Annotated in this window: 36 protein-coding genes (1 of these 36 only partly in view); 20 read left to right on the top strand and 16 right to left on the bottom strand. The window is 39.5% G+C overall.

Annotated elements, in window-relative coordinates:
* Nucleotides 1-163 precede the first annotated feature (163 nt).
* Together I6F45_RS01915 and I6F45_RS01910 are read right to left on the bottom strand one after the other, a co-directional pair.
* Nucleotides 164-2,746, bottom strand: a complete 2,583-nt coding sequence (locus tag I6F45_RS01915; protein WP_197159534.1) for a TonB-dependent receptor plug domain-containing protein — start codon at nucleotides 2,744-2,746, stop codon at nucleotides 164-166.
* Between the two features lie 507 nt (nucleotides 2,747-3,253).
* Nucleotides 3,254-3,568 carry a DUF962 domain-containing protein gene (locus tag I6F45_RS01910; protein ID WP_165727728.1) on the bottom strand — a complete coding sequence of 105 codons (315 nt, stop codon included), beginning with the start codon at nucleotides 3,566-3,568 and terminating at the stop codon, nucleotides 3,254-3,256.
* Between the two features lie 164 nt (nucleotides 3,569-3,732).
* On the opposite strand from I6F45_RS01910, the gene I6F45_RS01905 reads away from it, so the two are divergent.
* On the top strand, nucleotides 3,733-5,889 hold the full coding sequence (locus tag I6F45_RS01905) for a prolyl oligopeptidase family serine peptidase (protein WP_197118794.1): 2,157 nt from the start codon (nucleotides 3,733-3,735) through the stop codon (nucleotides 5,887-5,889).
* Nucleotides 5,890-6,046: 157 nt separating this feature from the next.
* Here the strand turns inward: I6F45_RS01905 and I6F45_RS01900 are convergent, their stop codons facing one another.
* Nucleotides 6,047-7,339, bottom strand: coding sequence for an anti-phage deoxyguanosine triphosphatase (locus I6F45_RS01900; RefSeq protein WP_197159533.1), 1,293 nt, complete (start codon nucleotides 7,337-7,339; stop codon nucleotides 6,047-6,049).
* A 248-nt stretch (nucleotides 7,340-7,587) separates the two neighbouring features.
* Between I6F45_RS01900 and I6F45_RS01895 the strand changes: the two genes are divergently transcribed.
* Together I6F45_RS01895 and I6F45_RS01890 are read left to right on the top strand one after the other, a co-directional pair.
* A complete protein-coding gene (locus I6F45_RS01895; RefSeq protein ID WP_007585309.1) occupies nucleotides 7,588-8,394 on the top strand; it encodes a glucosaminidase domain-containing protein in 807 nt (268 codons plus the stop codon).
* A complete protein-coding gene (locus I6F45_RS01890) occupies nucleotides 8,387-9,055 on the top strand; it encodes a DUF2987 domain-containing protein (RefSeq protein ID WP_165727732.1) in 669 nt (222 codons plus the stop codon). Before I6F45_RS01895 ends, I6F45_RS01890 begins: the two co-directional genes overlap by 8 nt.
* A 72-nt stretch (nucleotides 9,056-9,127) precedes the next feature.
* On the opposite strand, the gene I6F45_RS01885 is transcribed toward I6F45_RS01890, so the two are convergent.
* The 3 genes from I6F45_RS01885 to I6F45_RS01875 form a co-directional block, all read right to left on the bottom strand.
* Nucleotides 9,128-10,132, bottom strand: a complete 1,005-nt coding sequence (locus I6F45_RS01885) for a LacI family DNA-binding transcriptional regulator (protein ID WP_165726368.1) — start codon at nucleotides 10,130-10,132, stop codon at nucleotides 9,128-9,130.
* Nucleotides 10,133-10,194: 62 nt separating this feature from the next.
* A complete protein-coding gene (locus tag I6F45_RS01880; RefSeq protein ID WP_024590902.1) occupies nucleotides 10,195-11,517 on the bottom strand; it encodes a glycoside-pentoside-hexuronide (GPH):cation symporter in 1,323 nt (440 codons plus the stop codon).
* 46 nt (nucleotides 11,518-11,563) lie between these two features.
* Nucleotides 11,564-12,892, bottom strand: a complete 1,329-nt coding sequence (locus I6F45_RS01875) for a GH1 family beta-glucosidase (protein ID WP_197159532.1) — start codon at nucleotides 12,890-12,892, stop codon at nucleotides 11,564-11,566.
* Nucleotides 12,893-13,150: 258 nt separating this feature from the next.
* Between I6F45_RS01875 and I6F45_RS01870 the strand changes: the two genes are divergently transcribed.
* Entirely contained in the window at nucleotides 13,151-14,425 is a 1,275-nt protein-coding gene (locus I6F45_RS01870; RefSeq protein ID WP_165721849.1) for a sugar MFS transporter, read from the top strand.
* On the top strand, nucleotides 14,425-16,977 hold the full coding sequence (locus I6F45_RS01865; RefSeq protein ID WP_197159531.1) for a glycoside hydrolase family 3 protein: 2,553 nt from the start codon (nucleotides 14,425-14,427) through the stop codon (nucleotides 16,975-16,977). The genes I6F45_RS01870 and I6F45_RS01865 overlap by 1 nt, the downstream gene beginning before the upstream one ends.
* A 189-nt stretch (nucleotides 16,978-17,166) precedes the next feature.
* On the opposite strand, the gene I6F45_RS01860 is transcribed toward I6F45_RS01865, so the two are convergent.
* Together I6F45_RS01860 and I6F45_RS01855 are read right to left on the bottom strand one after the other, a co-directional pair.
* On the bottom strand, nucleotides 17,167-18,120 hold the full coding sequence (locus I6F45_RS01860; RefSeq protein ID WP_197159530.1) for a GGDEF domain-containing protein: 954 nt from the start codon (nucleotides 18,118-18,120) through the stop codon (nucleotides 17,167-17,169).
* A gap of 354 nt (nucleotides 18,121-18,474) precedes the next feature.
* Nucleotides 18,475-19,365, bottom strand: coding sequence for a TIGR01777 family oxidoreductase (locus I6F45_RS01855; protein WP_197159529.1), 891 nt, complete (start codon nucleotides 19,363-19,365; stop codon nucleotides 18,475-18,477).
* Between the two features lie 170 nt (nucleotides 19,366-19,535).
* Between I6F45_RS01855 and I6F45_RS01850 the strand changes: the two genes are divergently transcribed.
* Nucleotides 19,536-20,573 carry an AI-2E family transporter gene (locus I6F45_RS01850; RefSeq protein WP_007585280.1) on the top strand — a complete coding sequence of 346 codons (1,038 nt, stop codon included), beginning with the start codon at nucleotides 19,536-19,538 and terminating at the stop codon, nucleotides 20,571-20,573.
* A gap of 69 nt (nucleotides 20,574-20,642) precedes the next feature.
* On the opposite strand, the gene I6F45_RS01845 is transcribed toward I6F45_RS01850, so the two are convergent.
* The 6 genes from I6F45_RS01845 to I6F45_RS01820 form a co-directional block, all read right to left on the bottom strand.
* Nucleotides 20,643-21,722 (bottom strand): flavin monoamine oxidase family protein, encoded by a 1,080-nt coding sequence (locus I6F45_RS01845; RefSeq protein WP_197159528.1) that lies wholly within the window; start codon nucleotides 21,720-21,722, stop codon nucleotides 20,643-20,645.
* A 124-nt stretch (nucleotides 21,723-21,846) separates the two neighbouring features.
* Nucleotides 21,847-22,257, bottom strand: coding sequence for a hypothetical protein (locus I6F45_RS01840; protein ID WP_007585278.1), 411 nt, complete (start codon nucleotides 22,255-22,257; stop codon nucleotides 21,847-21,849).
* A complete protein-coding gene (locus I6F45_RS01835) occupies nucleotides 22,244-23,581 on the bottom strand; it encodes an ATP-binding protein (RefSeq protein WP_007585276.1) in 1,338 nt (445 codons plus the stop codon). The genes I6F45_RS01840 and I6F45_RS01835 overlap by 14 nt, the downstream gene beginning before the upstream one ends.
* Nucleotides 23,575-24,249, bottom strand: coding sequence for a response regulator transcription factor (locus I6F45_RS01830; protein WP_007375447.1), 675 nt, complete (start codon nucleotides 24,247-24,249; stop codon nucleotides 23,575-23,577). Before I6F45_RS01830 ends, I6F45_RS01835 begins: the two co-directional genes overlap by 7 nt.
* Nucleotides 24,250-24,252: 3 nt before the next feature.
* Nucleotides 24,253-24,510, bottom strand: coding sequence for a PepSY domain-containing protein (locus tag I6F45_RS01825; RefSeq protein ID WP_002959808.1), 258 nt, complete (start codon nucleotides 24,508-24,510; stop codon nucleotides 24,253-24,255).
* 162 nt (nucleotides 24,511-24,672) lie between these two features.
* Nucleotides 24,673-24,975: a YciI family protein gene (locus I6F45_RS01820; RefSeq protein WP_010552536.1), complete on the bottom strand. Its 303-nt coding sequence runs from the start codon at nucleotides 24,973-24,975 to the stop codon at nucleotides 24,673-24,675.
* A 189-nt stretch (nucleotides 24,976-25,164) separates the two neighbouring features.
* Between I6F45_RS01820 and I6F45_RS01815 the strand changes: the two genes are divergently transcribed.
* Together I6F45_RS01815 and I6F45_RS01810 are read left to right on the top strand one after the other, a co-directional pair.
* A complete protein-coding gene (locus I6F45_RS01815; RefSeq protein ID WP_010552537.1) occupies nucleotides 25,165-26,589 on the top strand; it encodes a sodium-dependent transporter in 1,425 nt (474 codons plus the stop codon).
* Nucleotides 26,590-26,702: 113 nt separating this feature from the next.
* Nucleotides 26,703-27,155: a DUF1311 domain-containing protein gene (locus I6F45_RS01810; protein WP_166420722.1), complete on the top strand. Its 453-nt coding sequence runs from the start codon at nucleotides 26,703-26,705 to the stop codon at nucleotides 27,153-27,155.
* A 53-nt stretch (nucleotides 27,156-27,208) separates the two neighbouring features.
* Here the strand turns inward: I6F45_RS01810 and moeA are convergent, their stop codons facing one another.
* Complete coding sequence (gene moeA / locus I6F45_RS01805) at nucleotides 27,209-28,426, bottom strand: molybdopterin molybdotransferase MoeA (protein ID WP_197159527.1); 1,218 nt, start codon at nucleotides 28,424-28,426, stop codon at nucleotides 27,209-27,211.
* A 45-nt stretch (nucleotides 28,427-28,471) separates the two neighbouring features.
* On the opposite strand from moeA, the gene modA reads away from it, so the two are divergent.
* The 3 genes from modA to I6F45_RS01790 are packed head-to-tail and all read left to right on the top strand — an operon-like array spanning nucleotide 28,472 to nucleotide 30,918.
* Nucleotides 28,472-29,224, top strand: a complete 753-nt coding sequence (gene modA, locus I6F45_RS01800) for a molybdate ABC transporter substrate-binding protein (RefSeq protein ID WP_197118787.1) — start codon at nucleotides 28,472-28,474, stop codon at nucleotides 29,222-29,224.
* Nucleotides 29,211-29,888, top strand: coding sequence for a molybdate ABC transporter permease subunit (gene modB / locus I6F45_RS01795; protein ID WP_002959821.1), 678 nt, complete (start codon nucleotides 29,211-29,213; stop codon nucleotides 29,886-29,888). The genes modA and modB overlap by 14 nt, the downstream gene beginning before the upstream one ends.
* 1 nt (nucleotide 29,889) lies before the next feature.
* On the top strand, nucleotides 29,890-30,918 hold the full coding sequence (locus I6F45_RS01790) for an ATP-binding cassette domain-containing protein (protein ID WP_165727750.1): 1,029 nt from the start codon (nucleotides 29,890-29,892) through the stop codon (nucleotides 30,916-30,918).
* Here the strand turns inward: I6F45_RS01790 and moeB are convergent, their stop codons facing one another.
* Nucleotides 30,919-31,677 (bottom strand): molybdopterin-synthase adenylyltransferase MoeB, encoded by a 759-nt coding sequence (gene moeB, locus I6F45_RS01785; RefSeq protein ID WP_165727753.1) that lies wholly within the window; start codon nucleotides 31,675-31,677, stop codon nucleotides 30,919-30,921.
* A gap of 288 nt (nucleotides 31,678-31,965) precedes the next feature.
* Here moeB and I6F45_RS01780 point away from each other — a divergent pair, with 288 nt between their 5' ends.
* The 9 genes from I6F45_RS01780 to moaC form a co-directional block, all read left to right on the top strand.
* Nucleotides 31,966-33,435 carry a NarK family nitrate/nitrite MFS transporter gene (locus tag I6F45_RS01780; protein WP_165727755.1) on the top strand — a complete coding sequence of 490 codons (1,470 nt, stop codon included), beginning with the start codon at nucleotides 31,966-31,968 and terminating at the stop codon, nucleotides 33,433-33,435.
* Between the two features lie 13 nt (nucleotides 33,436-33,448).
* A complete protein-coding gene (locus I6F45_RS01775; protein ID WP_165740167.1) occupies nucleotides 33,449-35,206 on the top strand; it encodes a bifunctional protein-serine/threonine kinase/phosphatase in 1,758 nt (585 codons plus the stop codon).
* Between the two features lie 9 nt (nucleotides 35,207-35,215).
* On the top strand, nucleotides 35,216-36,409 hold the full coding sequence (locus I6F45_RS01770) for an alginate export family protein (protein ID WP_165727759.1): 1,194 nt from the start codon (nucleotides 35,216-35,218) through the stop codon (nucleotides 36,407-36,409).
* Nucleotides 36,410-36,636: 227 nt separating this feature from the next.
* The gene (locus I6F45_RS01765) at nucleotides 36,637-38,160 is read left to right on the top strand and encodes an FAD-dependent oxidoreductase (protein ID WP_165727761.1); all 1,524 of its coding nucleotides are present in this window, start codon (nucleotides 36,637-36,639) and stop codon (nucleotides 38,158-38,160) included.
* 26 nt (nucleotides 38,161-38,186) lie between these two features.
* A complete protein-coding gene (locus I6F45_RS01760; RefSeq protein ID WP_197159526.1) occupies nucleotides 38,187-40,883 on the top strand; it encodes a nitrate reductase in 2,697 nt (898 codons plus the stop codon).
* A 16-nt stretch (nucleotides 40,884-40,899) separates the two neighbouring features.
* Nucleotides 40,900-41,871, top strand: coding sequence for a GTP 3',8-cyclase MoaA (gene moaA, locus I6F45_RS01755; protein WP_149602496.1), 972 nt, complete (start codon nucleotides 40,900-40,902; stop codon nucleotides 41,869-41,871).
* Between the two features lies 1 nt (nucleotide 41,872).
* Nucleotides 41,873-42,595: a molybdenum cofactor guanylyltransferase gene (locus I6F45_RS01750; protein ID WP_197140209.1), complete on the top strand. Its 723-nt coding sequence runs from the start codon at nucleotides 41,873-41,875 to the stop codon at nucleotides 42,593-42,595.
* A complete protein-coding gene (moaB, locus tag I6F45_RS01745; RefSeq protein ID WP_024609783.1) occupies nucleotides 42,592-43,131 on the top strand; it encodes a molybdenum cofactor biosynthesis protein B in 540 nt (179 codons plus the stop codon). The genes I6F45_RS01750 and moaB overlap by 4 nt, the downstream gene beginning before the upstream one ends.
* A gap of 1 nt (nucleotide 43,132) precedes the next feature.
* Nucleotides 43,133-43,468: the 5' portion of a cyclic pyranopterin monophosphate synthase MoaC gene (moaC, locus tag I6F45_RS01740; protein ID WP_024593775.1), read on the top strand. It continues 135 nt past the right edge of the window; only the first 336 of its 471 coding nucleotides appear in the window; the start codon lies at nucleotides 43,133-43,135; its stop codon lies beyond the right edge, outside the window.

The following is a 43,468-nucleotide window of genomic DNA, read 5'->3' as shown; positions in this document are numbered from 1 at the left end:
ACGAGTGAAACGTTATATTCTTCCAGAAAAAAGAAAACGGCCCAAAAGTAGGACCGTTCGAATTTCAAAAACTCGGTACACCATTAAGTCAAAGCATGCTTAACTGAATGGTGTTAACCTAATCGGTGGCTTTTGTGTGTTTGGTTACTTTAAGCCGTGCTTATTAGAACTTCATTTCTATTTTACCGTACACGTAGCGTCCGTTAAATCCATACGGTGAGAAGCTAGAGTAAGCAAATAAACGTGAGAAGGTTGTTACATCGTCAACATTTTCACGGGTGGCGTCTGGGTAAACATCAAAAATGTTATTAGCCCCTAAGCTCAGCGATATGTTTTCGCTAAGCGAGTAGGCTACATCTAAGTCGGTTATCCATTTAGGCTTAAGCACTTCGTTACGTTCTGGGATATCTGAAGGGTCTTGAGTTTCACCGTAACGCGTTGTTCTAAGCGTTGTACGTATGTCGTCGTTAGTCCATGTTGCGCTTAAGTTGTACTTATTACGCGGCGTGCTTACTTCAAAACGACGCAGCTCAGTGCCTGAGAACAAGTTGTCTTGATCAAACCCTGCACCTTGAAGCTCTGCTGGTGGGTCGATAATATTTGTTACTTCATTTTTGCCGTAGTTGTAACCTAGGTTAAAGGCTAAATCGCCATAACCATCAGTTGCTACATTATATGAGGCAACCACATCAACACCACGGGTTTTACTGTCAATTGCATTTAAGAAGAAACGACCTTGGTTAGCGCCTGTGCCTTGAAGTAAATCGGCAATAGCAGTACCCGATAAGTTGTTTGATAGCACAATGCGGTCATCAATTAATATTTGGTAGTAATCAACCGATAAGCTGAAATTAAAGTCGGTAGACCATGTAAAACCAACGCCGTAGTTTGTTGCTTCTTCTGCATCAAGGCCAGGTGAGCCCAGTGCTTTTGCTACATCGCTGCTTGGTGCGAACGTACCTGTTTCGGTTGGTTCGCCATCAACAAATACAGTGGCCACTGAGGTAAAGTATTGCTGCTGCAAAGAAGGTGCTCTAAAACCAGTAGATACAGAGGCGCGTAATGCTAGGTCTTCAGTTAATGAATAACGAGTTGCAATTTTACCGTTAAGTGTATCGCCAAAGTCTGAGTAATCTTCATAACGGGCGGCAACCGCTAAATTCCAATCGTCGGTTAGGTAGGTTTCAAGGTCTATATACAAGCTCACGTTATGGCGGCTATTGTCGCCCTCAGACTCGGGTGTAAATCCCGGAAATACTTGTGCGCCCGCTGCGCCAAATGGGCCATCAACAGGGTCGGTTACTGCGCCGCCTGGGCCAAATGACCCTTGTGCATATGATGCTTCTTCGCCTGCATCTATTTGGTATCCTTCGCGGCGATACTCAGCGCCTACAGCGACACTTACTGAACTTTCTAAAAAGCTGACGTCTACTTCGCGGCTAAAATCAACGTTTAAGGTAAGTTGATCGTAAGTAAGGGTGCCGGCATCAAAGCTTGTTTGGCTAGTAGGACCATAAGAGGTATTTAAGCTATTTATAACACCAAACTCGAATGCATCTTGACCATATACGGCCGACACATCATAATTCCATTCACTTACAAAACCTTTAGCGCCAAGTGCCAGCGAAAAGTCATCTATATCTGAGGTGATAACAGGTAAAAAGCCATCAGGATAAACTTCTTCTATATTACGGCTATCGCTTGCACGGCGATAAAAACCGCCGCCTTCGCCTTCGCGTTTGCTGTAAGAGCCAAACGAATATAAATCTACTTCGTTTGTTAATTGATACCCCGCGTTATAAAACACTGAAAAGTCTTCTACATCGCCATTACCAAAGTTATGGTTATATCGATTTACGGTAAGTTCACGTGGGTCAAGCGCGCCATCTACTGAACCGTCATCTATGCGTGCGTAGTTTTCACGGTTATCGTAGTCTGAGCGGTTAGTTGAATGGCGGTCGCGGTATTCTGTTGAGATGTTTAAAAAGCCATTATCGCCAAGCTCAAAACCCATATTACCTTGCAGCGTTAATGTTTGACCATCGGTTAAAGAGCGATCGCCCCCTTCGGTAAATGCTAAATTACCATCACTGCCTTCAGATACTGATTTTAGCTGTGGTACACCGTCCATTTCGGTTACGTTAGCACCATATATAGCCGCAACTGAACCACCGCTGCTGGCACTTTTAAGTACAATATTAATAACACCAGCTATAGCGTCAGAGCCATATTGCGCTGCTGCACCATCGCGTAATACTTCAATACGGGCAATAGCATTTGCAGGTATCGCATTTAAGTCAACCGATGATGAACCACGACCCGTTGAGCCATTTAAGTTAAGTAATGCGTTGCTGTGGCGGCGCTTACCATTAACAAGCACTAAGGTGTGATCGGGTGCTAAGCCACGAAGCTGAGCGGGACGTACATGGTCGCTGCCATCAGTAAGTGATGCTTGTGGGAAGTTAAAGCTGGGTAATAAACTGCTAAGCAGGGCATTCGTTTCAGTAAAGCCTGAGTTTTTAAGTGCATCTGCACCAATTATATCGATGGGTACTGCGCTGTCTTCTACTGTACGGCCTAATCGGCGAGAGCCAATTACGCTTATTTGTTCGATGTTTTCTTCTGCTTTAGTGTCTTGCTCTGCAGCATTTACGCAGAGCGAACCAAGTAGTGCAGCAGACGCGCTCATTGCGAGTAATATTTGTGGTACCGATTGCTGTAATTTAAATAACGGTTTTCTATTCATGCTGTATTTCCCCATACCCATTGAATTATTTTAGTTTTGTACAAAAAGATTAAACCTCTTTGTTACCTTGAACATATACTTAATTAACAAAGTCAGTCAATTGAATAACATTCAATTAATTTAGGTGTTTTTATAATTACATTTGGTTGTTTTTTATAATGAGCATTGTTTTAGTTATATAGCGAAGGTGATTGCTAAGTAATTGATGGGTAATGAATTATATTTAAAAGTTAAATTTAACGTTTAATTAACTGGTAAGATGAGATTGATGGTTTTAACTAATTACTAGTATGAGGGCGTTTCTATTGGGCTGTGACTAGGTGGGTATTAAGTTACAAGTATTACTAAAAAAGAAAAAGATAAAGTCGCCCACCAAATGTTAATTAAATTAACATTTGATGGGCGTTTTATATTTTATGTCCTGTTTATTAGAACCTATACTTTAAAACATGAAGCAATTTTGTTTTTATAAGCAATTGGTATAAAAAAAGAGTGCTAAAAATAGTGTTAAAATTTAATTTTTCCAACAAGCATATCTTTAAACATTACCCAATCTCCCCATAAACTGTAAAAAGGGTGTTTAAAAGTAGCAGGGCGGTTTTTTTCAAAAAAGAAATGCCCGATCCACGCAAACCCATATCCAATAACAGGTAATAGCCACAATAGACTGTATTGTTGTTTTATTAATGCTATTGCGATTACAGCAAGAACAAGTGTACTTCCTATAAAATGTAAGCGGCGGCAAATCACGTTGCGGTGCTCTTTTAAATAATAAGGGTAGAAGGCTTTAAAGCTTTTAAACGTGAGGTTTGTACTTTGCATAGTGTGCTCTTTTATTGTTTTTTATTTTAATGAGGGTCGTGCTATTAAAGCGTAAGTTTACATTTGTTTACAGCGATAAATGGCGCTTAACGCATCTAAATAGACAAAAGGGCTAAAAGTTAATAACTTAGGCGCACTATTAATAAATAAGAATGGAACTCAGGATGTTTAAACACACTCTAGCATGTGCTGTAATTGTAGCGCTTAGCGGCTGTTCAGAGCCAACTAATACGGTAACTCAAGAAGAAGTAAAAGCACCAATGAAGCAAGTTAACGCAGTTATATACCCAGAAACAAAAAAAGGCGATATCGTAGACACCTACTTTGAAGAAGCGGTTAGCGACCCATATCGTTGGCTTGAAGATGACATGAGCAGCGAAACTGCCGATTGGGTTAAAACGCAAAACAATTTAACGTTTTCTTATTTAGAACAAATACCTTATCGCGATAAGTTAAAGCAGCGCCTTGAAAAACTAATGAACTACGAAAAAATAGGCGCTCCTTTTACTGAAGGCGATTACACCTATTTTTATAAAAACGATGGCCTGCAAAATCAATATGTTTTGTACCGCAGTAAAGATGGCGGCGACGTTGAAGTATTTTTAGATCCAAACAAGTTTAGTGACGATGGCACGACGTCTATGTCGGGTTTATCGTTTTCAAAAGATGGGTCATTACTCGCGTATCAAATATCTGAAGGTGGTAGCGACTGGCGTAAAATTATTGTTATTGATGTACATACCAAAGAGCAAGTTGAAGAAGCGCTTGTTGACGTTAAATTTAGTGGCATAGATTGGCTTGGCAACGAAGGTTTTTATTATTCAAGTTACGAAAAACCTAAAGGGAGTGAACTTTCGGCTAAAACAGATCAGCATAAAGCGTATTACCATAAGCTAGGTACTGCACAGTCTGCTGATAGTGTTGTATTTGGTGAAACTGATGAGCAAAAACATCGCTATGTAGGCGCTGATGTAACCCATGACGGCCACTACCTACTTATTTCGGCAAGTACGTCTACTTCAGGCAATAAGCTGTTTATAAAAGATCTAACAAAAGAAAACAGTGAGTTTGTAACGGTTGTTGGAAATACTGATTCAGATACATCAGTTATTGATAACGAAGGCAGCAAGCTGTTTTTAGTTACTAACCTCAATGCACCAAACAAAAAAGTAGTGACGGTTGATGCAAGTAACCCAAGCCCTGAAAATTGGGAAGATTTAATTCCTGAAACCAAAAACGTACTAAACCTTACAAAAGGTGGCGATACCTTTTTTGCCAACTACATGGTTGATGCGATTTCGCAGGTAAAACAGTACAACAAAAAAGGCGAGCTAATTCGGGAAATTACATTACCAGGCGTGGGTACTGCACGTGGTTTTGGCGGTAAGAAAGATCAAACAACGCTTTATTATTCATTCACTAACTACAAAACACCAGGTACTACTTATACGTTTGATGTAACTACGGGTGAATCGGGTGTTTATCGTAAGTCGGCTATTGATTTTAATAGCGATGATTACACGTCTGAGCAGGTGTTTTACACATCAAAAGACGGTACTAAAATACCGATGGTAATTACTTATAAAACAGGCATTAAGCTTGATGGTTCAAACCCTACAATTTTATACGGTTACGGTGGTTTTAATATTAGTTTAACGCCAAGCTTTAGCCCCGTTAATGCTGTATGGCTTGAGCAAGGTGGTGTGTATGCCGTTGCTAATATTCGCGGTGGTGGTGAGTACGGTAAAGACTGGCACAATGCCGGCACTAAATTGCAAAAGCAAAATGTGTTTGACGACTTTATTGCGGCTGCTGAGTATTTAAAAAATAAAAAGTACACCTCTAAAAAACGCTTAGCACTTCGCGGTGGCTCTAATGGTGGCTTATTGGTTGGCGCTGTAATGACGCAGCGTCCTGACTTATTTCAAGTTGCTCTACCTGCTGTAGGCGTACTTGATATGCTGCGCTACCATACATTTACTGCGGGCGCTGGTTGGGCATATGACTACGGTACGAGCGAGCAAAGTAAAGAAATGTTCGAATACATAAAAGGTTATTCACCACTTCATAATGTAAAAGCAGGTGTTGAGTATCCAGCCACTATGATCACAACTGGCGATCATGATGACCGTGTTGTCCCTTCACATTCGTTTAAGTTTGCCGCTGAGCTTCAAGCAAAGCAAACGGGTAATAATCCAACGCTTATTCGCATAGAAACCAATGCGGGGCATGGCGCAGGTACTCCAACGAGTAAAACAATTGAGCAGTACGCTGATATATTTGGTTTTACGTTATATAACATGGGCGTAGAGTCGTTATAAAAGCGCTTTAACAAAATAGCTAACTTTAATAGCTGAGCAAAAAGGCCGAGTAAATTTAATTTACTCGGCCTTTTTAATGTTTGTTAGTAGTTAGTAGTTAGTAGTTAGTAGTTAGTAGTTAGTAGTTAGTAGTTAGTAGTTAGTAGTTAGTAGTTAGCTATTGCATAGGTGAAAACAATCGTTGATACGTTTTATAAGCGTACTCGTCGGTCATTCCGCTTAAGTAATCGCAAATTATACGCATACCTTGGTTTTGCTTTTGTGCTTCTATGTATTGTGCTTGTGTTGTTTCGGGTAATAAACGCAGCGGATCGCTAGCAAACGCGGTAAATAACTCTATTAGTAAGTTTTGACCTTTAAACTCTATTTGCTGCATTTCGGGGTCGCGTATTAAACGTTGAAACACAAAATGCTTAAGTATTTGCAATACACTGTCGTATTGGGCATCTAATTTAGCGGTGTACTTTAAAATAGGGCATTCAAAGTTATCGTTTTGAATATCTAAATGTATATGAATAATAAAGGTATTAACCAGCTCACCTATGGCATCTTTTCGCTCATAATCATTTTTTGAAAACAAACGCTTCGTGAGCGACTCAAGCATGGTGTTTAACCAGTCAAAGTTTAGTGCTTTTAAATGAGGTAGAGCATGAGTTTGCCAATCGTCTAGCGTAAGTACATGGGTTGCAATGGCATCTTCTAAGTCGTGTACGGCGTATGCTATATCGTCGGCATGTTCCATTATGGCGCTATCGAGCGATTTATACGTTGTTTTAGCGCGGTACTTATCAATAGCGGCATGGTTACCCAGCAACGTTTTATCGTTTTGACTCAGTGGTTCTACTATCCAATTAAATATGGCTGCATCGTCGTTGTACAACCCTTTGGCAGGTCGCCAATCATCTGCTTTTATAAATGCACGACCGGTTGTATCGTTGGGAATGGTATGCCATAGCGTATTAATAAACGCGGGGTATTTTATAAAACCTAATAAAGTACGACGAGTTAGGTTCATACCGTGCCCGTTACTGTAGGGCTCAAGTTTTGCAACTATGCGCAGTGTTTGTGCGTTACCTTCAAAACCACCGTGATCGCGCATCATGTAATTTAGCGCTATTTCGCCACCATGGCCAAAAGGTGGATGGCCAATATCGTGCGCCAAACACAGTGTTTCTAGCAGTCCGGTTGATGGAAAGTGCGTAAAGTCGCTATGTTGCGCTTTTAAGTGGCGCAATATGCCAGTACCAATTTGCGATACTTCTAAAGAGTGGGTAAGGCGAGTGCGGTAAAAGTCGTTTAGGCCAATGCCCATAATTTGGGTTTTAGCTTGCAAACGCCTAAATGCAGCTGCATGAATAATACGCGAACGATCGACCTGCCACGGCGAGCGGTTATCGTTAGGACGATGTTTATATTGCTCTATTATTCGGCTTTGCCATTGTTTATTCATACTGCTTACTCACACATAGTTAATATTATTAAACTTTGCCCAGTATACCCATGGACTTATAAATTGCGAATGAACAAATGCACTACATAGGCTCTGTTTTATCTAAAATTCAAATACACTGCTGAAAATTCAACCGTAAAAGGTCATCAAACCCCAGTTATTCGCGTTTATAAAGTGGCTTAGGTATAATGCGCCTTCGTATGCTTGTGTATTAACCATGCATAGCTGTTGTTTCAAAGAGAGAATACATGTTAAAAACGATTTTTAAGCTTTTACTAACCGTGTTTTTTGTATGGGCGCTTGCATATCCGTTTATACAAAATGATGATGTTGATTTAGACGAGCAAACGTCAGAACAACCAAAAAAAGTGAAGAAAAAAGAAAAACCATTACATAATGTAAAACTGCCAAAGTTTTCAGAATTTAGTGATGTTAAAGAAAAAAAACATGCATTTTTTAGCTTTATTCGTCCGCACGTTGAAGCCGAAAATAAAAAAATATTACAGCAACGCGCTAAGCTCGAAATAGCACGCATGATGTTACAAAACGAATTACCTTTAGAAAAAAAGCAAAACAAAGATATTGCTAAAATTTTAAAGTCGTATGACTTACCAACCACAGTTGATACGCTAATACTTACGCAAGCACTACGCCGTGTTGATATAATTCCTAAAGAATTAGCGCTTATGCAAGCTGCAAACGAATCTGCATGGGGCACTTCGCGTTTTGCGCGTATTGGCCTTAACTTTTTTGGTCAGTGGTGCTACACAAAAGGTTGTGGCATGGTGCCAAAACGCCGTAATACCGGGGCTGCGCACGAAGTTGCTGCGTTTAAATCGGTAAGAGCTGCTATAAACTCTTACTTTAAAAACATAAATACGCATCCTGCTTATAAAGATTTGCGCGCAATACGTGAAAACTTACGTCTTGAGCAAAAACCAATTTTAGCGACTGAACTTACACATGGTTTAATGTCTTACTCTGAGCGCGGTGAAGCGTATATAGAAGAGTTAAACACGATGATTAGCCAAAATAGAGCCTACTTTGATGAATAAATACATTTTTAATTGTACCAACGCTATTGTGTTAGTGCTGCTGAGCATCAGTGCATTTAATGTAAATGCGAGAGAATTTGTGATGTCGTATGACGGTTTTTACGACCGCTTAAAAGTTGTTAACAAAGGCGATTTTCAATATGCGCGAGTTAACTTTTACATTAGTGATATTGGTACTAATGAAACATGTGCGATTAAAAGCGGTACTATTTTAACCGAAAGAAACGAGTATCCACTTAACTTTACCGATAAAGCACAATTACTATTGCCGTTCGATAAGCAGCTTGATACCGATAAAGCGGTTATTGTAGTAGAGCCGCTCAATCCTGTGCACGATTGCCAATTAAAGTTACAAATAGAAGCAAACGAACTTGAAGGTTTAGCATTTTCAAAGCAGTCGTTATATACCATTAACGAAGAACTTGATGAACTATTAACTGATTTGTCGGGCTTTTTTGTAAGTAAATTAATGTGGTTTTTATTACCAGAGCAAAAGGGCGTAGCAGTTACATTTAAAAGCCCAATGCAATTTGATGATGAAAATATAACGTGTGAAAAGTCAGTGTGTTATTTTGCAGTTGAAGATAGCTGGGAAGATGATAGCGCAGTGCTTGGCGATATATCGAACGTTATTAAAGTAACGCCTTGGATTGTTAAGTAGCTCATATATAAAAAGCGGCATTTAGCCGCTTTTTTTGTACCAAAATCAGTACTCGTTTTTAGCCTTTAGTTTTTATTTAATAAGTGGTGCTGATGAATCGCGCTGCATTAAAGTAGGTTCAAAAAAGCGATTTATAACGAGGTTTTTATTTTGATATACGTCTTTAAGCACTAATTTAGCTGCCATTTCGCCCATTTTCCCGACCGGATTATCTATGGTCGTGAGTGTAGGGTATAGGTAGTTTGCAAAAATAACGTTATCAAATCCAACAATCGATAAATCAATTGGTAAGTTATAACCGTGCTCTCGTGCATACTTCATAGCACCGGAGGCCATTTCGTCATTGGCGCATACCAGTGCAGTAAAGCTAAGTTTTTCATCAATAAAATGTTTTAAGCCTTTACTACCGCCAGTTTCGTTAAAGTCGCCAATATAAAAAAGCGTAGGATCAAATTTAACACCAGCCTCTGTAAGCGCTTGTTTGTGACCTTCAAGTCTATTAAATGCATCGGCTTTAAACTGCGGGCCTGCAATATACGCTATTTGTGTATGGCCTTGATTTAATATAGATTTAGTGGCTAGGTAACCACCTAATTGATTATCTAGACTGATACAGTTGTCTTTTAGTTGCTCTACGTAACGGCTCATTAAATAAACGGGTGTAGAGCCTTGGCTTAGTTTTATTAGGTAGTCGTCTGAGACGGCTTCTACGTGCAAAATAATGGCATCGCAGCGTCTGCTAATTAAAAACTCAATGCCTTCTTGTTCTTTGTCTTCTTCACTGTGTCCGGTAGTAATAATAACGTGTTTACCCGCAGCACGAAGCTCCGACTCAATGCCTGCCATCATTTGGGCAAAGAAAGGACCATGTAACTCAGACACTAAAATACCGACACTGTTAGTACAGTTAGAGGCTAAAGATTGCGCTATTGAATTAGGCTTGTAGCCAAGCTGCGCCATAGCATCAAGCACTTTTTGTTTAGTTTTATCGCTTACACGGGTATTTTTGTTCATCACGCGAGAAACGGTGGCTAACGATACGCCCGCAAGCTCTGAGACTTGATAAATTGTTGCCATGTTATTTGTTCACTCGCTTATCCTTAACTACTTCGGCTAAATAATACCTTAGAGTATATATCTTAACTAGCTGTTAGTTTAGATTGAATATTTTCAACAACCTGATTAGTCAGTGTATATTTTTTCATTATGTAGGCAACAAATAATGAGCCAAAAGCAGGTAGTACAGTGAATGACAGTAAAATACCGTGTTGGGTATCAAGAGTTTGTACTGCATCGGCCTGATAACTGTAAAAAGATAATAACCAGCCTGCAATTGCGCCGCCTACAGCTACGCCCATTTTAATAAAAAATATGACGCCTGAATAAACTAAACCCGTAATGCGTACACCTGTTTTTTCATGCCCGTAATCTATGGTGTCGGCCATTTTTGCCCACAACAACGGGGTTGCCATATCTAAAAAGAATTTCCATAAAATAAAGGCAGTAAATGCGAGTACTAATTGATCTTTACTAATAAAGTAACTAAAACCACAAATAGCGGCGGCAATAACTTGTAAGCTTATATAGGCCTTTATTTTACAAAAGCGCTTTGCGAGTGGTTGAGCTAAAGCACAACCTACCATGCTGGCTGCAACACCTAGCGTCATAAATAAGGTGATTAAATCGTCTCGACCTAAATAGTATTTTACGTAGTAAACAGCAAGCGTAAGCCTTAATACTTGCCCGGTAAGTAAAAAGAATGCAGCTAAGCAAAGTGTTCGCCATTGATCGTTTTTAATTAATGCTTTAACACTTTGGGCAAAAGGAATGTTTTGCTCTTTAGGCTGTTGTATACGCTCTTTTGTGCCTAAAAAACAAAGTAAAAACAGTACAAAGCCTAAAATGCTCATTGCAGTCATTGTGTATTGATAGCCCTTTGCTGCATCGCCTTGGCCAAAATACTCAACCATTGGCATAGTACAACCCGCTACTATAACGCCGCCTAACATACCAAATACAAACCGGTAAGACTGAATAGTCACGCGCTCCTTTACATCAGCCGTAAGTACGCCGCCCAATGCACAATAAGGAATATTGATAGCGGTGTAGACAACCATAAGCAGAGTGTAAGTAGTAAAGGCATAAATTATTTTATCGGTGCCTTCTAAATCGGGCGTAGTGAACGCTAAAATACTAATAATGGCAAAAGGGAGGGCAAGCCAAAGTAAGTAGGGGCGAAAGTGCCCCCAGCGCGTATGTGTTTTGTCAGCAAGGTTACCCATTAATGGGTCGGTTACGGCATCAAAAATACGCACTGCTAAAAACATAGTACCTACAACAGCAGGCGATAAACCCACTACGTCTGTGTAGTACAGCATTAAAAACATCATAACTGTTTGAAAAATAATATTACTGGCGGTGTCGCCTAAGCCATACGCTATTTTTTCTTTTACACTGACCATGATTATTTATCCCGCTTTATACTTGTTTTTAGTTATGGGTATACTTTTATCTTTTAGAGATGAGCTCTTTATAAGCTAAGCCACTATTTTTAATGGTGCGTTGCTGCGTCTTATAATCTACATACACAATACCAAAACGTTTTAAATAACCTTCTGCCCACTCAAAGTTATCCATTAAGCTCCAAGCAAAGTAGCCATGTATAACAACACCTTGTTCAATCGCATTATGAACCGCATTTAAGTGATCATTATAGTAATTTAAACGATCTAAGTCGTTAACTTCACCATTATTATATGTATCGGGCATGGCTGCGCCATTTTCTGTTATATAAATAGGCGGTAGGGTGTATGTTTTGTTAAGCGATACGAGCAGGTCGGTGAACGATTGCGGATAAACTTCCCATCCCATATCAGTCAACGGACCTGTAGGTGCAATGGGTTCATAAATGTCAGTAGGGTGCGCTTTATAAATTTGGCGGGTATAAAAGTTAATGCCTAAGTAATCAATTGGCTGAGAAATTAATTCCATATCACCAGGGTGTATGTCTGGTAAATGATCGCTTGGTAGTTGGTTAATTATATCCGGGTATTTACCATCCATTATTGGTTTCATGTACCACTGATTTAAGTAGTCATCAGCGTATTTGGCACTGTCTATGTCTTGTTGATTATCGGTAAGTGGATATGCGGGTGTAAAGTTAAGCACAATGCCGTTTTTAGTATTAGGCGATGTTTTATTTAGCACGCTCATAGCCAGACCATGAGCGAGTAGTAAGTGATGAGCTGCTTTTTTACCATACTGCTTGCCTACTAGACCTGGGGCATGTATGCCAATTTCGTAACCTAAAAACGCGCTGCAAAAGGGTTCGTTTAATGTAGCGTACGAATACACTCGTGTTCCAAATGCGTTAGTAATTAGTTCTACGTATTGCTCAAATGCATAAGCTGTTTTTCTGTTGAGCCAGCCGCCTTCATCTTCAAGGTGTTGCGGTAAATCCCAGTGGTACAAAGTAACAAAGGCTTTTATATTTTTTCGTTTTAGCTCATCTAAAATATCAGTATAAAACTTAACGCCTACAGGATTTAACTTTCCGTCTTGAGTCATCACGCGAGGCCATGAAATAGAAAGCCTGTATGCATCAACACCTAGAGACTCTATTAAATCTATGTCTTGTTGCCAATTATTGTAATGATCGCAGGCAATATGACCATGTGAATTGTCAGCAATTTTACCTGCAGTACTACAAAAGGTATCCCAAATACACGGTAAGCGATGCTCATATCCGCCCTCTATCTGAAATGATGCTGTAGCTACACCATAAACAAAGTCTTTTGTTAATAGAGGTGAATTAAATGGTAATGATATTTTTGTCATTGGTTACAAACCTTTTTGAGAACTTAATTGCACGCTTAGCGCTTATTTTTACTGACTTTCAGCGGGTACAAAGCATTATTAAAAATAAAAGTTGTTGAAATATGTAACATGTTCGTATTTAATTAGCTGTGAAAGCGCTTACATTTTTAGATTAATGTTAATTAATCTTCAGGTCAACTCTTAAATACTGCGCCTTAGCGGGGTTTGTATTAATTACTTACTGAAGATCAATTTATAATAATAAATTGCGGAGAGCACATGGCTAGTTCAGCACCACTGACATCACACACACAGTCGCAAAACCACCAAGATAAAAACTATGGTTTTGCACTTACATCTTTAACTTCACTGTTTTTTATGTGGGGTTTTATTACTTGCTTAAATGATATTTTGATTCCGCATTTAAAAGCGGTTTTCGATTTAACGTATGTACAAGCAATGCTTGTGCAGTTTTGCTTTTTTGGCGCTTACTTTTTAATGTCACTCCCTAGTGGACACATTGTTAAAAAGCTTGGTTATAAAAAAGGAATCGTGGTTGGGCTTTTAATTGCGGCAGTAGGGTGTGTCTTATTTTACCCAGCAGCGTCTTTACATAGTTATCCTGTATTTTTATTCGCTTTATTTGTACTTGCCAGTGGCATAACGTTATTACAAGTATCTGCAAATCCTTATGTAAGTTTGTTGGGTTCAGCAAAAACAGCGTCGTCTCGTTTAACGCTTACTCAAGCTTTTAACGCGTTAGGTACTACGGTTGCGCCATCATTTGGTGCTCTGTTAATTCTGGACTCAGCGTCAGAAGCCTTTTTAACACCTGCACAAAATGCAGAGTCAGTTCAACTTCCTTACCTCCTTTTAGCTGCAATGCTTATTTTACTAGCCGGTATTTTTGCATGGCTTAAATTACCAGACATTATGAGCGAGCAAAAAGAAGCGGCTAAAAACTCAGAAAAAATTGAAGGCAGTGCATGGCAATACCGTCACCTAACATTAGGTGCTGTGGGTATATTTATGTATGTTGGCGCAGAAGTGGCAATTGGTAGCTTTTTAGTAAGCTTTTTAGCGCAAGAACATATTGCAGGACTAAAAGAGCATGCTGCAGCTCATTACATCACTTATTATTTTGGTGGTGCTATGGTTGGGCGTTTTATTGGTGCTGCTGTAATGCAAAAATTACCCGCTGGTAAAGTACTTGGCTTTAACGCGACCATGGCTATTATCTTAGTCGTTATTGCCATGAGCACGTCAGGTCAATTAGCAATGTGGTCAATACTATTGGTTGGTTTATTCAATTCTATTATGTTCCCCACTATTTTTAGTTTAGCGTTAAATGGGCTTGGTAAGCATACCGCTCAAGGCTCTGGTATTTTGTGTTTGGCGATTGTAGGTGGTGCAATAGTGCCACTTTTACAAGGTGCACTTGCTGATAGTGTGGGTGTTCAACTTTCGTATGTTTTACCTATTTTATGTTACATATTTATCGTGTTCTATGGTTTAAGCGGTAGCAAACCAGTTCAAGCGCAGGAGACTCTATAATGAAAACCCCTTTTACACTTAATAAAATAGCCTTAGCAACATTAATTGCATCAGTAGGTACTTTATCGGCTTGTTCAAACGACGCAGTGACATCGGTTGAAAGTAATGAAACGTTATCTAAAACAGCGCAAATTTGGCCAAAACTTAATATTGCTGTTAAAAAAGATGCCGATATTGAAGCTAAAATAGTTAACTATTTAAAAGCAATGACACTTGAGCAAAAGGTTGCTCAAATGATTCAGCCAGAAATTCGTGATATTACCGTTGAAGACATGCGTAAATATGGCTTTGGTTCATATCTTAATGGCGGTGGTGCATTCCCTAATGGCGACAAACACGCAACACCAATGGACTGGGTAGCCTTAGCAGAGAGCTTTTATCAAGCTTCTGTTGATGACTCACTTGATGGCAGTAGTATCCCAACTATGTGGGGCACCGATGCAGTACATGGTCATAATAACGTAATTGGCGCGACGCTTTTTCCACATAACATTGGTTTAGGCGCGGCTAATAACCCAGATTTAATAGAGCAAATAGCGTCTATTACCGCAGTAGAAGTAATGGCTACGGGGATAGATTGGGTATTTGCACCCACTGTAGCAGTAGTACGAGACGACCGATGGGGCAGAACGTACGAAGGCTATTCAGAAGATCCAAAGATTGTTCACGATTACTCAGCAGCCATAGTAAATGGCTTACAAGGTAAAGCCGATGGCGACTTTTTAAGTGACAAGCGTGTAATTAGTACCGTTAAACACTTTATTGGCGACGGTGGCACGGTTGATGGGGATGATCAGGGAAATAATATAGATAGCGAACAGTCGCTATTTGATATTCATGCCCAAGGTTATGTAGGTGGCTTGTCTGCAGGTAGCCAATCGGTTATGGCATCGTTCAATAGCTGGAATGGCGTTAAAAATCACGGCAATAAATATTTACTTACTGATGTATTAAAAACACGAATGGGTTTTGATGGATTCGTAGTAGGCGATTGGAATGGCCATGGGCAAATTGAAGGCTGTACTAACGAAAGTTGTGCACAAGCCGTTAATGCTGGCCTTGATATTTTCATGGTCCCAACAGGTGCCTGGAAGCCTCTTTATAACAACACAATTGCGCAAGTTAAGTCAGGCGAAATTAGTATGTCGCGTATTGATGACGCAGTGAGCAGAATATTACGCGTAAAACTTCGCGCTGGTTTATTTGATAAACCAAGCCCGGCTAAGCGTCTTTACTCTGGAAAAACAGAACTTATTGGCGCGCAAAAGCATCGCGAAGTCGCACGTCAAGCTGTGCGCGAATCGCTTGTATTACTTAAAAATAAAAATAACCTATTACCTATCGAAGCTAATCAACGCGTACTTGTTGCAGGTGATGGTGCTGATAATATAGGTAAACAGTCGGGTGGTTGGAGTATTACGTGGCAGGGGACTAATAATAAAAATGCTGATTTCCCTGGAGCAACGTCAATTTACAAAGGGCTTGAAGAACAAATATCTGCAGCAGGTGGAAGTGTTACTTTAAGTGCTGATGGTACGTTTGATCAACGTCCTGATGTTGCCATTGTTGTATTTGGTGAAGAACCTTACGCAGAAGGGCACGGCGATAAAGATAACCTTGAGTTTGAGCGCGGAAATAAAAAGTCATTAGCACTTTTAAGCTCGCTAAAAGAGCAAGGTATCCCTGTTGTATCGGTGTTTATATCAGGTCGACCTATGTGGGTTAACAGCGAACTTAACGCATCTGACGCGTTTGTAGCTGCATGGTTGCCAGGTACAGAAGGCGCAGGTATTGCTGATGTTTTATTAAAAGCGGCAGACGGCACCATTCAAAATAACTTTAAAGGTAAATTATCGTTTTCTTGGCCTAAATCAGCGGTACAAACTGCAGTTAATAAAGGCGATGAAAATTACGACCCATTACTCCCTTATGGTTTTGGTTTAACGTACGGCGATAAAAACGTATTAGCTGACGACCTTGATGAAGACTCTAAACTTGATAACTCAGGGCTTACGAGTATGGATATACTTGTTGGTGCACCTGTAGCACCATGGCGCTTATTGTTAAAATCGGGCAATGAGCTTTTAGATGTATCGAGTAGTACTCATGAATTTGGTGCAATTAAATACCGAACTGAGGACAAAATAGTACAAGAAGACGCTCGCCAATTTAGCTTTAGCGGTGCAGAAAAAGCCAGTGCTGAAATAGTAACAAGCTTTGCAGAAGATACCATTGCCTACGTTGAAGCCGATAGTGTGATTAGCTTTGATATTAAATTAAACGAAGCACTAACGAGCGATATAGCACTTGCTATGACTTGCTCGGGTGAATGTGGTGCAAGCATTGATTTAGCAAACGTAGTGGATAAAACCATTGAGAATAAATGGCAGTCAGTATCAATCGATTTAGGTTGTTTTGCTGATAAGGGTGTTAATTTTGCAAACCTAACAAGCCCATTTAGCTTACGCAGCAATGGTAAAGCATCAATTTCTGTGGCTAATATTCAGTTTGTGCCAAATAAAGCAGGCGAAGCTACACTGTCTTGTAAGTAGTTTATTAACTCTATTGTGTGTATACCAAAGCCCTTCGAATGAAGGGCTTTTTTTATGTAGAGGTTTAATACTAACCTGCATAAATACTTGAGCTAATTGATATAACTAAAAAGGAACAAGTCACTATAAATACAAAGGGTTACCACGTTTTTATAGGAAGAACCTTTTTTATAATAGCTTGTAAAATAATTAACACTGCATTAAGAGGTTTTTTTCGTCAAAGCTAACTACTTTATCTCTGCCGGTTTCTTTAGCAAGATAAAGGCGTTTATCAGCCAACGACAGTAAGTCTTTTACACTCATTTTACCATTTACAGAGTGACTCACTCCCGCGCTCACAGATAGTTTTATATGCGCGTTTTGATAATAAAACGGATGCTTAGAAATATTTTCACGTAAGTGCTCTGCATATTCTTTAGCTGCTCGTAGGGAATAGTCTGGTAGTAATATTGCAAATTCTTCACCGCCTATTCTGGCGCAAATACCCTCATCAATAAATTGCTCTTTTATGTGCTGCGCAATCCATTTAATTGCTTGATCGCCCGTGTCATGGCCGTACTTATCGTTTACATGCTTAAAAAAGTCGATATCTAGAATAATTATAGATACATTTATATCATTGTTATTAGGTTGTTTAAGGACTGCTTTGGCGTTATTAAAGAAACCTCTGCGATTAAATAACTGTGTAAGAGAGTCAGTATTGGCAAGGTTCGATAGCGTGTATTCACTATTGGAAAATAACAAAAATGGCAGTATAAGAGCACTCAGTGTGGCTAATAGTAAATGACTAATAAGCACAATTTGCAAAGGGGTTGCTACATCTTGAATACTCGAACTAAGTACCGGTATTGATAGAAATATAGCATTTAAAAACATAACTCCACTGTGCACTAAAAAGCAGGTAATTAACGCCTTTTTCTGGGCTTTAGCAACAAAGCTCATGCTTTTGATTAAATACGCTGTGTAAATAAATAATCCGGCAATTACTAAACTCGTTAGCATTTTTGCTGCACCGAAAGGATAAATTGCCAATAACAATAAGCTAGAAAAACCAAATATGCAGTAAAGAGGCATTAAGCTAATATTTTGTACTTTTTTGTATTTATATAGTCCAACAATAATTAAAAGTGGGCTAGTAATCATTGAAACACTAGCTAAATAGTGGGTTATTAAAGGAAGATCTATGAATAAGCGCAAACATGCCAGTATTTCGGCTAATGCAAATGTGGCACAGGCTAAACCAAATAATAAAAAAGATGTTTGTTTTTTATATTTATAAATTGAGAGAAAAAATAAACTTATGAACAAGTTGAGGATAAAAGAGAAGAAGATCACAGTAGGCAAATGAAACATGATTTATTCTCTTTATTATAAAATGATGAAATATATATTTAACTAACTATTGTAATTATTATGTATTAATAAGAAAAGGTCAATTCAGTTAAAAGGATTGCTTTTTCAATTTTTATATTTTACCTCAAGAATTATTAACGCCCGCTAAACCAAACTCTCTAAAGCTGATTTAATATCAGGATGATGAAAACGATAATTATAAACGAGTGCCTTTTTAGGGACTACAAATTGTCCCGTTGTTAGCAAGTCTGACATTTCACCCATTAATAGTTTAAGTACTGCAGTAGGCATAGTGATAAATGCAGGTCGCGATAACGCCTCGCCTAAGCTTTTACCAAATTGAGCATTGCTTACAGGATTTGGCGCAGTTGCGTTAACAGGGCCAGATATTTCTGGATGCTTAATAATAAAAAGTATTAGCTGAATCATATCGTCGATGTGTATCCACGACATTCCTTGCTCGCCATTACCAATCGGGCCGCCTAAACACAATTTAAAAGCGGGTAGCATTTTACTTAATGCTCCACCTTTTTTAGCTAAAACAATACCCGTGCGCAAAAGGCACACTCTGGTGTGTTCTGATTGCGCGAGTAGCGCTGCATTTTCCCAGTCTTTACAAAGCTGGTGGCTAAATTCGTCGTGTGGGTTTTCAAAAGTTTCATCAATAGGGTTACTATTTTGTCGACCATAAAACCCAACGGCGCTTCCAGATATATAAGTATGCGGGGCAGTGCTACAAGCTTTAATAGCTTCACTAATTTGTTGTGTAACACCAATACGGCTGTCGCGTATTATTTGCTTTTGTTTGTCGCTCCAGCGTTTATTTACAATAGGTTCGCCAGCTAAATTAATAATAATATCAACAGTGTTAAAATCTACTGCATTGACATTGCTTACGGCTTTAACTTTATGGCCCAATAATACGTTTGCTTTAGTTGGATTTCGGCTAAGCACAGTAACAGTATTATGATGAAGTAAAAAAGGGCATAAGTGCTTACCAATTAATCCCGTCGCGCCAGTAACAAATACATGCATTATTAATCCTTACAATAAAATAGTAGCAAGTGATTAAAAAACATACTCGCTAGCAAACAGCTTTGCAAATTTATACGTAAAACAGGCTTTTATGATCACTTCGTAATTATTTCATTTAATTACCTTTTGCCTTACACTAAAGCCATATCATTAATAAAAGGATTAATAAATTGGCAAGTTTAACTGGAGTAAATAAAAGCTTAATAGTTTTTGCTTCCTTAGTGGTCGTACTCGCGGGGATAAAAGCGGCAAGTGTAATTATTATTCCGTTTATTTTGGCGGCGTTTATTGCCATTATTTGTAATCCGCTTATCAAGTTTTTTGCGCGCTACCGAATTCCTAAAGGCATTGCTGTTATGTTGGTAGTGCTTATTATAGTTGGCTTAGGTGTAAGCCTTGGCGGGCTTGTAGGGCAATCAATAAACGATTTTTCGCAGCAACTTCCTGAGTATAAAACACAACTCAAAGAAGAATTTGTATGGCTTGTAGATTTAGCATCTCAATACAACATACTGATTAATAAAGAACAGTTAATCAATATGTTCGACCCAGGTAAAATGGTTGATGTAGCCACTAATATGCTCACCGGTTTAGGTGGCGTAATGGCAAACATGTTTTTAATTATTTTAACCGTTGTTTTTATGTTGTTTGAAGGGCCAATGCTAAGCAAAAAAATACACATGGCACTTGAAGATCCCGATAGCAAAATGAAGCAAATTGACCGCTTTTTAGAGTCTATTAATTCATATCTGGCAATTAAAACACTAGTAAGTTTAGGTACGGGTATTATTGCTGCGTTTTACTTATGGATTTTAGACGTTGACTACTTTGTGCTGTGGGGGGTATTGGCATTTATGTTCAATTACATTCCTAATATTGGGTCAATTATTGCGGCTGTACCGGCTGTATTACTTGCGCTTATTACTCAAGGTCCGTTAATTGCGGGATTGGTTGCTGCAGGTTATTTAACAATAAATACGGTAATGGGCAATATTGTAGAGCCTAAGTTTTTGGGCAAAGGGCTGGGCCTTTCAACATTAGTGGTATTTTTATCATTAATATTTTGGGGCTGGTTATTAGGTACTGTGGGTATGCTTTTATCTGTGCCATTAACTATGATTGTAAAAATAGGCTTAGAAGCCAGTGCTGAAGGTAAGTGGGTTGCCACTCTACTAGGCAGTGGCGAAGACGTTGCTAAAAATAACTAACATTTATAACCATCAAGGGCTGTAAAATTAAAGCCCTTGATGGTTAAGTTATCAGTAAATACAGGGCTATTAATTAACAAACAATTTAATAGCGTCATCCACCGCGTTTATTGCGCCTTCTAAATATCCAGCTTCTTGTTTTGCAAACTCACTCGCTACAAAATGAATGTTCAAGTTATTTAATTGCTCATCTAAGCCTGAAAAATCAAATTCTGGGTGCTGCGAAGGCTGAGTTTGATCGTCTCTATTAGCTACAAACTTATCGTCTGCCCAGTCTTTAATAAAATACCCCGTTGCCTTTTCAGCATCTTTACCATAAAAGTAGCTAAGCTGCTGGGCACAGGCTTGAATTAATTGCTCTTTAGTTACTTGGTTTCTTGATAAGTAGGGCACACCTATAAAGCCAAATAATGCGGCGTAATTGCCATCTTCAGCACTGGCATCGTGAATTTCGACCATTGGGCCTACGCGACTAAAGCATTGTCCTGATAAGTTTTTATCACGCCAAAATGCATGTTCAAAAGTAGCTATAAATTTGGCTTGTCCTGCCATCCATGTAGGTACACTACTAAGGCAGTTTATGAGCGTTGGAGTAGCCCATAGTTCAGGTGTTAAGTGTGTTGTAACCATACGAGCAGGAATAGCTGAAATTAGTTTTTCAGTAGTAAGGTGCTTTATATTACCTAAGTGATTAACCGTAATTTGCCAGTTATTATCACCTTTTTTAAGCTCAGTGACATTGTGTTCCAATAACACTGAATCAGGATTAAGTTGCTCGTATAAGGCAGTTATTAAGGTATTCATGCCGTGTTTGAGTCTAAATAGTTGCATATCTCCAGCACCTGCAATTTGTTGAGGCTGCTTGGCGTTAGGTGCTTGATATAACACATCACCTTTGTTGTATTGCTCAAATATACTTAAGTGGAGTGACTTTACTAAAGCTTGGATTTTTGGTTGGTGAGGAAATATCCACGTAGGACCCAAATCAAAACTAACATCGTTATTTATTGGTGATTGCGCAGCAAAAATTCGGCCGCCTAATTGCGATTTAGCTTCCAGTAATAAGTACTCAATATTAAGCAGTTGTAATTTATACGCACTGTATAAGCCGGCCAGTCCGCCACCTATAATTATTACTGGTTTAGTCATTTGTTTACCTATTAGCTATTTAGCAATCTACTAGTAGGTAGTTTGTTTTGATATGAATAAATTGTCAAGTAGGCTAAAGGGAGTGAGTAAAGAAACGTAACTAGTTTAGTGTGCTTAAGTTACGTTAAAATGGGTGTTTTAGTGATTCTGTAAATTGATTTATAAGCTCTATTTCACAGAGTTTATAGCTAATGGCTGCTGTTGTCGCATTAGGAAGTTTTATTAAGTAACGCCATTGGCAGGCACTCTCAAGGTACTTTTCGTTATTTTTAATGCTGCGCATAAACAACGGCAATACTTGCGTATTGCCTGTGCTTTCTTGTGATTTAGTTAGCTCATATTTGCGCTTTTGTATCCAACTGCCTTGTGCTTGCTTTGCTTTATCAATCTGGCTATCTAGGCATTGAATATACCGCTTAGCTTCATCGGTTGTTGCTTTAGCGGCTAAAGTACATGCTTCATCTGCAAAGCTGTACTGGCTTGTAGTTAATAGCACAATGGCAGTTAGTTTTAATAAATAGTTACTTTTTGTCATTGTAATTAAACTCTAAGATAAATTGAGCGCCGGCTAAGTTATCAGCATCGGTAATGGTAAGCGTCCCGTTATACGACTTAACTAAATCAGATACAATCGCCATGCCTACGCCGTGTCCGCTTTCGTATGTATCGAGGCGAGTACCACGTGTAAGTAAAGATTCACGTTTATCCTCTGGCACACCAGGGCCATCATCGCTAATTCCAATACACAGAGTTTTACTTTGGATTACTTGTATTTCTACTTGCGAGCGACACGCTTTACAGGCGTTATCAATCAAGTTACCGAGTAATTCCATTAAATCTGTTTGGTCACCTAAAAAGTAATCTTTTTCGGTTACGGTGCAGGTAAAAATAATATCTTTATCACGGTATACTTTTGCCATAGCACTGAGTATTGAATCGAGTACAGGCTTAATAGGTGTTTGCTTTTTCCACGTGTCTGATGCACCGGTTGCAGCACGCTTTAATTGGTGCTCGATCATCACATTAATTCGGTCGAGTTGTTCTTGTGCATCGGCATCGTTTGCCAATGGACTTGATTTAAGTACTGCAAGCGGTGTTTTAAGTGCATGAGCAAGGTCGCTTAATGAGGCTCTGTAGCGCTCTTTTTGGCGCTGTTGCGACTCAAGTAGCAAGTTTAGGTCTGCTTTTATTGTTTGCAGCTCTACAGGGTAGAGGCCTTTAATTTCTTGAATATCACCCGATTCAATCGCTTTTATTTCTTTATCGAGTCGTTGGAGTGGGCGAGCGCTCCAAATGAAACCAATCGCCATTAGGCCTGCAATTGCAATCCCCATGATAAACATCCAATCTACAAGGGTTTGCTTAAAGCCATCCATTATACGAAGTAGAGCGTCGTTACGTTTGACTAATATAAAGCGAGCTTGTTCTGATTGATCTATGTTGTTTAAAATTACAGTCAGGCTAAGTTGCCAGTACGCGGTATTATTATACTCCACGCGCCTGAAGTCGGCGGCACCGGCTTTGGTTTCTATTTGCTCTGGTACATAGTTTAAATTTACAGCCGATTCTGAGTTCCAAACAGGGTCATCATCGCGGTAAATCATTGCGTAGGTGTCTGAATTTAATCTGTTTAACTCAGGCGCTAAAATAGTGCTGGGCATAATAATACCATGCTCAGTAAAGTCGACTTCAGATATTAGCGAGTAGAGCTGTGCCTCGAGGGTTTTTTCTGTCGCATCAACAAGTGAAGCGTAATACGCTTTGCCAATTGAATAAAATAAGATAGGGAGTGCGACTAATAAAACAAAGACAAGGATAAATCCTTGCCTTATTTTTAACGATATTTGCGGTATTACCACTGGCTTTTAAGCCTGTAACCACGCCCACGTAGTGTCTCTACTGGGTTTAGTACGCCTTCTGGATCAAGCTTTTTACGCAAACGTAGTACAAATACCTCAATTACGTTTGAATCAAGGTCAAAATCTTGGTCGTAAATATGCTCAGTAAGTTCTGATTTAGAAATTACTTTTTGCGGATTTACCATTAAGTATTCAAGTACTTTATATTCGTAAGCTGTAAGGCTAAGTTCTTTATCATCAACCCATACTTGTTGTGAACGTGTATGAATTTTAATTGGACCCGCAGTCATTTCTGGATTTGCTTTACCAGCACTGCGACGAATTAATGCATTACAACGTGCAATAAGTTCTTCAACATGAAATGGTTTTGTAAGGTAGTCATCTGCACCTGCATCTAAACCTTCTACTTTATCCTGCCAGCGATCGCGCGCTGTTAATATTAAAATAGGGATAGTAATGCCTTGTGCTCGTGCTTTATTGATTAGCTCAATACCGTCTATTTTAGGTAAACCTAAATCAACTACGGCCATATCAAGCGGGTATTCTGTAATGTGGAAAAGACCTGCTTCACCATCGTGACATAAATCCACGCTGTAACGTTCTTTTTCTAAAGCATTACGTAGGTTATCTGCTAAATGTAAATCGTCTTCAATAACTAAAATTCGCATTTGTTAATCCTTTTTCACTTCGCCGGTTTTTTTATTTATATGTAAATCAACGACGTGGCCGTCAGATTTGAGTATTCGTACGGTATAAAAATCTGTTTTTTCGGTAATTTTTAAGGTCTTACCGCCTATTGTTTTCTTTGCAAGTATTACGGCTTTCTTTTTGTCCACCTCAGCATGAGATGCTTGGGTGGCCGTCGCTGCTTGAGCAAAGTTAGCTAAGCTAACACAAGCAATAAAACCGAGGCTTAATAATACGCGCATAATGGAAAACTCCTAGACCAGACCCACTTAGTTTAATTAACTAAGTTACTAAAATTCAAGTAAAAACGCTAAATTCGCTTTTATCTCAGTAATTTTAATTAAAATCTTGTGAACAAACCCTGAATTACAGTGCAACACACCCTCTTAGGGTTTAATACACTTTTAAGCAGGGAACACTTTTTTGAAAGGTTTAACAATTGTATTTTCATAGATGCCAGCGGCAACGTAAGGGTCAGCTGCTGCCCACTCTCGAGCTGCTTCTATTGACTCAAACTCAGCAACAACTAATGAACCGGTAAAACCTGCTTCTTGAGGATCTTCACTATCGACTGCCGGAAACGGACCCGCAGTTAATAAACGGTTTTGTGAATCAAGCTCACTAAGGCGTGCTAAATGTGCCGGGCGTGCTGCTTTTCTAAGCTCTAAGCTGTTTTCAACGTCTGTTGAGTGAATCATGTACAACATAAGGAATCTCATAAAAATTGTTAAATTTGATTAACGCAATACTACCACAGCGTTGAAAATTGGTGAATTAAAAGCGTATTTACACAGGTTTACACTTCGATTTTATTTTTAAACTGTAATTGCTTGAAAATATCTGTGTAACACTGGTAGAGTCGCTGAAATATACAAAATAATAAAAAGGTTTTATGCATGAGCGAAAATAGAGAACGATTTAGTTCCCGTCTCGGATTCATAATGGCAGCGGCAGGTTCGGCTGTTGGTATTGGTAATTTAGTTGGTTTTCCGGTTTCTGCTACCAAAAATGGTGGTGGCGCATTCTTATTAATTTACGCTTTATTTGTCGTGTTCATTTGTTTACCAGTCATGATGGCTGAAATGGCAATGGGTCGTAACGCTCAAAAAGATCCACTTGGTTCGTACAAGCTATTATCTAATAACGATAAGAAATGGAAGCTAGCAGGTTTTTTAGCGGTGCTTACACCATTTATGATTGCTGTGTTTTATATGGTAATTACGGTTTGGATTTTTGGTTACTTAACGCAAACAGGCCTCGGTAATTTAGATTTACTTGCAGATCCTGGCCACTTTGGTGTTTTTATTAATAGTTACACTGTGTTTGGTTATATGGCCGTTGTGGTTATTATTGTTAACTTAATTTTATTAGGGGGTGTTAAACAAGGCATAGAAAAAGCCGCTAAATTTTTAATGCCAGCCTTACTTTTCATGCTACTTGCTTTAGTTACTTATGTATTAACGCTTGATAACGCAATGGCCGGTGTTAAATACTACATTATTCCTGATTTTTCTAAGATGAGTGCAAGTGTACTTAATGGCGCATTAAGCCAAGCGTTTTTCTCGCTATCGCTGGGTATGGGTATATTAATGACTTACGCGTCGTATATTTCTAAAAAGGATGACATTGTAAGTAGCGCGAAAATGGTCGCTATTACAGACTCACTCGTTGCGTTTGTAGCGGGCCTAATGGTGTTGCCCGCTATATTTAGCTTTGATCCAAACACAGACCCATCAGCACTTTCTGACTCGTCTGTATCAATGATTTTTGTATACCTACCTAAAATATTATTAGCACTGCAAAATGATATTGGTTATGTAGGTGCGTCTATTGTTGCGTTCTCATTCTTCTTATTAGTATTTTTTGCAGCGATTACTTCACTTGTTTCAATAGTAGAAGTACCGACAGCAACACTAAGTGACCGTAAAGGTATTAGCCGTAAAAAAGCATTGGGCATCCTTACACTTTCAACCGGTGTACTTACTATTTTATGTACAATGTCGTTTGGTATGATTGACAGCCTTACTTCGTTCACCAGTTATGGCGGCGTTAATAAGAGCTTTTTTGATATTATTGTTGATGTATTTTACGACACAATTTTACCGCTTAATGGCTTAATGGTGTGTTTGTTTGTAATGTACCGCTGGAAAAAAGCACGCTTAACACAAGAGCTAAGCTTAGGTTCGCCTAATTATGCGGGAAGCTTGATGGAAAAGTACGTTAACTTTTCACTTTCAACGTTTATTCCTGTCATTCTAGCTGTGATATTTATAAATACAGTGGCGACTAAGTTTTTTGATTTAAAAATATTTGGTTTTTAAATAGACCTCTTTAAAAGCTTATTGAATAATATAATGCCGCTCAGCTAAGCTTAGCGGCATTTTTTATAGGCGTTTTTTACAGGTATCTGGTCTAATTATTAAAAGGATTTAAAATGAATAAAATTATTATTGGGTTTGCTTTTGCTATTTCATCATTTGGCGCATTTGCACAAAGCGCTGATGGTTGGCCAGAAGGCGGTGCAATGCACACTGGGAATATTTATAATTTAGAGGGTAATAGATACAAAACTAAAATCAGTAAAATGATGGATGAAATTTACGCGCAACTAACTGATGATTACCAAGTTGATGCAGTTAAAGCGCAAATATCAGCATGGGAGCAGTATATAGATGCTACATGTAATGTTGTTGGAGTAGCAACAGGTGCTGGTGGCTCTTGGCCCTCAACGTATAGTGTTAAATGCGAAAGAAGCCTAAGTTATGATAGATACTTTGCGACTAAAAATGCGCTAAAGTGTGTTAATAAATTGAGCAAAGAAGAGTTTGTAGGGCGTAGCGAAAAGTTAAATTGTTTAATTCAAACATTAAATATAAAAATATTTTAAGGTTTGCAGCAGTGCTACAGCTAAATTATACAGTTAGCTGTAGCATTTTAGGCTTATAGCAACTCAATACTTACTGTTGCGCCTTTTTCGATATTGCCGCTTTGTGCTGGCACTACAATTAAGCAGTTAGCTTTACTAAGCGACGAAAGTACACCCGAGCCCTGTTTATTAAACGGGGCAACCATCAAGTCACCTTGCTCGTTAATTGTTGCAGTACCTCGCTGAAAGTCGGCTCTGCCAGGGCGCTTTTTAATAACGGATGTAGTAACCGCGTTAAATCGCATTTTAGGGTTTACTTCACCAAGCCCCGACAACTTTTGCAGTGCAGGCTCTACTAACTGATTAAACGTAACAGCAGCCGACACAGGGTTACCTGGCAAGCCAAAAAAGTAACTGTTACTTAGTTTACCAAAGGCAAAAGGTTTGCCTGGTTTCATGGCTATTTTCCAAAAGTGAATTTCGCCAATTTCGTTGAGCACTTCTTTAGTAAAGTCGGCTTCACCAACCGATACACCGCCTGAGCTTATTACAGCATCGGCAAGTTCATTCGCTTTTAAAAATGCATTAGTGATGAGTTCTTTGTCATCAGGGATAATTCCTAAATCAAGCACGTCTATATTTTTTTGTTGCAGCGCACTAATAATAACAGCGCGGTTACTTTCAAAAATAGCGCCTTGCTTAAGAGGCTGACCAGGTTCTATTAGCTCATCGCCTGTAGAAAGCACGGCTATTTTTAGGGTTCTTACCACGTCTATATTGGCAATTCCTAAAGATGCAAGTAGCCCCACATCAACGGCTTTTAATTTATCGCCTGCTTTTAAAATAACATCGTCAATTGCAATATCTTCGCCAGCAAAACGCACGTTTTCATTTACTTCAGGTTGCGCAGTAAATGTAATTTTGTCGCCATCAACCGAGGCGTTTTCTTGCATTACAACGCCATTAGCGCCAGGTGCAATGGCGGCGCCGGTCATTATTCTTACGCATTGCCCTGGGGTAAGCGTTTCTTCAAAAACTTGCCCTGCAAACACGCTACCTACTTGTGTATAGGTTAAGCTTTTATCTGAAATACATAGCGCATAGCCATCCATTGCGGAGTTGTTATGAGCTGGTACGTTTATAGTTGATTTAACATCGCTTGCTAAAACGCGATCAACGCTTTGCATTATAGTGATGGTTTCAACGTCTTTAACAGGCGTTATTGAGCCAAGTATATTTTGTATTGCAGTTTCAATTGGCAATAAACCGGGTGCATTGCAAACATCGTTCATATATATTGCTTACTTAAATCATTTTATTTTGAAACAATACTTATAATGTCAAAGCTTTACAATACATGGTTGGGTTATTTTTTGCTTATAGCATGCATGCTTTCGTGCGGCGTAAACGCAAAAGAAACGCTGCAAGTAGCCGTAGCGAGTAATTTTAAAACTGTATTGCAAACCCTACTAAAAAAATCCCCATTACCTAATGTTGACGTGAAAATATCAGCCGCTTCTAGCGGTGTTTTATATTCGCAAATAGTGCATGGTGCGCCATTTGATGTGTTTTTATCGGCTGACGATTTTCGACCGCAATCACTTATTAAAGAAGGCTATGCCGAGCAAAGTAGCTTAATCACTTACGCGTTAGGCGAACTTGCTTTGTGGCAACCCAAAGCTGAAAAAGTAAATGATAAAGTAGCCATTGCTAATCCGCGTTTTTCACCATACGGGCGTGCCTCAGAGCACTACGCGAATAACCATTTTAAAAAGCCAGTAAATTATGTGTACGGTAATAATATTACGCATGCATTTCAGTTTGTGCAAAGTGGTAATGTAGGAATAGGGCTGGTGGCTGTTTCATCACTAAAGGCAGCTTACAGTAACACGCAAGATCAAAAATATTTAGATTACACCGTGCTGCCTACAAATCAATATCCCGATATAATTCAACAAGGCGTTATTATTAAGTCGACTAAAAAGCGTGCTAGCGCTAAGCAACTCATGCAATTTTTAATGACGCAGGCTACGCAGCAGCAGTTAATTGAATTAGGTTACAGAATAAAGGACAACAATGCTTCAAAGTGATTTAACCGCGCTGTGGTTAACTATAAAACTTGCCTTTATAACCGCAGTGCTCCTTCTTGTTTTTTGTATTCCACTGGCTTACAAGCTCGCTGGCTATAACGGTAAATTTAAACCATTTTTAGAGGCATTAATTGCAATGCCTTTAGTGCTGCCGCCTACGTTATTAGGGTTTTACTTACTTGTTTTGTTTTCGCCTGATCACGCTTTTGGGCAGTTTTGGTTTTGGCTAACGGGTACTCAGCTTGCGTTTAGTTTTCAGGGCGTGGTTATTGGCTCGCTTTTTTATTCGCTGCCTTTTGTAATGCAGCCTCTTGTGGCTGGGTTTAAGCATATTAATCAAACCTATAACGAAGCAGCCATTGCGCTTGGGTTAAGCCCGTTTAAACGCTTTGTGCATTTAATTATTCCGCTTTTAAAACCCAGTATTGGTAGCGCATTTGCTTTAGGCTTTGCGCACACATTGGGTGAGTTTGGTTTGGTATTAATGATTGGCGGCAATATTCAGGGGCAAACACAGGTGGTGTCTATTGCGCTTTATGACCATGTTGAATCGTTAAATTATACGGCGGCGCATCAGCTTTCACTTATTTTACTGGCTATTTCGTTTGCCTGTTTAGTGCTGTTATTTAAGTTTAATAAAAGCATTGTAGGGGTTAAGCAATAACATGATTAAGTTAAGCCTTTTTAAAGCACTCAATAATTTTGATTTAGATATAAACCTTGAGCTTGAGTCGTTTAATGTATTGGGTGTTTACGGGCCTTCTGGCTCGGGTAAGTCAACATTACTGCGTTGTATTAGCGGTTTAGAGCCTGCAAAAAGTGTTTATGTAAACAATCAGGCAGTGCATGAGTTACCAAGCGATAAACGCGGTATTACGCTTCAGTTGCAATCGTGCCCGTTGTTTCCTCATTTAGATGTGGCAGGTAATTTAGCGTTTACACAAAAACACTGCGGGAATAAGCAAACCAGCTTAACGATAGAATACGTTGTTAAAACACTTGAATTACAAGACTTACTAAACCGTGACGTACAAAGCTTATCGGGTGGCGAACGCCAACGTGTAGTATTTGCGCGTACGCTGTTAGCAGGTCAAAAATTTATAATGCTTGATGAGCCTTTTAGTGCACTTGATTGGTCATTGCGTTTTAAAACGCTCACTAAACTTAGCGAGTTTGCAGTTAAGTTTAATATTAAATTTATAATAGTAAGTCACTCATTAAAAGAGCTGCTATTTTGCTGCGATACCCTTATTCAGCTTGATAAAGGTAAGGTGATAAACCAAGGTGCGAGTGCGCACGTTGCAAAAGCTATTTATGCAAACGATAGGCAAACACCGCTGAGCTTAATTAATTACGATGTGGTTAAATTTGATGAAAACTACGGGCTATATCAATTGCAATTACAGCAAAGTGAGCAGCCGCTTTTTGTGCTTCCTGAACTTGTAGATAGCAGTAATAAGCTAATTATAGAAAGTGAGCAAATGTCGTTTAGTGCGTTAAAACCTGAGCAAACAACGCACAGTAATGTTTTAAGGTCGGTATTAACTCAGGCTGAGCTTATTAATAATAAGTGGCAGTTAACGCTTAATGTAGATGGGCAAACTTTGTATTGCTTGGCTTCAAGACGAGTGTGGGACAAAAACGACTTTAAAGTGGGCGATGTGTTTTATACAACAATCAGTAATCTAGAATAACTAAATGCTGCACACCGCACATTGACTGTTTTTAGCTATTTTAAAACGATTAAACTCCATGCTTAAGCCATCCACCAGCAGTAAGTGCTCGCTTAAACCACTTGGCAAACCAGCAAGCATTTTTAGCGCTTCAGTAGCCTGAATACTGCCTATTAGCCCCACAATTGGGGAAAGCACGCCGGATTCAGAGCAGCTTTGTGTTTGTTCACTAAAAAATTGTGATAAACAGCCATAACAATGGCTGTTTTCATCCATAGTAAAACACGCGACTTGTCCTTCCATACGTATTGCAGAGCCTGACACTAGCGGAACTTTAGCTTTAAAACAGGCGCTATTAAGTGCATTGCGCGTTGCTAGGTTATCTGAGCAATCAATCACTATATCAATGTTATTAAATAGCTGTTCTGTAGAGGTACTTGTATCAAAAAATTCCTCAATGGTGTTTATGTCTATTTCACTATTAAGCGCGTTAAGCTGTTTTTTAGCAGCACTGCATTTTGAACTACCAATATCACTTTCTTTATACAGTATTTGCCTTTGCAGGTTGGTCACGTCTATTTCATCGTTATCAACTAAGGTAAGCGTCCCAACGCCAGATGCCGCTAAGTATTGACCTACCGCACACCCAAGCCCACCCACACCAATAATTAAAGCATGCGATTGCCATAGCTGCTCTTGTCCGTCTATATCAAGCTGCGGCAGCATAATGTGCCGAGAATAGCGCAGTTGCTGCTGGTAAGTTAATGGTGGCTTTTGCATTTTTAAAATCTCAACCTTTTTTTGAACAATACCAAGTTGTTAAATCCAAGAGCAAGTAGTAACGCTTTTTATTTGCACTCTAACAACCCAGAGCCCTTCACTCATATAGTGCAACTATAACGTATAAAAACAACTGTTGCATGTAACTATCTGAAATTTATGGTTTTTAATTAGTGGCTCAGTAATTGCTATATCGGGTTAACTTAAATTTAACAAACATTGGGCTGCTACTCATATAAAAGGGTGGGGCATTAATAAAACAATAATACGTTTACGAGGAAAATAAACATGCAACCGAGTTCTGGGTTTAACCTAATATCGTTTAGCGGAAAAATGAAAGTATTGCATCTAAGTTGGATGGTCTTTTTTGTGTCATTTTTTGTATGGTTTAACCATGCTCCTTTATTAGGTGCCATAGCGGGTTCACTTGGGATCACCATGGCACAAGTTAAAACATTACTAATTTTAAATGTAGCGTTAACTATTCCAGCGCGTGTTGTGGTGGGTATGCTAACCGATAAATTTGGTCCCCGTATTGTTTATGCGGCACTACTTATTAGCTGTAGTATTCCATGTTTTATGTTTGCTATGGCAACTACATTTGAGCAAGCCGCAATAGCGCGCTTTGCTTTAGGCTTTATTGGTGCTGGCTTTGTTGTGGGCATTCGTATGGTGAGTGAATGGTTTCCTGCTAATGAGTTGGGTATAGCGGAAGGTATTTATGGCGGTTGGGGTAATTTTGGATCAGCAGCAGCGGCTATGTTATTGCCAATTATTGCACTAATGTTTGGTGGCGAAGATGGTTGGCGTTATGCAGTAGGTTTAACCGGTGTATTAAGCGTTATATTTGGTATTATTTGGTACCTAAATGTAACCGATACACCAAAAGGCGGTACATACTTTAAACCTAAAAAAGTAGGCGCAATGGAAGTAACCAGTAAAGGCGACTTTGTATTACTGCTTATTATGAAAATTCCTATGTACGGCGCATTAGCATTACTTACTTGGAAGCTTTCACCAACTGGTGCTAACCTAATTTCGGCTAATTTTGTACTTGCCGTGTATGCTTTTTTAGTTCTGCTTTATATTTACGAAGTGTATAAAACCTTTGACGTAAATGGTCATATTTTTAAAGAGCCTGTACCCGAGTCGCATCGTTATGAGTTTAAGCAAGTAGCTGTTTTAAATATTTTATATTTTACAACCTTTGGTTCTGAGCTTGCGGTTGTCTCTATGTTGCCGCTGTTTTTTATGGATGTGTTTGCGCTTGATATGGTGTATGCCGGTATTTTAGCCTCTGCTTACGCATTCATGAACTTAGCATCTCGCCCTGGTGGCGGTTGGATTTCAGATAAATTAGGTCGTCGTATTACCCTTATTGTACTTACAATGGGTCTTGCTGTTGGTTATTTTGTAATGGGCTTAGTTGATGCATCTTGGCCTTTATGGCTTGCAGTTGTTGCAGCTATGGCATGTTCGTTCTTTGTGCAAGCTGGTGAAGGCGCTGTATTTGCCGCAGTACCACTAATTAAGCGTCGTTTAACTGGGCAAATAGCTGGAATGACAGGTGCTTACGGTAATGTTGGTGCAGTAGTGTACTTAACGGCATTATCACTTGTTGATTATCAAACCTTCTTTTTCATTATTGCGGGTAGTGCATTACTTGGCTTAGGCGCACTGTTTTTTATGAAAGAACCAGACGGACACATTACCGAAGTAAATGAAGACGGCACCGTTGAACTTATTTCAGTGACTTAAGGCATTATTGACTATGTTTGATGAAACACACCAAGCTAAAGCGCTTGAAAATGAACTCAACGTTTCATTTGGCGGGCACAGCGCTAAAGGGTTAAAAGCAGAAAACCAAGATGCGTTTGCTGCTCTTAATACCAAAGCGCAAGAAAAAGAGTCTAAAGGCGTTATTGCCTGCTTAGCCGATGGGTGTTCATCAGCAAAAAATGCTAAACAAGCGTCTCAACTTTCGGTTACTCATTTTATAAATGAGTATTTAAATACCCCCGAAAGTTGGGCGGTTAAAAAGTCAGTGTCGAAGGTGTTAGCAAGTTTAAATCAGTGGCTTTATTCGCAATCAGTTAATTACAATCACTTAGGTCAGCGCCAAGCCGATTGGATGACGACTTTTACAGCACTTATTTTAAAGTCGGCAACGGGTTATATATTTCACTTAGGTGATACGCGTATTACTCGCTTGCGAGGAAATAAAATAGAGGCAATAACACGGGATCACAAAGTAAACGATACGCTAACGCGTGCACTTGGCGCACAACTTCATCAAGAAATAGATGTATACGAAGTTGACCTAAAAGCAGACGATATTTATATATTAACCTGCGATGGCGTACACGATGTGCTCCCACGTAGTGATATAGCTAAATTAATTAATGAACACGTTAATTTGGAGCACACTAATTTAGAAAATGCGGCTAAAGCAATTACCGAACTTGCATTAGCGCGAGGTAGTGACGACAACGTAAGTTGTTTGCTTGTAAAAGTAGAAAATATTGCCGAGCAAAAGTTAGATGAGCTTTATCATTCGCTAACACGACGAAAAATTCCACCTGCGCTTAATGTTGGACAAAAAATTGATGGCTACACGGTTATCCGTAAATTGCATGCCAGTAGTCGCTCGCATATTTATTTAGTGCAACAAGCGCCCGATATACCGCCAGTGGTTTTAAAAGCACCTTCGGTTAATTTTGAAGATGATGTGCACTACCTTCAAGGCTTTATAAGAGAAGGCTGGGTAGGGCAACGCATAAACCACCTTAACGTGATGAAAGTACTAAGCACGCAATCGCAGAGTCGTTTTTTGTATCATATTTGTGAGTACATGGACGGACAAACACTTAGTGATTGGAAGCACGACGTGCCGCACCCAGAAATAACCCAAGTGCGCAGTATCATTGAACAAATAGTACATGCACTAAGGGCGTTTCAGCGACTCGATATGGTACATCGTGATTTAAAACTCGATAACGTAATGATAGATGCGCACGGAAAAGTAACGCTCATTGATTACGGCACTGTAAGTGTTGCGGCTATGGACGAGTCGGTTAAGCAAATTGCGGATGATTGCCCACAAGGCACTGCCGACTACACCGCACCCGAAACACTTATTACTATGCACGCCGATTTTAAAAGTGATTTGTTTTCACTTGGCGTTATTGCATACGAGTTATTGTGCTCAAAATTGCCTTACAAACCATTGCCACTTAACCACGTAGCGCCAAAAGATTACAGCCATTGGCACTACACAAGTATTCGTAAATACAGAGCCGATATTCCGTTTTGGTTAGATCAAGCCCTTATGAAAGCGCTTGCCCCTAAACCAGAACTCAGATACCAAGCTTTTTCTGAGTTTATAAACGATATCAACAAACCTAATCCTTATTTAGAAAGTACCGCTAATAAAAGCTCAATAATGAAACGCGATCCAGTTATGGTGTGGAAATGTATTTCGCTGTGTTTATTTATTGCTTTGGTATGTGTATTAATAATTAAAACGTAGAGAACCAAAATGCTTAACTATAAGAACAACTTACCTATTATTTTTATACTGGGTTGCTTCACTGCGCCTTCAATAAGCTTTGCTGCGCAAACGGATCTTGATTTTAGACTGCGTTTTGAAAGCGTTGATCAAAACAATGCTTTAAAAGATGCAAGCGGCTTAACACTTAGAACCCGCTTAACGCATCAAACAGACGAGGTGAATGGCTTTTCAGCCCTTATTGAAGTAGAAGATACTCGCAGCCTATTAGGCGTAGATGATTACAATAATACGGTGGGAAAAAACACTAATTACTCTGTTATTGCAGACCCAGAAAACACTGAGATTGACCAAGGTTTTGTTAAATATGCCCGCGATGGTCTATCGCTAAAAGTAGGACGCCAAGTAATAGCCCTTGATGGGCAGCGTTTTGTTGGGCACGTAGGTTGGCGCCAAGACAGACAAACCTTTGATGCAGCAACCATTAATTACGCATTTAATAACATAGATTTACAATACAGTTATTTAAATAAGCGTAACCGCATATTTGCTGACGATAAAGACATTAAATCGTCCGATCATCTTATTAATGCAAGCTTTAAAACAGACTACGGTAAAGTGGTTTTATACAGTTACTTATTAAGTGACGATGCACTACAAGACGACAGTTTAGACACTTATGGCGTCTCTTTTAACGGTAATAAAACCCTAAACGACATAAAATTTTATTACAAAGCGGAGTATGCAACGCAGTCTGCGTCAACAAGCGTGAGTGATTTTGATGCCGATTACTATGCACTTGAAGGCGCTGTTGATTTAAATGGTTTGGGTATAAAAACAGTAACATTAAAAGTTGGCATAGAGTCACTTGGCTCTGATAATGGCGATTACGGGTTTGCAACACCACTTGCCACGTTACATAAATTTAATGGTTGGGCAGATACGTTTTTAAATACACCCGCACAAGGCTTGGATGACACTTACATAAGCTTAAATGGTAAAGCGTTTGACGGAAAATGGTTGGTGGCTTATCACAGTTTTGATGCTAATGAGCAATCAAATGGGGTTGACGATTTAGGCAGTGAGCTAAACGTACAATACGTTAAACCTATTAATAAACAATACGCAGTGGGTGTTAAATACGCTGATTACTCAGCGGGCGATACCGCTGCTAATAAAGTCGATACTCAAAAATTATGGGTATGGATGAGCGCTAAATTTTAACCCTCACTATCTTCTAAAATCCTCTTGTAATTTATAGCGACACAAGATGGTGCAGTTGCACCATCTTGTGGGGCTTTACGCTTTTCACCTCTGCACCAATGTAGGCAACTTACTGATTTTAAATGCTTATATATTTGGCTTACATATTGCTATAACAAACCTATAACAAATCATTCGATTTCAATTTTAGTCAATTACTAAAGTAGATATCATTTTAAGGTGAGTAAATGCTAAGTAAGCAGCGTGTTGTAGTAGTAGGAAACGGAATGGTGGGGCACCATTTTGTGCAGCAGCTGGTTTCTCAAAATCAAGCTGATGAGCAATTTGAAATTACGGTATTAAGCGGTGAAGACCGTTTAGCGTATGACCGCGTGCAATTATCGTCTTTTTTTAAAGGTAAAACCGCAGACGACCTCGCACTTACATGCAATAAAACCTATGACGATTGGCAAGTACGCTTTCATACTCATTCTAAAGTGGTTGACATAAATCGTGATGCGCAAACTGTAACGACCGCTAAAGGGGAGTCGTTTGAATACGACAAGCTTGTGCTTGCTACAGGTTCATTTCCATTTGTACCTCCTATACCGGGTAAAGATCGTGAGCATTGCCTTGTTTATCGGACCATTAACGATTTACACGCAATAAAAAACTCAGCCCACGGTAGTAAAGTAGGCGTGGTAATTGGTGGCGGTTTACTGGGTCTTGAGGCTGCAAACGCATTAAAGCAATTGGGTTTACAGACTCACGTAATAGAATTTGCACCGCAACTTATGGGCGTACAAGTTGATGCGGGTGGCGGTCGGCTACTAAAAAACAAAATTACAGATTTAGGCGTTACTGTGCATACATCGGTAGCAACTGAGGAGATAGTAGAGGGTGAGAACTGCCGTTACAAAATGTGTTTTAAGGGCGGTAAAACCCTTGAAACCGATATGATTGTATTCTCAGCAGGTATTCGCCCTTATGATAATTTAGCCCGCGAGTTTAATTTAGAGTTAGGCGAGCGCGGCGGTATTGTAATTAATAACCACTGCCAAACGAGCGATAAAAACATATACGCAATTGGTGAATGTGCACTGTGGAATAATTTTATTTTTGGCTTAGTGGCACCCGGTTACGCCATGGCTAAAATTGCAGTTGGGCATATTTTACAACAGACCCAGCAAGGTTCCTTGCAAAGTAATGGCTTAGACAATAAAGCCGATGAGTTCAGTGGTGCCGATATGAGCACCAAGCTTAAATTAATGGGTGTTGAAGTGGGCTCTATTGGCGATGCACATGCACGCAGCGAAGGCGCAATAAGCTATTACTTTGAAGACCAACCCAATGGCATTTATAAAAAAGTAGTCACTAATTCACAAAGTAATAAACTGATTGGCGCCGTGCTTGTTGGCGATACCAGCGATTACGATAATTTACTGCAATATCATTTAAACGACATTGAACTTACCACCGCCCCCGAAGCGCTCATTATGCCCCTTGCCGGCGATATCGCAGAGCTAAGCGCCGACGACTTGCCTGATGACGCTATTATTTGCGCTTGTCATAAAGTAACTAAACACACCATTGAACAAACAGTCGCTAAAGGCTTTATAGACCTAGCAAGTGTGCAGCAAAGCACCAAAGCCAGTACAGGCTGTGGAGGTTGTGAAAAGCTCGTTCAAAACGTAATAAACAGCGCACTCGCTAAAGCAAGTAACACTATTAACGTAGTTACTCTTAATGAGCCTGTTAAACAGCCCGCATAAATTAAAGCACACTAAAAGAGAGCAGTATGGCAACCGTAAACACGTCACCAACTATAAATAAAACGAGTTTAAAACAAACAACATGTGCTTACTGTGGTGTAGGGTGTGGTGTTGATATTTCACTTTTTAATAATGTGCCAACCAAGCTTGAAGGCATGCGAGAGCACCCCGCAAACTTTGGTCGTTTATGTGTAAAAGGCACCCATTTGCTCGACACGACGGGCAGTGATAATCGCTTAATGTCGCCCCTCATTAATAATCAAGCTGTTACGTGGGATGAAGCCACCGACCATGTTGCCAATAAATTTAACGACATAATACAAAAGCACGGACCCGATGCGGTGGCTTTTTATGTGTCAGGGCAGTTACTTACTGAAGATTACTACATCGCTAATAAATTAATGAAAGGCTACATAGGCTCAGGCAATATTGATACAAATTCGCGCCTGTGTATGTCGTCTGCTGTGGCAGGTTATAAACGGGCTTTTGGTGAAGACGTAGTGCCGTGTACTTACGAGGATTTAGAGCAAACTGAGCTGCTTATTTTAATTGGCTCTAATGCAGCGTGGACTCATCCGGTTTTGTATCAGCGAATGGAGCGTGCAAAGCAACTTAACCCAAATATGAAAGTGGTGGTTATTGATCCGCGTAAAACTGACACAGCTGAGCTTGCCGACACATTTTTAAATATAAAACCAGGCAGTGACGCCGCACTTTATAACGGTTTACTTAATTATTTACATGAGCATAACCACCTCGATACGCAATTTATTGATCAGCACACAAACGGCTTTGAAAGCGCACTGCAAGAGGCAACAAAATGGAGTTGTGAGGCAGTTAGCGATTTTTGCGATATAGCAATTGAGCAAGTCACTGAGTTTTACGCGCTATTTGCTAACAGCCCAAGTGCGATTAGCTTTTACTCAATGGGTATAAATCAGTCAAGTTCGGGTGTAGATAAGTGCAACGCTATTATTAATGCGCATTTAGCCTCAGGTAAATTACTTAAACCAGGCAACGGTCCGTTTTCGATTACGGGGCAACCCAATGCGATGGGCGGGCGCGAAGTAGGTGGTTTGGCTAATCAGTTAGCGGCGCATTTAGATATTGAAAACGAAGCACATCAATCACTTGTACAACGCTTTTGGCTCTCGCCAACTATCGCTACAAAAGCAGGCAGCAATGCCATCGATATGTTTGATGAAATAGCCGCAGGCAAAATAAAAGCAGTGTGGATAATGGCAACAAATCCAATGGTGAGTTTGCCCAATAACGCCGCTATTAAAAAAGCATTAGAGACCTGCGAGCTGGTGGTTGTATCTGACTGTATTGCAAAAAGTGATACGTTAAAATTTGCCGATGTTGTTTTTCCATCAACCGGATGGGGTGAAAAAAACGGCACAGTAACTAACTCAGAGCGCAGAATATCAAGGCAACGCCCGTTAGTAGCGCCTTATTCGGGAGCTAAAAACGATTGGCAAATTATGTGCGATGTTGCTAAAAAAATGGGCTTTGAAGGGTTTGACTTTACAGACCCTAGTGGCATTTTTGAAGAATGGGCACAATTAACCGACTTTGAAAATAACGGCAGCCGATTATTAAATCTTTCTGGTTTAGTTGGGCTCACACAAAATCAGTATGATAATTTAAAACCCATTATGTGGCCTGTTGTTAAAAATCAGCCTTATAAAAATGGTCAGGTTTTTACAAATAACCAATTTAGCACCGCTGATAAAAAAGCACGCTTTATAGCCATAACGCCGCAATTACCGGTGCAAAAAACATCAAGTGATTACCCGTTTGTAATGAACTCAGGACGTATACGCGACCAATGGCATACCATGAGCCGCACGGGTAAAAGCACTGCGCTTTCATCGCATATTACACGGCCGTACATTGAAATTAATCCGCTTGATGCCAGTAAATTAGCAATTAAGCAAAACGATTTAATAAGTGCGATTGCCCAAACAGGGCAGGTTACCGCGCATGCAAAAGTAACCGATTCGGTGCGAAAAGGTGAATGCTTTATGCCTATTCATTGGAATAAGCAATTTGCATCGTCAGCAACAGTAAGTGGGTTGTATCAATCGGTAGTTGACCCTCTATCTGGTCAGGCTGAGTGCAAACACGGCGCTGTTAATATAGTTAAAGCACCCTTTGTGCAATATATGCAGCTGTTTGCTAAAAACGAACTTGTTATAGACAGTGATTTTTGGCTCAAAGTTAATGCTAGTAATTGCTTTAATTACCAATTGGCGCTTAATGAGCCACAAAGTGATTTACTGTATTACTGCCAAACCTTAACAGGTTTACAAGGGCAGTGGTCGGCTATGAATACGGCAAAAGCCATGCATGTGCAGTGTATTCAAAACGATCAATTAGCGTTTGTTGGTGTTATTTCTAATGAGCAAAAAGAAATATCACTTGAGTGGATAAACCATTTATTTGCAGAGCCATTACTGACCTTTACACAGTTACAGTCTTTGCTTTATGCAACCCCCGATGAAGAATTTACCCAAGGTGCACAAGTGTGTAGCTGCTTTAAAGTAAGAGAGCAGCCAATTATAAACGCCATTAAAAACGGTGCAAACACAGTCGAGCAATTGGGGTCTGAACTTAAATGTGGAACGAATTGCGGTTCGTGTAAAACACAATTAAGCCAATTAATAAAACAACATTACAAAGCAGGTTCTAGCAGCATTGATGTTGCGGTTGTAATGTAAAGAAAAAAGGAAGCATATGCTTAATGATCAATTTGGTCGGCAGTTTAACTATTTGCGCCTCTCAATAACCGATGTATGTAATTTTAGTTGTAGTTATTGTTTACCAAACGGGTATCAGTGCGATACGCCGCGTAATTTTTTAAATAAAAACGAAATTAGCACGTTAGTAAATGCGTTTGCAGAGCTTGGTACTAAAAAAGTGCGTATTACAGGTGGCGAACCATGCTTGCGAAACGACGTAACCGATATTATAAAGCTTTGTAAAAACACGCCCGGCATAGAAAAAGTAGCTATTACTACAAACGGATTTAATTTATTAAAGAAAATTGATGAATTTGCTGAAGCAGGGCTTGATGCGCTTAATGTCAGTATTGATAGTTTAAATCCGAGTATGTTTAAACTCATAACAGGGCACGACAAACTTAACCTTATTTTAAAAGGGATTGAACGCGCGGTAGAGCTGGGCATAAAAGACATAAAAATAAATGCAGTGCTTGCGAAGCAGTTTAATAAAAACCAATTGAAGGATTTTTTAGCGTGGGTAAAGCACCACAAAGTTACGGTACGCTTTATAGAATTAATGGAAACCGGTGACGGCGCCACCTTTTTTGAAGAAAACCACTTAAGTGGGCAAACGGTTAAAGCCCAATTACTCGACCAAGGTTGGTTACAAGTAGTTAGGGGTAAATTAAACGGACCCGCTGAGGAATTTTGTCATCCTGATTACGATGGTCGTATTGGTTTAATAATGCCGTACAGTAAAGACTTTTGTAAAAGCTGTAATCGCTTAAGGGTGTCGGCGCTGGGTAAATTACACTTATGCTTGTTTGCCGAGCAAGGTATAGATTTACGCGAACTGCTAAACGAGGATGATACTGCAGCGACCGTAAAGGCAATTCGAGCCGCTATGGGCAATAAAGAAATAAGCCATGAGCTAGATAAGCGTCTAACAGGTGCGACAACTCACTTAGCCATGTTAGGCGGCTAATATGGGAGCTGATGTGAATACTCATATAAAAGCTAATATAAAAGCTAATATAAAAGTTAAGCGAGATTTTACAGGTGTTGTGCTTGCTGGTGGTAAGTCATCAAGAATGGGCACAGACAAAGCCGATTTAGTTTTAAAAAATAAAACGCTATTGCAAAATGCGTGTGATTTATTAAAAGAGGTAGGCGCTAAAAACATATTGGTAAGCCGCAACGTTACAAATCCAGTCAAGTCATTGAACCATTATTCACCGAGTGATTATCCCTCAGAAAAGTACGTTAAAGATATATACCCAAATAGTGGACCCCTTGGCGGAATTTACTCAACATTAATAGCCACCGAGCACGATTTACTTATTACTGCGGTAGATATGCCTCTACTTACGAGGAGTTTGTTAAGCACAATAGTGCTGGCTTCTCAGTCAAATAACGTACAAAGTGTGAGCAATCAATTAAATCAGTCACAAATACATGCTTGGCACTTTGAAAATGAACCGCTACCGCTGTATATTCGTAATACAAGCAGTGTAAAAAATCATTTAAAACACATACTCACAAACGCAAACAGTCATAAATCAATAAAACAGTTTACCCAAAGCATTGGTGTGCAAACGCTTTTATGTAATAAAGCGCATGCATTAATAAACACCAATACACCGGCGCAATTTAAAGCTGTAAATGAGCATTTTGACCTAAGCATTAACCAATTGAGAAGAACATTATGAGCCACACAAGCGATACACAAATACCTTTAAACATTGCCGTACTTACAGTAAGCGACACGCGCGATGCGATTACCGATACTTCTGGTCATTACTTAATTAAAGCGCTAACTGAGGCGGGTCATCACTTAGCAGATAAAGAAATTGTAAAAGATGATGTTTACCAAATGCGCGCTATTGCATCGCAGTGGATAGCCGACGACACCATTCACGCTATTTTAGTGACTGGTGGTACAGGATTTACCGAACGTGATTCAACACCTGAGGCATTTGCGCCGCTGTTTGATAAAAGCGTAGACGGCTTTGGCGAGTTATTTAGACATATATCGTACGGTGAAATTGGTAACTCAACTATTCAATCACGTGCACTGGCAGGACTTGCTAACAACACGGTTATTTTTTGTATGCCAGGCTCTACAGGCGCATGTAAAACAGCGTGGACAGGCATTATAAAAGATCAACTTAACTCAATGCATAAACCGTGTAACTTTGCACCGCACATTACCATTGGTAAAAAGTGTGAATCGCGTGAGCAATAGTATGTTAAGCCACGTTGACGAAAACGGCCAAGCGAATATGGTTGATGTATCGCTCAAAGACGTAACCCTGCGCGATGCCTCAGCTGAAGCTTTTATTAGCATGAGTAAGCTTGCCTTTGAGCAAGTAATGCTTAATCAAAACAAAAAAGGCGATGTGTTAGGAGTGGCACGTATTGCGGGTATTCAAGGCGCTAAAAAGTGCGCCGATTTAATTCCGCTTTGTCATCCGCTTGCACTTACTAAAGTCGCTGTTGATTTTGAACTTGATGAAGCAAACAGCCAAATTAAAATAACCAGCTACTGCAAACTTGCCGGTAAAACCGGGGTCGAAATGGAA

The organism is Pseudoalteromonas sp. SWYJZ19, from assembly GCF_015864375.1.
Lineage (GTDB): Bacteria > Pseudomonadota > Gammaproteobacteria > Enterobacterales > Alteromonadaceae > Pseudoalteromonas > Pseudoalteromonas arctica.
Note: the sequence above shows the minus strand (reverse complement) of the source record. Positions and strands in the feature narration are given on the sequence as shown.

Coding starts and splice junctions, on each gene's coding strand:
- modB (WP_002959821.1), top strand. CDS start 29,211: ATGCTTCAAAGTGATTTAACCGCGCTGTGGTTAACTATAAAACTTGCC.
- I6F45_RS01750 (WP_197140209.1), top strand. CDS start 41,873: ATGGGAGCTGATGTGAATACTCATATAAAAGCTAATATAAAAGCTAAT.
- I6F45_RS01790 (WP_165727750.1), top strand. CDS start 29,890: ATGATTAAGTTAAGCCTTTTTAAAGCACTCAATAATTTTGATTTAGAT.
- I6F45_RS01810 (WP_166420722.1), top strand. CDS start 26,703: ATGAATAAAATTATTATTGGGTTTGCTTTTGCTATTTCATCATTTGGC.
- I6F45_RS01815 (WP_010552537.1), top strand. CDS start 25,165: ATGAGCGAAAATAGAGAACGATTTAGTTCCCGTCTCGGATTCATAATG.
- I6F45_RS01825 (WP_002959808.1), bottom strand. CDS start 24,510: ATGCGCGTATTATTAAGCCTCGGTTTTATTGCTTGTGTTAGCTTAGCT.
- moeB (WP_165727753.1), bottom strand. CDS start 31,677: ATGCAAAAGCCACCATTAACTTACCAGCAGCAACTGCGCTATTCTCGG.
- I6F45_RS01840 (WP_007585278.1), bottom strand. CDS start 22,257: ATGACAAAAAGTAACTATTTATTAAAACTAACTGCCATTGTGCTATTA.
- I6F45_RS01770 (WP_165727759.1), top strand. CDS start 35,216: ATGCTTAACTATAAGAACAACTTACCTATTATTTTTATACTGGGTTGC.
- I6F45_RS01885 (WP_165726368.1), bottom strand. CDS start 10,132: ATGGCAACAATTTATCAAGTCTCAGAGCTTGCGGGCGTATCGTTAGCC.
- I6F45_RS01765 (WP_165727761.1), top strand. CDS start 36,637: ATGCTAAGTAAGCAGCGTGTTGTAGTAGTAGGAAACGGAATGGTGGGG.
- I6F45_RS01890 (WP_165727732.1), top strand. CDS start 8,387: ATGAATAAATACATTTTTAATTGTACCAACGCTATTGTGTTAGTGCTG.
- I6F45_RS01900 (WP_197159533.1), bottom strand. CDS start 7,339: ATGAATAAACAATGGCAAAGCCGAATAATAGAGCAATATAAACATCGT.
- I6F45_RS01865 (WP_197159531.1), top strand. CDS start 14,425: ATGAAAACCCCTTTTACACTTAATAAAATAGCCTTAGCAACATTAATT.
- I6F45_RS01860 (WP_197159530.1), bottom strand. CDS start 18,120: ATGATTACTAGCCCACTTTTAATTATTGTTGGACTATATAAATACAAA.
- I6F45_RS01910 (WP_165727728.1), bottom strand. CDS start 3,568: ATGCAAAGTACAAACCTCACGTTTAAAAGCTTTAAAGCCTTCTACCCT.
- moaA (WP_149602496.1), top strand. CDS start 40,900: ATGCTTAATGATCAATTTGGTCGGCAGTTTAACTATTTGCGCCTCTCA.
- I6F45_RS01830 (WP_007375447.1), bottom strand. CDS start 24,249: ATGCGAATTTTAGTTATTGAAGACGATTTACATTTAGCAGATAACCTA.
- I6F45_RS01855 (WP_197159529.1), bottom strand. CDS start 19,365: ATGCATGTATTTGTTACTGGCGCGACGGGATTAATTGGTAAGCACTTA.
- I6F45_RS01875 (WP_197159532.1), bottom strand. CDS start 12,892: ATGACAAAAATATCATTACCATTTAATTCACCTCTATTAACAAAAGAC.
- I6F45_RS01845 (WP_197159528.1), bottom strand. CDS start 21,722: ATGACTAAACCAGTAATAATTATAGGTGGCGGACTGGCCGGCTTATAC.
- I6F45_RS01905 (WP_197118794.1), top strand. CDS start 3,733: ATGTTTAAACACACTCTAGCATGTGCTGTAATTGTAGCGCTTAGCGGC.
- I6F45_RS01820 (WP_010552536.1), bottom strand. CDS start 24,975: ATGTTGTACATGATTCACTCAACAGACGTTGAAAACAGCTTAGAGCTT.
- I6F45_RS01870 (WP_165721849.1), top strand. CDS start 13,151: ATGGCTAGTTCAGCACCACTGACATCACACACACAGTCGCAAAACCAC.
- I6F45_RS01895 (WP_007585309.1), top strand. CDS start 7,588: ATGTTAAAAACGATTTTTAAGCTTTTACTAACCGTGTTTTTTGTATGG.
- I6F45_RS01880 (WP_024590902.1), bottom strand. CDS start 11,517: ATGGTCAGTGTAAAAGAAAAAATAGCGTATGGCTTAGGCGACACCGCC.
- moaB (WP_024609783.1), top strand. CDS start 42,592: ATGAGCCACACAAGCGATACACAAATACCTTTAAACATTGCCGTACTT.
- I6F45_RS01780 (WP_165727755.1), top strand. CDS start 31,966: ATGCAACCGAGTTCTGGGTTTAACCTAATATCGTTTAGCGGAAAAATG.
- I6F45_RS01775 (WP_165740167.1), top strand. CDS start 33,449: ATGTTTGATGAAACACACCAAGCTAAAGCGCTTGAAAATGAACTCAAC.
- moeA (WP_197159527.1), bottom strand. CDS start 28,426: ATGAACGATGTTTGCAATGCACCCGGTTTATTGCCAATTGAAACTGCA.
- I6F45_RS01915 (WP_197159534.1), bottom strand. CDS start 2,746: ATGAATAGAAAACCGTTATTTAAATTACAGCAATCGGTACCACAAATA.
- I6F45_RS01760 (WP_197159526.1), top strand. CDS start 38,187: ATGGCAACCGTAAACACGTCACCAACTATAAATAAAACGAGTTTAAAA.
- modA (WP_197118787.1), top strand. CDS start 28,472: ATGTCAAAGCTTTACAATACATGGTTGGGTTATTTTTTGCTTATAGCA.